At 45.5% G+C, this 57,671-nt stretch carries 57 protein-coding genes (1 of these 57 running past the window's edge); 29 read left to right on the top strand and 28 right to left on the bottom strand.

Annotated elements, in window-relative coordinates; translation table 11 throughout:
- The 7 genes from ACUVJL_RS13070 to ACUVJL_RS13040 form a co-directional block, all read left to right on the top strand.
- Positions 1-1,064 carry the 3' portion of an HlyD family secretion protein gene (locus ACUVJL_RS13070; protein ID WP_445246241.1) on the top strand. 52 nt of this gene lie to the left of the window's left edge, so only the last 1,064 of its 1,116 coding nucleotides appear in the window; its start codon lies off the left edge, out of view; the stop codon is at positions 1,062-1,064.
- A 239-nt stretch (positions 1,065-1,303) separates the two neighbouring features.
- Positions 1,304-1,516, top strand: a complete 213-nt coding sequence (locus tag ACUVJL_RS13065; RefSeq protein ID WP_445246240.1) for a ribbon-helix-helix domain-containing protein — start codon at positions 1,304-1,306, stop codon at positions 1,514-1,516.
- Positions 1,517-1,748: 232 nt separating this feature from the next.
- Positions 1,749-2,114 carry a hypothetical protein gene (locus tag ACUVJL_RS13060; protein WP_445246239.1) on the top strand — a complete coding sequence of 122 codons (366 nt, stop codon included), beginning with the start codon at positions 1,749-1,751 and terminating at the stop codon, positions 2,112-2,114.
- 310 nt (positions 2,115-2,424) lie between these two features.
- The gene (trpS, locus tag ACUVJL_RS13055; protein WP_445246238.1) at positions 2,425-3,435 is read left to right on the top strand and encodes a tryptophan--tRNA ligase; all 1,011 of its coding nucleotides are present in this window, start codon (positions 2,425-2,427) and stop codon (positions 3,433-3,435) included.
- Between the two features lie 179 nt (positions 3,436-3,614).
- Positions 3,615-4,505, top strand: a complete 891-nt coding sequence (locus ACUVJL_RS13050; protein ID WP_445246237.1) for a methylenetetrahydrofolate reductase — start codon at positions 3,615-3,617, stop codon at positions 4,503-4,505.
- Between the two features lie 105 nt (positions 4,506-4,610).
- On the top strand, positions 4,611-5,228 hold the full coding sequence (locus ACUVJL_RS13045) for a Uma2 family endonuclease (RefSeq protein WP_445246236.1): 618 nt from the start codon (positions 4,611-4,613) through the stop codon (positions 5,226-5,228).
- A 69-nt stretch (positions 5,229-5,297) separates the two neighbouring features.
- Complete coding sequence (locus ACUVJL_RS13040) at positions 5,298-6,953, top strand: mucoidy inhibitor MuiA family protein (protein ID WP_445246235.1); 1,656 nt, start codon at positions 5,298-5,300, stop codon at positions 6,951-6,953.
- 83 nt (positions 6,954-7,036) lie between these two features.
- Here ACUVJL_RS13040 and ACUVJL_RS13035 read toward each other — a convergent pair whose 3' ends face one another.
- The 6 genes from ACUVJL_RS13035 to ebsA all read right to left on the bottom strand — a co-directional run bounded on the left by ACUVJL_RS13035 (position 7,037) and on the right by ebsA (position 12,694).
- Positions 7,037-7,999 carry an SGNH/GDSL hydrolase family protein gene (locus ACUVJL_RS13035; RefSeq protein ID WP_445246234.1) on the bottom strand — a complete coding sequence of 321 codons (963 nt, stop codon included), beginning with the start codon at positions 7,997-7,999 and terminating at the stop codon, positions 7,037-7,039.
- 7 nt (positions 8,000-8,006) lie between these two features.
- Positions 8,007-8,498 carry a YajQ family cyclic di-GMP-binding protein gene (locus ACUVJL_RS13030; protein ID WP_445176031.1) on the bottom strand — a complete coding sequence of 164 codons (492 nt, stop codon included), beginning with the start codon at positions 8,496-8,498 and terminating at the stop codon, positions 8,007-8,009.
- 100 nt (positions 8,499-8,598) lie between these two features.
- Positions 8,599-9,015: an MAPEG family protein gene (locus ACUVJL_RS13025; protein WP_445246246.1), complete on the bottom strand. Its 417-nt coding sequence runs from the start codon at positions 9,013-9,015 to the stop codon at positions 8,599-8,601.
- Between the two features lie 15 nt (positions 9,016-9,030).
- Positions 9,031-9,534, bottom strand: a complete 504-nt coding sequence (locus ACUVJL_RS13020; RefSeq protein WP_333440946.1) for a DNA recombination-mediator protein A — start codon at positions 9,532-9,534, stop codon at positions 9,031-9,033.
- Between the two features lie 314 nt (positions 9,535-9,848).
- On the bottom strand, positions 9,849-10,946 hold the full coding sequence (locus tag ACUVJL_RS13015) for a phosphotransacetylase family protein (RefSeq protein WP_445246245.1): 1,098 nt from the start codon (positions 10,944-10,946) through the stop codon (positions 9,849-9,851).
- A 1,373-nt stretch (positions 10,947-12,319) separates the two neighbouring features.
- Complete coding sequence (gene ebsA, locus ACUVJL_RS13010) at positions 12,320-12,694, bottom strand: type IV pilus biogenesis protein EbsA (RefSeq protein ID WP_445246233.1); 375 nt, start codon at positions 12,692-12,694, stop codon at positions 12,320-12,322.
- Between the two features lie 246 nt (positions 12,695-12,940).
- Between ebsA and ACUVJL_RS13005 the strand changes: the two genes are divergently transcribed.
- The 3 genes from ACUVJL_RS13005 (at position 12,941) to ACUVJL_RS12995 (ending at position 17,011) form a co-directional block, all read left to right on the top strand.
- Positions 12,941-14,458: a glycosyltransferase gene (locus tag ACUVJL_RS13005; RefSeq protein ID WP_445246232.1), complete on the top strand. Its 1,518-nt coding sequence runs from the start codon at positions 12,941-12,943 to the stop codon at positions 14,456-14,458.
- Between the two features lie 337 nt (positions 14,459-14,795).
- Positions 14,796-16,025: an ATP-grasp domain-containing protein gene (locus ACUVJL_RS13000; RefSeq protein WP_445246231.1), complete on the top strand. Its 1,230-nt coding sequence runs from the start codon at positions 14,796-14,798 to the stop codon at positions 16,023-16,025.
- Positions 16,026-16,114: 89 nt separating this feature from the next.
- Complete coding sequence (locus ACUVJL_RS12995; protein ID WP_445246230.1) at positions 16,115-17,011, top strand: succinate--CoA ligase subunit alpha; 897 nt, start codon at positions 16,115-16,117, stop codon at positions 17,009-17,011.
- A gap of 143 nt (positions 17,012-17,154) precedes the next feature.
- Here the strand turns inward: ACUVJL_RS12995 and ACUVJL_RS12990 are convergent, their stop codons facing one another.
- Complete coding sequence (locus ACUVJL_RS12990; protein ID WP_445246229.1) at positions 17,155-17,862, bottom strand: alpha/beta hydrolase; 708 nt, start codon at positions 17,860-17,862, stop codon at positions 17,155-17,157.
- Between the two features lie 548 nt (positions 17,863-18,410).
- Here ACUVJL_RS12990 and hpsL point away from each other — a divergent pair.
- Complete coding sequence (hpsL, locus tag ACUVJL_RS12985) at positions 18,411-20,075, top strand: hormogonium polysaccharide biosynthesis protein HpsL (RefSeq protein WP_445246228.1); 1,665 nt, start codon at positions 18,411-18,413, stop codon at positions 20,073-20,075.
- Between the two features lie 261 nt (positions 20,076-20,336).
- Here hpsL and ACUVJL_RS12980 read toward each other — a convergent pair whose 3' ends face one another.
- From ACUVJL_RS12980 to ACUVJL_RS12950, 7 genes are all read right to left on the bottom strand, one after another.
- Positions 20,337-20,813 (bottom strand): hypothetical protein, encoded by a 477-nt coding sequence (locus ACUVJL_RS12980; RefSeq protein WP_445246227.1) that lies wholly within the window; start codon positions 20,811-20,813, stop codon positions 20,337-20,339.
- 26 nt (positions 20,814-20,839) lie between these two features.
- Positions 20,840-21,286 carry a hypothetical protein gene (locus ACUVJL_RS12975; RefSeq protein WP_445246226.1) on the bottom strand — a complete coding sequence of 149 codons (447 nt, stop codon included), beginning with the start codon at positions 21,284-21,286 and terminating at the stop codon, positions 20,840-20,842.
- Positions 21,283-22,155, bottom strand: coding sequence for a ParA family protein (locus ACUVJL_RS12970; protein WP_333128956.1), 873 nt, complete (start codon positions 22,153-22,155; stop codon positions 21,283-21,285). Before ACUVJL_RS12970 ends, ACUVJL_RS12975 begins: the two co-directional genes overlap by 4 nt.
- Positions 22,156-22,380: 225 nt before the next feature.
- Positions 22,381-22,965 carry a hypothetical protein gene (locus tag ACUVJL_RS12965; RefSeq protein WP_445246225.1) on the bottom strand — a complete coding sequence of 195 codons (585 nt, stop codon included), beginning with the start codon at positions 22,963-22,965 and terminating at the stop codon, positions 22,381-22,383.
- Complete coding sequence (locus tag ACUVJL_RS12960; protein WP_445246224.1) at positions 22,955-24,106, bottom strand: AAA family ATPase; 1,152 nt, start codon at positions 24,104-24,106, stop codon at positions 22,955-22,957. The genes ACUVJL_RS12965 and ACUVJL_RS12960 overlap by 11 nt, the downstream gene beginning before the upstream one ends.
- A 319-nt stretch (positions 24,107-24,425) precedes the next feature.
- A complete protein-coding gene (typA, locus tag ACUVJL_RS12955; RefSeq protein ID WP_445246223.1) occupies positions 24,426-26,216 on the bottom strand; it encodes a translational GTPase TypA in 1,791 nt (596 codons plus the stop codon).
- 62 nt (positions 26,217-26,278) lie between these two features.
- Entirely contained in the window at positions 26,279-26,500 is a 222-nt protein-coding gene (locus tag ACUVJL_RS12950) for a hypothetical protein (RefSeq protein ID WP_445246222.1), read from the bottom strand.
- Between ACUVJL_RS12950 and ACUVJL_RS12945 the strand changes: the two genes are divergently transcribed.
- From ACUVJL_RS12945 to ACUVJL_RS12910, 8 genes are all read left to right on the top strand, one after another.
- The gene (locus ACUVJL_RS12945) at positions 26,489-26,815 is read left to right on the top strand and encodes a type II toxin-antitoxin system RelE/ParE family toxin (protein ID WP_445246221.1); all 327 of its coding nucleotides are present in this window, start codon (positions 26,489-26,491) and stop codon (positions 26,813-26,815) included. The genes ACUVJL_RS12950 and ACUVJL_RS12945 overlap by 12 nt on opposite strands.
- Positions 26,816-26,825: 10 nt before the next feature.
- Positions 26,826-27,194, top strand: a complete 369-nt coding sequence (locus ACUVJL_RS12940) for a helix-turn-helix domain-containing transcriptional regulator (protein WP_445246220.1) — start codon at positions 26,826-26,828, stop codon at positions 27,192-27,194.
- 47 nt (positions 27,195-27,241) lie between these two features.
- Positions 27,242-27,589, top strand: a complete 348-nt coding sequence (locus ACUVJL_RS12935) for a type II toxin-antitoxin system RelE/ParE family toxin (protein ID WP_333363616.1) — start codon at positions 27,242-27,244, stop codon at positions 27,587-27,589.
- The gene (locus tag ACUVJL_RS12930; RefSeq protein WP_445246219.1) at positions 27,573-27,935 is read left to right on the top strand and encodes a helix-turn-helix domain-containing transcriptional regulator; all 363 of its coding nucleotides are present in this window, start codon (positions 27,573-27,575) and stop codon (positions 27,933-27,935) included. Before ACUVJL_RS12935 ends, ACUVJL_RS12930 begins: the two co-directional genes overlap by 17 nt.
- A 39-nt stretch (positions 27,936-27,974) precedes the next feature.
- Entirely contained in the window at positions 27,975-28,154 is a 180-nt protein-coding gene (locus tag ACUVJL_RS12925) for a helix-turn-helix domain-containing protein (RefSeq protein ID WP_445246218.1), read from the top strand.
- Between the two features lie 232 nt (positions 28,155-28,386).
- The gene (locus tag ACUVJL_RS12920; RefSeq protein WP_445246217.1) at positions 28,387-29,220 is read left to right on the top strand and encodes a M15 family metallopeptidase; all 834 of its coding nucleotides are present in this window, start codon (positions 28,387-28,389) and stop codon (positions 29,218-29,220) included.
- 168 nt (positions 29,221-29,388) lie between these two features.
- Positions 29,389-29,967 carry a pantetheine-phosphate adenylyltransferase gene (gene coaD / locus ACUVJL_RS12915; RefSeq protein ID WP_445246216.1) on the top strand — a complete coding sequence of 193 codons (579 nt, stop codon included), beginning with the start codon at positions 29,389-29,391 and terminating at the stop codon, positions 29,965-29,967.
- Complete coding sequence (locus ACUVJL_RS12910) at positions 29,850-30,536, top strand: DivIVA domain-containing protein (protein WP_445246215.1); 687 nt, start codon at positions 29,850-29,852, stop codon at positions 30,534-30,536. The genes coaD and ACUVJL_RS12910 overlap by 118 nt, the downstream gene beginning before the upstream one ends.
- Before the next feature lie 407 nt (positions 30,537-30,943).
- On the opposite strand, the gene ACUVJL_RS12905 is transcribed toward ACUVJL_RS12910, so the two are convergent.
- On the bottom strand, positions 30,944-31,675 hold the full coding sequence (locus ACUVJL_RS12905) for a TIGR04283 family arsenosugar biosynthesis glycosyltransferase (protein ID WP_445246214.1): 732 nt from the start codon (positions 31,673-31,675) through the stop codon (positions 30,944-30,946).
- A gap of 229 nt (positions 31,676-31,904) precedes the next feature.
- On the opposite strand from ACUVJL_RS12905, the gene ubiG reads away from it, so the two are divergent.
- The 4 genes from ubiG (at position 31,905) to ACUVJL_RS12885 (ending at position 34,464) form a co-directional block, all read left to right on the top strand.
- On the top strand, positions 31,905-32,750 hold the full coding sequence (gene ubiG / locus ACUVJL_RS12900) for a bifunctional 2-polyprenyl-6-hydroxyphenol methylase/3-demethylubiquinol 3-O-methyltransferase UbiG (RefSeq protein ID WP_445246213.1): 846 nt from the start codon (positions 31,905-31,907) through the stop codon (positions 32,748-32,750).
- A gap of 450 nt (positions 32,751-33,200) precedes the next feature.
- The gene (locus tag ACUVJL_RS12895) at positions 33,201-33,527 is read left to right on the top strand and encodes a cupin domain-containing protein (RefSeq protein WP_445246212.1); all 327 of its coding nucleotides are present in this window, start codon (positions 33,201-33,203) and stop codon (positions 33,525-33,527) included.
- Positions 33,528-33,689: 162 nt separating this feature from the next.
- The gene (locus tag ACUVJL_RS12890) at positions 33,690-34,055 is read left to right on the top strand and encodes a flavodoxin domain-containing protein (protein ID WP_445246211.1); all 366 of its coding nucleotides are present in this window, start codon (positions 33,690-33,692) and stop codon (positions 34,053-34,055) included.
- Positions 34,056-34,323: 268 nt separating this feature from the next.
- Positions 34,324-34,464 (top strand): hypothetical protein, encoded by a 141-nt coding sequence (locus ACUVJL_RS12885; RefSeq protein WP_445246210.1) that lies wholly within the window; start codon positions 34,324-34,326, stop codon positions 34,462-34,464.
- 735 nt (positions 34,465-35,199) lie between these two features.
- On the opposite strand, the gene ACUVJL_RS12880 is transcribed toward ACUVJL_RS12885, so the two are convergent.
- A complete protein-coding gene (locus ACUVJL_RS12880; protein ID WP_445246209.1) occupies positions 35,200-35,358 on the bottom strand; it encodes a hypothetical protein in 159 nt (52 codons plus the stop codon).
- Positions 35,359-35,727: 369 nt separating this feature from the next.
- Between ACUVJL_RS12880 and ACUVJL_RS12875 the strand changes: the two genes are divergently transcribed.
- A complete protein-coding gene (locus ACUVJL_RS12875) occupies positions 35,728-36,618 on the top strand; it encodes an alpha/beta fold hydrolase (protein ID WP_445246208.1) in 891 nt (296 codons plus the stop codon).
- A gap of 239 nt (positions 36,619-36,857) precedes the next feature.
- Here ACUVJL_RS12875 and ACUVJL_RS12870 read toward each other — a convergent pair whose 3' ends face one another.
- From ACUVJL_RS12870 to ACUVJL_RS12850, 5 genes are all read right to left on the bottom strand, one after another.
- On the bottom strand, positions 36,858-37,301 hold the full coding sequence (locus tag ACUVJL_RS12870; RefSeq protein WP_445246207.1) for a DUF4079 domain-containing protein: 444 nt from the start codon (positions 37,299-37,301) through the stop codon (positions 36,858-36,860).
- A gap of 496 nt (positions 37,302-37,797) precedes the next feature.
- A complete protein-coding gene (locus tag ACUVJL_RS12865; RefSeq protein ID WP_445246206.1) occupies positions 37,798-38,565 on the bottom strand; it encodes a WecB/TagA/CpsF family glycosyltransferase in 768 nt (255 codons plus the stop codon).
- 552 nt (positions 38,566-39,117) lie between these two features.
- Positions 39,118-40,491: an O-antigen ligase domain-containing protein gene (locus ACUVJL_RS12860; RefSeq protein ID WP_445246205.1), complete on the bottom strand. Its 1,374-nt coding sequence runs from the start codon at positions 40,489-40,491 to the stop codon at positions 39,118-39,120.
- Between the two features lie 196 nt (positions 40,492-40,687).
- The gene (locus tag ACUVJL_RS12855) at positions 40,688-41,671 is read right to left on the bottom strand and encodes a glycosyltransferase family 4 protein (protein ID WP_445246204.1); all 984 of its coding nucleotides are present in this window, start codon (positions 41,669-41,671) and stop codon (positions 40,688-40,690) included.
- Between the two features lie 974 nt (positions 41,672-42,645).
- Positions 42,646-43,800, bottom strand: coding sequence for a glycosyltransferase family 4 protein (locus ACUVJL_RS12850; protein WP_445246203.1), 1,155 nt, complete (start codon positions 43,798-43,800; stop codon positions 42,646-42,648).
- Between the two features lie 1,314 nt (positions 43,801-45,114).
- Between ACUVJL_RS12850 and ACUVJL_RS12845 the strand changes: the two genes are divergently transcribed.
- Positions 45,115-45,471 (top strand): ATP-binding protein, encoded by a 357-nt coding sequence (locus ACUVJL_RS12845; RefSeq protein WP_445246244.1) that lies wholly within the window; start codon positions 45,115-45,117, stop codon positions 45,469-45,471.
- Here ACUVJL_RS12845 and ACUVJL_RS12840 read toward each other — a convergent pair.
- The 3 genes from ACUVJL_RS12840 to ACUVJL_RS12830 all read right to left on the bottom strand — a co-directional run bounded on the left by ACUVJL_RS12840 (position 45,464) and on the right by ACUVJL_RS12830 (position 48,303).
- The gene (locus ACUVJL_RS12840; RefSeq protein WP_445246202.1) at positions 45,464-46,144 is read right to left on the bottom strand and encodes a CPBP family intramembrane glutamic endopeptidase; all 681 of its coding nucleotides are present in this window, start codon (positions 46,142-46,144) and stop codon (positions 45,464-45,466) included. The two genes, ACUVJL_RS12845 and ACUVJL_RS12840, sit on opposite strands and share 8 nt — an antisense overlap.
- A gap of 277 nt (positions 46,145-46,421) precedes the next feature.
- A complete protein-coding gene (locus tag ACUVJL_RS12835; RefSeq protein WP_445246201.1) occupies positions 46,422-46,967 on the bottom strand; it encodes a hypothetical protein in 546 nt (181 codons plus the stop codon).
- Position 46,968: 1 nt separating this feature from the next.
- Positions 46,969-48,303, bottom strand: coding sequence for an AAA family ATPase (locus tag ACUVJL_RS12830; RefSeq protein ID WP_445246200.1), 1,335 nt, complete (start codon positions 48,301-48,303; stop codon positions 46,969-46,971).
- Between the two features lie 74 nt (positions 48,304-48,377).
- Here ACUVJL_RS12830 and ACUVJL_RS12825 point away from each other — a divergent pair, with 74 nt between their 5' ends.
- From ACUVJL_RS12825 to ACUVJL_RS12815, 3 genes are all read left to right on the top strand, one after another.
- Complete coding sequence (locus ACUVJL_RS12825; RefSeq protein ID WP_445246199.1) at positions 48,378-49,967, top strand: Hsp70 family protein; 1,590 nt, start codon at positions 48,378-48,380, stop codon at positions 49,965-49,967.
- A 527-nt stretch (positions 49,968-50,494) separates the two neighbouring features.
- The gene (locus ACUVJL_RS12820) at positions 50,495-51,031 is read left to right on the top strand and encodes an ester cyclase (RefSeq protein ID WP_445246198.1); all 537 of its coding nucleotides are present in this window, start codon (positions 50,495-50,497) and stop codon (positions 51,029-51,031) included.
- A gap of 317 nt (positions 51,032-51,348) precedes the next feature.
- Positions 51,349-51,588: a DUF1963 domain-containing protein gene (locus tag ACUVJL_RS12815; RefSeq protein WP_445246197.1), complete on the top strand. Its 240-nt coding sequence runs from the start codon at positions 51,349-51,351 to the stop codon at positions 51,586-51,588.
- 403 nt (positions 51,589-51,991) lie between these two features.
- Here the strand turns inward: ACUVJL_RS12815 and ACUVJL_RS12810 are convergent, their stop codons facing one another.
- From ACUVJL_RS12810 to ftsH3, 4 genes are all read right to left on the bottom strand, one after another.
- Complete coding sequence (locus tag ACUVJL_RS12810) at positions 51,992-52,501, bottom strand: L,D-transpeptidase (RefSeq protein ID WP_445246196.1); 510 nt, start codon at positions 52,499-52,501, stop codon at positions 51,992-51,994.
- A 71-nt stretch (positions 52,502-52,572) separates the two neighbouring features.
- Complete coding sequence (locus tag ACUVJL_RS12805; protein ID WP_445246195.1) at positions 52,573-53,211, bottom strand: bifunctional 4-hydroxy-2-oxoglutarate aldolase/2-dehydro-3-deoxy-phosphogluconate aldolase; 639 nt, start codon at positions 53,209-53,211, stop codon at positions 52,573-52,575.
- 342 nt (positions 53,212-53,553) lie between these two features.
- Positions 53,554-53,916, bottom strand: coding sequence for a YybH family protein (locus ACUVJL_RS12800; RefSeq protein ID WP_445246194.1), 363 nt, complete (start codon positions 53,914-53,916; stop codon positions 53,554-53,556).
- A 147-nt stretch (positions 53,917-54,063) separates the two neighbouring features.
- The gene (gene ftsH3 / locus ACUVJL_RS12795; RefSeq protein ID WP_445246193.1) at positions 54,064-55,902 is read right to left on the bottom strand and encodes an ATP-dependent zinc metalloprotease FtsH3; all 1,839 of its coding nucleotides are present in this window, start codon (positions 55,900-55,902) and stop codon (positions 54,064-54,066) included.
- Between the two features lie 674 nt (positions 55,903-56,576).
- On the opposite strand from ftsH3, the gene ACUVJL_RS12790 reads away from it, so the two are divergent.
- A partial coding sequence (locus ACUVJL_RS12790) for an RNA-guided endonuclease InsQ/TnpB family protein (protein WP_445246192.1) occupies positions 56,577-57,671 on the top strand: 1,095 nt, incomplete at its 3' end.

Genomic DNA, 57,671 nt, shown 5'->3' with positions numbered 1-57,671 from the left:
TTTTGCCCCCTGTCAGCCGCTGGACGACTTTGGGGGGAATTTTGATGGTGGCGACCTTTGGCGGGGCGATCGCCCTCGCTAGCGTCACCAAATACAGCGCTACAGTCAAAGCAGACGCGATCGTCCGCCCGGCGGGAGAAGTGCGCGTCGTGCAAGCAGCCACCGAAGGAACCGTCGAAAGCATTGCTGTCAGCGAGAATCAGACAGTAAAAGAAGGAGATGCGATCGCAGTTGTAGACGCTTCGCGTTTGGACGCTCAAAAAAAGCAATTACAAGAAATAATTAATCAGTCTGAAACATCAGCACAGCAAATCAACCAGCAACTGCGCGACTTAGAAAATCAAATTTTGGCCAGCGCCCGATTTAAAAGCATCGAAAGTGAAAGTTCCGCCCAACAGGAATTAATCGAATCCGCTTTAGTAAAATTCGCCACATCGCTGCCGGATGTCGCCGAAAGACTCGGGCGAAGTCGGCGGGTTTTGCTCGTCAAGCGATCGTCCATTCAGCAACAATTGATTCAAGCTAAAAAAGAACTCAATCAAATTGAGTTAAAACTCGAAAATAGCGTGATCCGGGCGCCCGCTGATGGTACAATTCTCAGATTGGAAGTACGAAATACTGGTCAAACCGTAGAAGCCGGCAGCGCGATCGCCCAAATCGTCCCCAGCGACGTACCCCTGGTAGTCAAAGCCAAGGTGACATCCCAAGACATCGCTCGCATCCAAATCGGCCAACCCGTACAGATCAGGATTTCGGCTTTGCCTTTCCCCGATTACGGCACATTAAAAGGAACCGTCAGCGAAATCGCCCCAGATGCGATCGCCACTCAAAATCCCACTAATAATTTAGGTACAGCTTATTACGAAGTTGCAATTAAGCCCCAACAAACTTATTTAACAAAACTCAAATCCGGCAGCGGCCAATTCTTCGGAACCCCCCAAGCCAACGTCCCCCGTCAGTATTCCATTCAATCGGGAATGGAGGGCAGAGCCGATATTATTACCGGCGAAGAAACTGTTCTGACATTTGTTCTACGCAAAGCAAGGTTGCTGACAGATTGGTAATGAGTCAATAGTCATTGGGCATTAGCCTGTATAGTGCGTCAGTCTTGAGGTTAGTCTGAAAAATTTGGATTTTACCGACTGAGGCACCTTACTTTATATTTGTTCTTTGTTTGACATTTGGCGATCGTAGGTATGTTGTAGATTGTAGTAGATGCCACTGTCAACTATCTTAATCCACAAATCCAAAAGTTAATCTAACGTCATAAGCTGGTAACTAACCACTAACCAACTCGCAACCAATGGGGAAGTACAGGCGACCTAGAATTAATTTCGTTTTGGATGAGGATATTAGAGACGACTTAACGGTATGGGCTAAGGAGGAAGGACGCACTATGAGCAATCTTGTAGAGCGAATTGTGACAGCCGCAGTTCAAGTAAAGCGGAACAGTCACCCAAACCAAAACCCGCTCATCCAGCAAGATCGAGCCGAAAAAGGAGGCACTAGCAAATAGATAAACAGGTGTCTAGTATTTAAAACAGTGACAAACCTAGTAGAACCAGAACCGTCAGAACCAGAAAACATACACAGCGCTACTGACCCCCAGAAGTGCCGGGATATGGGGCGCAAGTACAGATAGAGGTTGAAGCGTATGGAACAAACAAGCGATCGCATTCTCAAGGTCAATTGCGTGTTTTATGGCGAACAAACCTCTTTTGAGGACAGTCGTTTTGGAGATACCGACGATGAATGAAACTTGGATAGTCTTTAAAGCTGAATCACTCTGGGCCCATGGCTGGGAAGAACGCAAGCTACTGCCCGTCGGTGGCTTGACCGATATTTTGGCAACAGAGTGGGACTTTTCGGGGAAATTGCCTCAAATCGGCGATCGCGTGCGAGAGTATGCAAACCTCGAAGATCCCGGCAACGGAATCACCCACGGTCGAGATGGAAACTGGATTGTTAAGAGTATCCACCAGTTCTCTTCGAGCGACACAAACCTGTGCATCGCGGTATGTTATTGCGCTTATGAACCCGTTGAGTCTAAATGGGTTGAATTAAAACGAGGAAAGCCTGTTAATGAGATTTTGCAACCCGCTGAAATTGGGTAGAAATCTCAGTCTTTCTGATTAATTATCTTAAGTCCGCGAAGGCGGACTTTGTTTGATAATACGGGGTTTAAACCGCGCCAGTCATCAAGGCGGTAACTGCAATTGCCAATCTCAAATCTCCCATCTCAAATTTCCAATCTGTATACCAGTATTCCAAGTAAAAAGAGCCGTTATTTTGCAGAATCGTCCCTGCGCCGAAGCGATAGAGATTCCCGAATTACCCGAATTTTTTGTAAATTTTAACGAAGAGGCTCTGAAATTGAAATAACGTGTCAATATAGAAATGTGAGTTCAATTCTATTCTTTCCTCATGGCTAAACAGCGCGTTCTTTCTGGAGTTCAGCCCACAGGCAATCTTCACCTCGGCAATTATCTCGGTGCCATTCGCAACTGGGTAGAAGGTCAAAGTCAGTACGAAAATTACTTCTGCGTAGTCGATTTGCACGCAATTACCGCACCGCACAATCCAGCAACTCTAGCCTCCGACACTTACACGATCGCCGCACTCTATTTAGCTTGCGGCATCGACCTAGAATATTCTACTATTTTCGTGCAATCCCACGTCTCGGCGCACACAGAACTAGCATGGCTGCTCAACTGTATTACGCCGATTAACTGGCTCGAAGATATGATTCAGTTTAAAGAAAAAGCAGTTAAACAAGGCGAAAATGTCAACGCAGGCTTGCTAAATTATCCCGTGTTGATGGCAGCAGACATCTTGCTTTACGATGCCGACAAAGTGCCAGTGGGAGAAGACCAAAAACAGCATTTGGAACTCACCCGCGATCTTGTCATCAGATTAAATCACCAATTCGGCACACCCGAAAAGCCAGTATTGAAACTTCCAGAACCCTTAATTCGGACTGACGGTGCGAGGGTGATGAGTCTGACTGACGGCACCCGCAAAATGTCGAAATCTGACCCTTCCGAACAAAGTCGAATTAATTTATTGGATTCGCCAGATACGATCGCCAAAAAAATCAAGCGCTGCAAAACAGATACCGTGCGGGGTTTGACTTTTGACGACCCCGATCGCCCCGAAGCTAGAAATTTGCTGACACTTTATCTCCTGCTTTCCGGCAAATCTAAGGAAGAAGTAGCAACCGAGTGTGAAAACATGGGTTGGGGAGAATTTAAACCCTTGCTGACAGAGACGACAATTAATGCCCTCAAACCAATTCAGGATAAATACAAGCAAATAATGGACGATCCGGGATATTTAGAGGGTGTACTGCGTCGCGGAAAGGAACAGGCAGAAACTATTGCCAACAAAACTCTAAATAAGGTTAAAACCGCTTTCGGTTATTCTCTGCCTAATTAGTCTTCCTTATTCCTTCTTTTTACCCCCTCGCGACTCGTGCTCAGGGTAGCCGCTGGCCCGCGTAGCCTCCGGGAAGTAAGTCGAAGGATTTTCTTCCTTCAACATCAGAAGGAACCCTCGATAATTAATCCGTGTATCCGTGTCAAAATCAGTGTCGTGCCTTCTTCCTTGAAATAACTATGAACCGTTTTCGCACAGCCTGCACCACCCCCGGAGAATTTATAATTACCGCCGAAGTTGCCCCGCCAAAAGGCGGCGATATAACTCACACAGTTCAAATGGCCCAACGCCTCAAAAACAGAGTTCACGCAATTAATATCACAGACGGGAGTCGCGCAGTCCTGGGAATGTGCCCCCTAGCAGTTTCGGCGATTTTATTGCAGCACGGAATTGAACCCATTTGTCAAGTTGCTTGTCGCGATCGCAATCAAATTAGCCTGCAAGCCGATCTCATGGGAGCCCACGCTTTAGGCATTCATAATATCTTGGCACTTACAGGCGATCCAGTCAAAGCGGGCGATCATCCTAAAGCAAAAAGTGTATTCGATTTTGAATCAGTGCGGCTGTTGCAAGTAATTCAAAAAATGAACGGCGGCAAAGACTGGAATGACAAAGCTTTAACAGACGGTGTTACCGATTTATTTGTCGGTGCTGCCGTCGATCCGCAATCCCCTAGTTGGTCTGGTTTGCAAAGTCGATTTGAGAAAAAAGTAGAGGCAGGAGCACAGTTTTTCCAGAGTCAATTAATTACAGATTTTGAAGTTTTGGATAAGTTTATGCAACAGATTGCTGCTGGCTGCAACAAGCCAGTTTTAGCAGGAATCTTTCTGTTTAAATCAGCTAAAAATGCTGAATTTATTAAAAAATATGTGCCGGGAGTCCACATACCGCAAGAGACGATCGATCGTTTGGCTAAAGCTCCCGAACCCTTGCAGGAAGGCATAAAAATTGCGGCTGAACAAGTCCAGCTAGCGCGGCAGATTTGTCAAGGAGTTCACCTGATGGCTGTGAAGCGAGAAGATTTGATTCCTCAAATTTTGGACTTAGCCGGAATCGAGCCGCTGAGCTAAAATTAACCGTTGGGGCGGGTTTTACCAACTATCAATGCCTAAAACTAACGCTCTCGTAAACCCGCCCACCCCCGCGCTACCCTTTTGAACATCAATAAAACAATCATGCTTCAAACTGTAGACAATCCAACCACTTCTCTCGCAGTTGAACAACGTTTCACTTGGCGCGGTTTGACATGGCATCAATTCAAGGCAATTCAAACAGGCTTTGAAGACGTGCCGGGGGTGCGATTATTTTACTGCGATGGAGTGTTAGAAATTGTGGGTAGTGGAAGGTTGCATGAAGCAATTAGGTGGTTGATGTGCTTGCTAATGGGACAGTATTTTCTGCAAAGAAGAATTGTATTTTTTTCCAGCGGTACTTATAGTCAGATTGTCGAAGAGCAAGTCGAGTATCAGGCAGATTTGTCTTATTGTTTCGCAACTATTAAAGATGTTCCAGATTTATGTATTGAGATTGTTATCACTAGCGGTAGTCCGATTAAACTTCAAAAATACCGACTGATGGGAGTCCCGGAAGTCTGGTTTTGGGAAGATGGCACTCTAGAGCTTTACCATCTGCCAGAGGAAGGTTACGATCGCATTGCTAGCAGTGAAATACTGCCGGAGTTAGACTTGTCTTTGCTCAAACGCTGCATTTTGTTTGCTTCTCCTTTGGGTGCGCTTGAGGAGTTTTCTAGAGGAATGGGCGATCAAGAAAATTTAGCAATAAACTACTTTTGAAATTGCTCGATCGCTTGCAGGGTAATTAAAAGGGTGATTAAAACGGTGATTACATAGGAGAAACTGGCAGTGACTGACTCAGAAATGCCTAATTTAGATAGCATTAAAACAATCGATACTCGCATTTGTGAAGTTACAGTTTACACCGATCGGGCTTTGGTGACGCGCCGCGGCACGGTGCCCTTGACGGGAAACGAGCGAGAATTGGCGATCGCCTCTCTCCCCACAACCCTCGACACAGAGTCAGTCAGGGCTACGGGTGCGGGTACAGTTGCTGTGCGACTTTTGGGAGTGCGATCGCACACCGTTTTCAGCAGCGAACCAGTGGGCGATCGTACTGCCGAATTAACCCAACAAATCCAAGAATTAGAAACCCAAAAACGCGCCATTGACGTTCAAATCGCCTCGCGTAAAATTCAACTCAAATTTGTCGAAAATTTGAGCGAAAAAAGTGTCGGTTCCTTTGCTAGCAGCATAGCTAAACAGCAGATTGGTTTGAACCAAACCGGGGAATTGCTCAACTTTTTAGGCAGTAATTATAAAAAATACGTAAGTGCGATCGCCCTATACGAAACACAGCAGCGCGAAATAGACAAGCAAATAAAAGCTTTGAACCAGCAGTTGGGGCAAGTAAAAACTCCCCACTCCGAGCAAAGCTTTAACATTATTGTTGCCATAGAACCCAGCGGCAGCGGCAATTTTGAACTAGAAGTTTCCTATGTAGTCATGCGAGCCCGTTGGACTCCCCTTTACGACTTGCGAGTCAACACTACCAACAACCAAATTAATCTCAATTACCTAGCCGAAGTCAATCAAAATACAGGGGAAGATTGGACGGGAGTAGCGCTGACTTTATCTACAGCAAAACCCGGAATGGGAACTTTGCCCCCAAAACTAGAACCCTGGTTTATTGATACTTTACACTCTACAGTCAAATACCGAAATACCGAGTCAAAAGCACGCTCTAGTCAAGTTTTATCAGATTCTGATGGAGATATAGTAGACGTATTGGATGAAGGGATGTTCGGTAGCTTTGCAGGCGTTACATCCGACACAGCATCCCAACCCAGAGAAGCTGAAACAGCCACAGCCAAAGTATCCAGAGAAGGAGGCACTGTCTCATTTCAAGTAGGGGGAAATACCAAGATTCCCAGCGACGGTACACCGCACAAAGTGATGGTTTTCAGAGAAAATTATCCGTTTAAACCTGAATATATAGCCGTTCCGCGATTAGTCAGTTTTGCCTATTTGCAAGCAGTTGTTGTGAATCCACTGACAGGCGCAACTCTGCTTCCCGGTAAAGCAAATATCTTTCGCGACAACACTTTTGTTGGTACTGTGCAGTTAGAAAATGTTTCCCCCGGGCAAGAATATAAAGTTAATTTAGGAATAGATGAACGGTTAAAAATAGAGCGGGAATTAGTGGAAAGACAAGTAGATAAAAAACTGATCGGCCAGCAGCGACGCATGAGTTACGCTTATCGCTTAAATGTGACAAACTTGCAGCAGGTGCAGGTACACCTGACACTACAAGAGCAATTGCCAGTCAGCCGCAATGAACAAATTAAAGTGCGGTTGACTCTTACTAATCCGAAGATAGTAGCAGGTGAAATGGGGCTGCTAGAATGGATAATGTCTCTGCAGCCACAAGCAAAGCAAGAGTTATATTACCAGTTTGTTGTCGAACATCCTCCCGATTTAGCAGTCATCGGTTTAGATATTTAATACCAGTCAGTTGCCAGTTGTTAGGAATTACATCTTCCTTCTTCCGACGGACATCGGACTTCTTCCTTCGGCTATAAAGCAGCTTATTTCTTCCCGCCACAGGCCACCAATTTTTTCTCTATACACAACTGTTGAAACACTAAATCTGCTATTGATTCATAAGCTGGGGCTGTGGGGTGTACCCAATCCCGAAAATAACTTTCTACCCTCGTTTTCGGCAATGTTGACCAGGCTGCATGAGTGTCTATGAGTGGAATTTTTAAAGCTTTTAGCCGATCGACAAACTCGGATTTAAACTTCGGCTGATTCGGTACGGGCAGTAAATCCGCTCGATCGCAAGTATACAACACAAACAAGGGCATATTCTTAGATCGCACCAAAGCAACTATTTGCTCAAATCGCTGCATATTTTCCATAAACCGTTGTGATTCCGACACCGGCACTCCCGCCGGAGAATTCGATACAAAAATACTTGACAATTTGGGGCTAACGTGTCTTTGAAACACTTCTTGAATTGCCAATAACGGTTTGCGATTCGGCATCAGCAGGTCATTTCCCACCCCCGCGCTGCTGCTTGGAGGTTGTAGCAAATCGTGAGTACCAATTTGCAAAATCACAGCATCGCTTTCAAAAGTGCCAAACTTGCGAATATATCCCAATTGATTGCCAATTCCCCAAGAACCGGCAGAAGCATTCAGCACCTCAACTTGCTTTTTTATGCCCAACAAACGCGCTTCAAACAATTCTGGAATAGTTTCTTTCTGATCGGTGATATTCTGACCGTTAAGAACCGAATCTCCTATCATCAAAATTCTGAAAGTACCTTCAGGCTTCGCTGAATCGATTTGTTCAGAACGCTGAGAAAATTGATTGTACTCAAGTCTATTGCCAAAGCGATATACAACTTGATTTGGTGCAAATATATAGCCAGCATTCGCATCAGTTTGCAGCAAGGCAGGATTTCCGAATCCGAGTAAGCGCAAGCCAAGTTCTATCGCACTCAAAGAGGCGATCGCACAACCGGGAATCCAATACTTAGCTTTCAAAATAATTTTACCTGTAATTGGTAAACTGCAAAGCCACCGGATACTCTTCTTGCTTCAAGCGTTGAATCACCAACTGCAAATCATCCTTATCCTTAGCCGACACCCGCACTGCATCTCCTTGAATCGAACCTTGAATCTTCTTAAATTCATCGCGAATCAATTTAGTAATCTGTTTCGCGATTTCCTGACTTATCCCTTTTTTAAGTTTAATTTCTTGACGCACGCGACTGCCGCTAGCAGGTTCAGCTTTGCCGTAATCAAAAATTTTCAAAGATAAATTCCGCTTGGCGGCTTTAGTTTGCAAAACAGTGTGAATTGCATCAAGAGTAAATTCGCTGTCCGTATTGACTGTAATGGATTCTGCGCCCAATTCCACGGTAGTTTTGGTATCTTTCAAGTCATAGCGACTTTGAATTTCTCGCACTGTTTGGTCAACAGCGTTAACTAATTCTTGCCGATCGAAATCGCTGACAATATCAAATGAATAACTAGCAGCCATAAATTAGTAATTGGTAATGGGCATTGGGCATTGGGCATTGGGCATTAACAACTAACCAATAACTAATAACCAATAACCAATAACCAATAACTACTGACAATTAGCTATTAACAGTCATCAAACTGAAATAGAATAAAGAAACAGTGCAAGAAGAACTAATCGCAAACATGAGCGATCGCGCCAGGGGCACATTCAGAATATAGAAAACCGAATACAACAACCGGGCGATCGTAAAAGCGATCGCAGCCCAACCCGCCGCCTCCGAATCTACCCCCGTCACAAAAGCCATCAAAGCCGCCGCTGAAAACAGCATAAACGTCTCAAAGGAATTTTGGTGAGCCCAAGTTGCCCGCTGAGCGTAAGCAGGCAACCTCTCAAACATAGCGCGGGGCGCGGCTTGGTCGTAGCCTAGCTGCAAGCGGGCGAGGGCAACCACCAAAAACGGTGCATAAACCAGCGCAGCAGCAGCAGCAATACAATCAAGCAGAATAACCGACACAGGCAATCCCAACAGCATCATCCGCCTCGCATTTCAATCAAAATAGAACAGAGTAACCACCTTGCGCTGTTCCTCCGCATCCTCGCAAGTTTTCAGCAAAGTGTGGCTTTCGTGAAAAGCAAAACAGATCAGTTGCTGGCAGCGAGAAATAATCTCCTGATTGCACATGGCGCTTGCTTCCGGGAGAGACAAACTGTCATTTTTGGGATTTTCTACCAAATGTATCACTTGTTCGAGCTGGTCGCGAGACTCCCGGGGCTGGCGGCTCATGCTTTGCGGCAAAATCACTGTCAGCAGATTAGGATCTGCTCGCATTGCCCCCCGAATTGCCGCTGAATTGGTGCCTGTAGCGCCTGAAGTGATGAGCTGATTGCCTCCCAGAACTATGGCGTAGCTCAGCATCTCAATTAGCTGCTGGTGGGTAATAGGAACGTGGCGAGAACCCAAAAGAGCAATCCGCTTGGAGCTGGTTTGCTGGATCGCCGCAAGTTCTTGTAAAAAATCATCTACTCTGGGTAGCTCAATTGATTGACTCAAAGAATTTATTAAATTAAATAAAACTACGTTGTGGATTTTAGCAGACTCACTAGCCATTGCCGCCAAAAAGAAGTTAAGAATTGCTGATTTACGAGATTTGACGAGAGGATGGGGAGATTTGAGGTAGCCAGAAGGCAGAATGTCTGAAGGCATTCGGCAGCCGGAGCTCAAGGTAGAATTCAAGAAAAATTGAGAATTTAAGAATTTTGGATCTTTTTTATTTAAACAAAAAATTCTCTCTGCCCAATGCCCACTGCCCAATACCTTCTTCCCTCAGATCCGAGTGCCGAATATCTTCTGATCCGGCTGCCGAATTAATGGACTCGATCGCCCAGGTCCAAGGATGCCATCAGACCCTCAAGGTCAAAATGTTCTGCCATTAGCTGAGTAACGCATTCCACCTTAATCGGTTCGTGCAGGCGCACGCTGCCAAAGGTGCTGTCGATAATTTCCACCGTGGTTAAGGTATCCAAATCAACAGACAAAACAGGAATTTCCATTTCTTCTGCCCTGCCGATCACCAGGGGAGAAGGAGGCAAGTGGCCTGTCAAAATTAAGCACTGAGTCGAGCTTTCCAGAGCCGCTAGCTGAATGTCCGTGCGATCGCCCCCGGTCACCACCGCCATATTTCTCGCTTTGCGGAAATACTTCAGAGCCGAGCTAACATTCATCGCGCCAATTGTCAAGGTTTCCACCATCAAGTCCAAACGGTCTTTACGGCAGAGCACATCAGCTTTCAATTGGTGCACCAATTCTTTGACGCTGACACTGCGCAGCAAAGCGCTTCTCGGCAGCATTCCCAAAACTGGAATACCCGCAGCCTCCAGAAAAGGTCGCACAGTCGCCGTTACGGATTCGAGTTTGTCCGAGGGAACGTCGTTGAGTACCACGCCCAGCAACCGGGAACCCAAACGCCGCTTAGCCGACAGCAAATCGTCTACATACAGATCGATCGGGCGGGCTACCAACAGCACAGAGGCATCAATTGCCTCAGCGACTTGAGCCAAAGACAAATCAAACAGACTGCCTTCCTCCAAATTAGCTGGGCCTTCTAACAGCATCAAGTCTCCGCTGGGATCTTGCAAATATTGCGTTAAAGACTGGCGGTAATCTGTCTTGTCTTCTCCCCGCAAACGCTTGTGAACCGTCTCTTCGTCCAAATACAGCAGTGTTGACGGCATCTGGCTGTCTGAGAGCTTCAGCGTCTCTACCGCGAAGCGCACATCTTCGTCCTCTGTTCCAGCTCCCTCGGAGCTAAAACAGGTTCCCAGAGGTTTGCCGTAGGCGACGGCCAGTCCTTTTCCCCGGAGTCCGAGTGCCATCCCTAGGGCGATGGCAGACTTGCCGCTGTAAGCTTTTGTGGAACCGATCAGCAAATATTTAGTCAATTTTGGTACGCCTTCAATCCTCAATTTACACCTGTCTATTTCAATAAATTTAGTTTTTTCTACAGTATTTCTGAACACATCCTCAATTTGGCAATACTATTATACTCGATTTTGTCGCTTTTGCGCAGATCGTTTTTTTGAGGGAAACTTTTATTCACCTGTTGGCAACCCTTTGCTTAGCATTTTTTTCACATATATTTTTTTTAAGTGGTGTTTTAATATATATTTTTAGTAGCGGTTTTTGACAACTATTTATAGACCGTAATTGCCTTAGTTACCGTTTTTTATGGTGACTATTTTCCGCAAATTTTATGGCGAGCATTAGACCTGTCTACTGAGCCGTTTAAAATAAATTAAAAAATGTAAAAAAAGATATCGCTTAAAAAGCTTGTCCCTAGGTAATTACGGCAGTTTTGTATTGAAAAAATACAGGTAGTATATATCGAATATGCACGCTTCTTTTCCTGAGAATTTTTGCATACTATTAAAAGGATATAGGTATTATTAGTTATTAAGTATTAGTACAATTAGCCCAGTTACAAAGGATATTTGTAACTGCGATCCCTAAACTATTTAGGAGCGGGATTCTCGCTTCTAAACACATAAATTTTCTGGTGGCGTGGGCTGGGATTTCGGCCGCCCAAAGGCTGATTGCGATGCCAGCCCGATGGGAGAGCAAGGGCTGTAGATAGAGTTTCGTTAGCCGGGAATACTGCGTTTTCCTCTCAGCTACGGAGCCGCAAAAGTTTAACGAAATCGGACGGCGCGATCGTACTGGCACAGCACCAATGTCCGATCATAGGCTTTTGAACTTGTTCCACAACAAATACAGCAATTTTTAATTGGATGAAATACAGGTAGGGACTCAGACCAAGCCTGATTCCCTAGGCGAAATCTGTATCCCGCTCAACTGAAAACTGCTGGAGATTTGCCGAAAGCGGTGGGAAGAAGTGCGATCGCCCAAAGAGCTTCTTGAGAATAATGCAACAACTCAGTTACTATTGCGCATCTAAATTTAAGACAGAGACCGGCAGGATTCCCGTCCCACAATAATTTAAGACAGAGACGGGCAGGATTCCCGTCCCACAATAATTGTAGAAAAATTGACTGTTTAATTAGATGCACAGCAGCTTAACATAGGACTGGCGCACCAATCATGTAATGTCGCCGCCCCCGTGACGTTACACTATTGGTGCGCCAGTTATAGCGCCCGTCAATCGATTTTAGATTTTAGATTTTAGATTTTAGATTGAAGAAAGCGACCCCACTCATAAATCCGGGGGCTGGCGATCGGGAGCGAGGAGCTTTTTTCTCGATCCACGAATCAATCCGGGGGGCCCGGATTAAATTGCTTGATTGTCAATTGCGGACTTTCCGGAGTGCGGCTGGGGTGAAAGTTATTCATCCATTCGCATCAGCTTGCGGTAAAACGTTTTAGAAAAATCGACGGTACGAGTCCGCTGAAAAGTCACGAGTACCTCAATTAAGCAAGTGACAAACTCAGAGCTTTGCATAGTCACTTCGTAGCTGAGTTCAGCATTGCCGTCAAACAACACCCGACAGCGGGTTAAGTCGATCGGCAGCGACGAGATATTCCAACTAGCGACAAACGGCACGTCCTCGCCCCCGTCAATTTTTCTTGCCCCCTCCAAGCTTTTGAGCTTGTAGAGGCCAATAGCGTGCGGCAAAAACTTGCGCCTGGGCTCTTGACAGAAAGGGGCGTAGACTTTCACTTCTTTGTCGTCGGCTGGCTTGAGTTGAGGAAGAGACATATTTCCACGAAAGACAATTATTACTAACAGATAGTTGAGATCCCCTGAAAAAACTAGCAGATATTCCGGGTCGATCGCAAGCAAAAGTCATCCCAAAGAATCTATGCAATGCCCGTTTACCCGGATCTCAGAAGCAGCGAGCCCACGGATTGTCCTCCCGTCTGCTTTCGACAAAAGGCCAGAAACTGGTACAGTAAATACTTATCTCTAAAATCAAAAACTATTGGTGGTTGAATCAAGTAACCTATGCAGGAGAGTTCTTGGCCAGAAAACGACGCTCGCAGCGAGCTTAACTTGGACATCTCTGATTTAGCTCAAGAAGAGCTCAAGAGTTTGACCTCGAACTCGAAGGTCGGCAAAGTATTTGCCATACCAGACATTGGCGACAGGGTGTTTGACGCGGAAACAAAAGCTCATCTCCCGGTGGCGGTGTCTGTGCCGGGATGTCCCTCTTTTCCTCCAAATCTGTACCGGGGACGGCGGGGAAAAGCAGCCGCCGTGCTAACTGCGATTTGGGGTGGCACGATCGCCCTGCACTTGATTTCTTGGGGTGCGTGGGTAGTGTGGGGGTTGACGGGACTGCTGTGGATGCAAGCATTTCGAGTTTTGTTTGCTTCGCCCAAGCCCGCACTGCCGCCTCTTGCCGATGAAAGTAGAGAGGATTGGCCCTACGTGTCGCTGCTGGTGGCGGCAAAAAATGAGGAAGCGGTGATTGCCCGATTCGTAGAATCAATCTGCAATGTAGACTATCCGATCGACCGCTACGAAGTTTGGGCGATCGACGATCACAGCAGCGACGGCACACCGCTAGTATTGGAACAGCTAACCAAACAGTACCCCCAGCTCAAAGTATTTCGCAGGGGAGCAAATGCCAGCGGCGGCAAGTCGGGAGCCCTGAATCAAGTATTGCCACTGACTCGCGGGGAATTTGTGGGAGTATTTGACGCCGACGCGACGGTAACGCCGGATTTGCTGCGCAGGGTGCTGCCGGTGTTCGAGGAACAACAGGTAGGAGCCGTGCAAGTCAGAAAAGCGATCGCCAATGCTTCGGTAAATTTTTGGACTCGCGGCCAAGAAGCAGAAATGGCTCTCGACAGTTTTTTCCAGCAGCAGCGGATTGCGATCGGCGGCATTGGAGAATTGCGCGGTAACGGCCAATTCATGCGTCGCAACGCCTTAGAACGCTGCGGTGGCTGGAACGAGGAAACGATTACCGACGACCTGGATCTGACGGTGAGGCTGCACCTAGACCGATGGGACATTGAATTTCTAGCTTTCCCAGCCGTGTCAGAAGAAGGAGTCACTAACGCTCGCGCCCTGTGGCATCAGCGCAATCGCTGGGCAGAAGGTGGCTATCAGCGTTATCTTGACTACTGGCGGCTAATTTTGCGGAACCGCATGGGAACTGGGAAAACTTGGGATTTATTTGGATTTTGGGTATCTCAATATTTCTTACCCACAGTAGCCCTACCCGACTTTGTGATGTCAATTGCGCTGCGCCGGATGCCGATCGCCAGTCCCCTAACTTTTATGACCCTTACTTTGTCTGTGGTGGGAATGTTTGTCGGTTTGCGCCGCACTCGCAAAGAGACCAAATTTGACGTTAAAAGAGTTTTTGCCACCTTGCTGCAAACGCTGCGGGGTACTGTTTATATGTTCCACTGGCTGCTGGTAGGGACTGTGACGGCTCGGATTGCAGTACGGCCCAAGCGGCTCAAATGGGTCAAAACCGTCCATCAAGGCGCCGATAGTAGCATCAAGTAAACAATTAGCAGAAATATCTCGGCAAAGTATTGCCCAAAGTCCGAAGATTTTCGGAGAAAAAAAAAACACCAACGCTCGCCAAATATGTCCCCGCCAGAGCAGCCAGTAAAATTTGGCAATTCCGAGAAAAAAACACTTTGAAACAGCTTAGGTAATAGGTAATCGGCGAGCGGTAATAGCGAATAAGTAATCGGCAATACAAAAGTCGAAAATTAAAAGATAAAAGCGAGAATTTTTAACTTTTAACTTGACAAAAAACCAATTACTATCTATTAATTATGAATTGCCAATCAGGACGAATTGCTTGTTGCCAACTACCCGTCACCCGTAATTGATAATGGATTTGTTAGAGTACCAAGCTAAATCTTTATTTCGCCAGATGGCAATTCCGATTTTGCCGTCGCAGCGGATTGACAATCTCGCCGACCTCAAAGGACTGAAGATTCCCTACCCCGTTGTACTAAAATCGCAAGTGCGGGCAGGGGGACGGGGCCGGGCGGGCGGTATCAAGTTTGTGGAAAATACGATCGATGCAGTAGCTGCCGCCCAAACAATTTTTAATTTGCCGATCGAGGATGAATATCCCCAAGTCCTGCTGGCAGAAGCAAAGTACAACGCCGACCAAGAATTGTACTTAGCGGTACTCCTAGACCCCGTAGCGCGACGCCCGGTTCTTCTGGGATCGAGACAAGGAGGTATGGATGTCGAAGGGTCGATCGAGCAAATGCAGCAAGTTGCCGTAGACCAGGAATTTTCCCCATTCTACGCGAGGCGTCTCACGCTGAAAATGGGATTGCAGGGAGACTTGATTCAATCCGTGAGCACCATTGTCGAGAAAATGTACCGGCTGTTTGTCGAAAAAGATTTAGATCTAGTAGAAATTAATCCTCTCGGCATCAGCCCAAGGGGAGAGGTAATGGCTTTAGACGGTAAAGTCACTGCCAACGACGATGCCTTGGGGCGACATCCAGATTTGGTAGCACTCTCGGAGAAGAAGCTCTTGGGCGGGTTGGCACGGGAAAGGAGAAGTCCCCATGCCCCAGGCGATCGGCTTAATTCCAACTCGAAGGTTCAGCAATCGCCAGAGTTTGACCCCAAATCTCAATCCCCAATCTCGAATTCCGACTCCCTGCAATTAATCGAACTAGACGGGAATATCGGGATTTTGTGCAACGGCGTCGGGCTGACAATGGCAACTCTGGATGCTGTAACCCACCAAGGAGGAAAACCAGCTAATTTTGTGAATATGGGTTCCCTAGACCGCTACGATGCAGCAAATGCCCTGCGCGATCGCGCAGATTTGGCTCTGGAGTTAGTCGCTCAGGATAAAAACGTTAAGGTGATACTTGTAAATATTTTGGGCAGCGCCTCCAAGAGTGAGGAAATCATCGCCGCAGTAGCGGGGTATTTGGAACGGAAAGCTCGCGCTAACCGCCACATCCAAGTTGTGCTGCGCCTGGTAGAGCTCGATGCGGATGCTGTTAAAAAGCGTTTGGGACAGTTGCCGGTGCAGCTAGCTAGCACTTTGGATGAGGCTGCGGCCACCTCTGTATCCGCCGCCAAGTAGCGTCCGCTGCAGTCGTGAGGCAAAAGACAAGAGTTATGCACAGACGAAGGCCTTCTGCTTTTTAAAGATCGAGTGTCAAGTGGGAAAAAATGAATTTAACTCCTGAAAGCAAAGTCCTAGTACAGGGCATTACAGAATCTCCCGCGTCAACCCGCGCCGCCCTGATGATGAAAGCATACGGCACGAATGTAGTCGCCGGTGTCAGTCCCGGTCGGGGGGGGCTGGAAGTGGAGGGAATTCCGGTTTTTGATTTGGTAGAACAAGCAGTGGCGGCAGTGGGTCACGTTGACACTGCGGTAATTTTTGTAGACGCTTACGCGGTGCTGGATGCGGCGCTAGAAGCGATCGCGGGAGGAATTCGGCAAATCGCGATCGTCACTGGGGGAGTACCTCCTCTGGATATGGTGCGCTTAGTCAGAAAAGCAGAGGCCACCGAAACTTTGGTAATCGGGCCCAACAGTCCGGGGATTATTGTGCCCGACAAACTGCTGCTGGGAACTCACCCCAAGGAATTCTACACTCCCGGCCCCGTGGGGGTGATCAGCCGCAGCAGCACTTTGACTTACGAAGTTGCCCTAGAACTGACTGAGGCGGGGTTGGGACAGTCGATGGCGGTTTGTATTGGCTGCGACGCGATTGTCGGTTCTTCTTTTATGCAGTGGCTGCAAATTTTGGACGAAGACGACAGTACCGAAGCGATGGTTTTGGTGGGTGAAGTTGGCGGGTGGAGTGAACAAGCTGCTGCTTCTTACATCGCCGAGGCAATAGACAAACCCGTAGTTGCTTATCTGGCCGGCCGCTACGCTCCCAAGGGGCCGTCTTTGGGCCACGCCGGCATCCTGATCAGTTCTCGGGCTGCCGCCCAGAAAGCCTTTGGAGTTACGGCCCCAAACAAAATGGCTGCCTTTGAAGAGGCGGACATACCTGTGGCGGCTCGACCTTCGGAGGTTCCTAAGTTGCTCAAAAAAATGCTAAAGAAAAATTGATTGCTTTGGGAGTTTTCACCATAGTCCTAACCCTCTTCGGGGTTGGGATAGGGGTAGGGCGGTGGCGGGTTTTGTCTCAAAATTCTCTGCAGAATGCCACAACAGCAGGCTAAACCCGCCCGCCCGACACATTTATAATCTCCTTACCACAACCCTCTGACGGGCCTGTCAGGCTGCGGTGCTGGTGCTGGCAAGGGTGCTGGTTCAGCCCGGCGGCGCGCTGGAGGCGCAGTTGTTGGCCCAACGCTGCGCGGAGGTTCGATCGGGCTTTCGGTGCGAGTTGTTTCAGTTGTGCGAGTTGTCGATCGCATCACATCTTGAAGCAGGCTTTGCAGAGTTCCGGCTAAACTCTGAAGTTTCCCAACAGTGCCACTAATACTAGCAACATCTACGTAAACCTCGGCCAGAGGATACTTTTTCAGGATTTCCAGCAGCGATACCTTACCGTCGTCCCCGGCTGCCAGGATCACCGCCGCCCGCAGCGCTTTGCCGCTTTCTGTGCGGCGCTGAGTCCGAATAGCTTGACCGATTTCGTCAGTGATTTTTTCTCCCGGGGTGCTGTAAACTACCCTGGCCAGATTAGCCGGCTTTAAACCGATTTCTAAACCGATCAACCCCCGCAGTATTTGCGGATCCATTTTGGAGAACCGGATAATTTGTTGGAGGGTTGGCGTCGTCGTGCCGTCTTTAGCAAAGTCTTCTAAGTCGCTGATATTGATGGCTTGTCGGATCGGGCCAAATGTGAGGACAATTTTTTGGGCCCCTAATGCTGTACTGGTGCTAGATAATATGCTCGCGCTTGCTCCTAAAAGTAGGGCAATGCCGATCGATACAAATTTTGTTAATTTCATTTTCACGTTCACCGCTCGATTAAAATTATTTTTTTGAGGTTTGTACATTATAGATGCAGCAGTTATATTCTACCAGGTCACGAAGGTAGTCCCAGTTCCCAAACACAATGCAACTGTAGGCCCGTCATCTAAACCACGAGCTTCATTGGTCATTCCCCATTCTTCAATTCTTTAATCTAAAATCTAAAATGGTATAAGTTGTGCCCGCGTCCCACCCACAATCTCGACCGACATTTTTGGTCGCTCTCGACTTTAAGAATAACTAATCACATCTACAGAAATATTTTTTCTTCTATTCATTCTGCCTTCTACCTTCTACATAAGTGCCTTCGACATCAAAGTGCCTTCAGCCTAATACATAAGTACCTTCTAAAAGTTATAGCAACCGCCCTGACGGTGAGGACGTTCTTAATTGCTGAAACATAAGTGGTCGATTGCTTCTTCCTTCTCTCCTATATCACTAAAACCTTCTGACTGACCTCCGTTACATCCGTTACATTTATTACATCCTCAGAAAGCGAATCCGTTGCCGAACTTCCTTCTGCTATATGTTGAAAACCAAGCGCAAAGCCAAGAAATCCAAACAAAAGCATAGCCAAAAAACAACAGCGCTAAGCAAAAAAGAAGTAGCAGCACAAAAACGCAAAACTTCACAAAAGCGCAATGAATTGCTGCAGGCGATCGCCATAAGCTGCTTAGTCAGCGTTGCTCTGGGCATCCCCCTGTTGTTCGTAGCCAGCCCTAAGATTGCTGTTGCAGGAGGGGCAGCCGGAGCCATCTTACTGCTTTCCTACAAATACCCCCGTCAAGCTTTGTGGGCTTTTCTAATTTACCTGCCTTTCAGCGGTACAATTACTTACGCAATTGGCGGCGGGAATGCTGCATTTCAAGTAGCCAAAGATGCTTTCTACATACCAGCTCTCATCGCCCTAATTCAAAGCTGCAAAAAGAAACTGTTGCCCCTGTTCATTCCCAAACAAATGCTTTCTACCTTCAGCATCCTGTTGATGATGGCAATGCTGACTTTAATTTTTGTCAACGGGGAGATGCAGCTCAACCCTAGGGCGGGCGACAAACCAATTCTGCAAGGAATTCTCGGCTTAAAAGTATTGATAGGTTACATACCGCTGATCGCTTGTACCTATTATCTGCTCCGCACTAAGAAGGATTTAGTATTTTTTAGTCGAATGCACGTCGTTTTGGCGATTGTTTGCTGCCTTCTCGGTTTGATTCAGTACCTGTTGCTGGAAAGTGGAAAGTGTGCGGGCACCCGAGGAATGATCGGAGAAGAATTATATAAAGCAACGCTGCAAGCTAGATGTTTGGTCGGCGGTTCTTTGGTGTTCAGTCCAGAAGTCAAGTTTATCCGCTTGCCGGGAACTTTTGTAGCGCCTTGGCAGTGGGCGTGGTTTTTAATTTCTAATGCTTTTATAACCTTTGCCTCTGCCTTTTGCGACCCTTCATTCTGGTGGCGAGTTATCGGTTTATTTGGCATGGCATTAGTATTTGCCAATGCAGTTATTTCCGGTCAAAGAGCTGCTTTAGTTATGGTTCCCGTTGCTACCGCTATCCTGCTCGTTCTCACAGGTCAATTAGTTAATTTAAAACGATTAATTCCCATCGTTGGAGGACTGGCGATTCTGTTATTTGTCGGTGCAGCAATTAACCCGGGAATTATCGAGCAGCGCTTGGAGAGTGTTGTTAGCCGCTGGAATGCTGCACCACCCCTGCAGTTTCTCTTTAATCAGTTCGAGCAGAGCAACAATTTTATTATTGACAGACCTCTCGGTAGAGGTGTGGGACGAGCGACTAATTCAACGCGGATATTTGGTACCACGCAGCTAATTGAAACTTTCCAACCTAAGTTGATCTACGAACTCGGTTATCCGGGAATGATTGCTTTTCAAATCATGCTTTTACACTTGGCTTTTCTAACTTTTAGAGCTTACCGATCTGTGAAAGACAAAAGTTTGCGGAGTTACGGAGCGAGTTTTTGGGTGTTTGTGGGATTTATTACGCTCAATACTCAATACTATCCGCTGGATGTAGATCCAGTGTCCGTGTATTATTGGGTTTTAGCTGGGGCGATTTTAAAGTTGCCCACAATTGACAAACAGGTGCAGGATGAAAAACACCAGGAACTTGAGTCAAATGATTTGCAAGTTCACCAGCAATTAAAGGAGAAAAAAATTATTGCATCGGCCCCAATTTGACAGTCTTGGACGCAGAACCTCTATATTGCAGGTTTGCACTGCACACCTTACCGATTGACTCTTGGACGCAGAACCTCTATGTCAGTCCTGGACGCATAACCTCTATATAGCAATCCTTGCAGGAGTCGTAAAATTTTTACCCCACCCCAACCCTCCCCGATGCCTTGGGGAGGGAGTAAGAAATTCACAAATGATTTAGGATTGCTATATCAGGACTTACGCATAACCTCTATCTGTACGTTTGCAGTGCGCACCTTACCGCTATAAGTAGCACATTAAACCACTTGTATTGACTGTATAGATGTCGGTGTCTCCGCTAACGAAAGCCAGTCGCTGGCCGTTGGGCGACCAAACTAGGGTAGGGCTAACATCTATATTGGGTGCAAGTTCCCGGCGGGCCCAACTGGTAGCATTGACCGCAAATAAATTGTTTCTCGCCTCGCTGCCGCGCATCTGGAGGGCGGTAAACGGTAGTATCCTTAGTTTTTGGGCTGCGGGCGTTCCGGGGCCCTGAAGGCTCAAAAACAAGCTGATTAAGAGTGTTAGTGAAAATAGGGCGATCGCACTTCTCGACCATAATTTATTGAAGCGGAGAAGTTGCAGAATTTGCAACAAGCTTTTCAGGGGCGGGGAAAAAGCCCACCCCACACTCAACTTAAACTCTTGTGGAAGAGGCTTTTGTGGAACGGACTTCTTTGCTGTTCCATATCCCAGCGGTAAATGCCAGTTAAAACGCATTTTATCGATGCATCTGCTGCTAATTTTTAAAGTGTTTGTCTGTCGATATGTCTCGACAGCCTCAAACTCTGTTTAATTCTGCCAATAATTAGCTCAAACATTTTTTTTCGGGACGGATTCTTGCTGCTGGGCGGCATCCCTAACTCGCAACACATCAAGTTCAAGTCAGTTGCACTCATTGCTAACAATTTTTGCCTCACCTCTTCTTCATTACCATTCTTAGCTTGTAAACGCAGTTCTTCATAAACTTCGAGAACATTGGCAGCCGATAAATTAGCAGGTTTATTTACATCAGCAGCCGTGGGAATATCAGAAGTTTTTGACCCAGCAGAAAGCACTCCCCGCTTGACTTGAGTTTCAAGCCGGGTTAATTTTCTAGAAACCTCCCGCAAGATTTCCTTAAGTTCGCTAATTTGCTCAACTAACCCTCCGCTTTCTTGTTCGGAAGCAGCCAAAATTTCTTTTTTATTCATTTCAGATACTCCTCACACTCGCGCCATAGTTTTTCAAATTCTCTAACTAATTCTCGCGGCAGTTCTCCCTCATTAATCGCCCGTTTTAGCCCGACGCTTTCCCGAATCGTCGATTCTAAAAATCTAACTTCTATGTTATTATCTTTTGATATCTCTGCACAAAGTCTCTTTACTTCTCTCATGTAAAACTGAACTTCATTTGTCAGCAATCCTCCATAGATTTTAGCTTTATTCATAAACACTGCAATCTTGGGAAACGGATAAGGCTCAATCCGTTTCTGGAGCGAGTTTAAAACTAAGCTCAATCCCCTAGAACCAAAATAATCGGGATTGACGGGAATCAATATTAAGTCGCAGCAAGAGAGTACGCTGTAGGTGAGGAGACTAAAGGAAGGTGAACAGTCAAAAAGCATCAAATCGTATTTGGGGAGATTGGCAGAGTTGGCGATTTTGCCGATAAATCTGCGGATGAAGTCTTTAACACTTTTCCCCTCAAATCCATCGATATCCAACCAATACAATTCTTCAACTGAAGGGACAAAATGCAACTGTTCGTCTATCTGATAAATGGTGTCGAAACCCACGGGAAATTTAAAATTATGTCCGGCTTTTTTAAAGACTTCTAAAGCGTCGTAAATTGTAAGTCTATGCTTGAGAGATTGTTCGTACCACTTACCAAACTTGTCATCTAAATGACCCGTATTTTCGTTAAGTCCGATCGCCTCTGTGAGCGACATTTGCGGATCTAAGTCTAACATCAAGACTTCTAAGTCTGTTCCTTGGGATATAATGTTTCCCAGACTCCAAGTGACAGTGGTCTTTCCGACACCACCTTTAAAGTTGATTACGGCTATTGATTTAGGACTCATGGCTGCTTTTGTTTAGGTTTTGCTCAAATATAAATTAAAACATATTGTGTGACTTTGTTCAGCCTGCGATCGCCCACGAGTAGCCCGATCTGCCAATTGATATATAAAAATGATATATTATTAACGAAGTAGAACAATTTAAGAAAACAGAAAACCCAGATAGTCGATGGCTTTAAGAAATCGGGGATCTAACAGAACATCATCTCACATCAACTAACTCATTTTTTAAAACTGTAGCCGTTGCAACTCCGTACACGCATAACGGAGAGAAGGCAAAGTAATGCGATCGACTCCCTGAGGACATATTTCTCTAGCCAATTTTTTTGCCGCGCTTTCAGCTAGTTTAATCCTCTCTTCTGCACTCATTTTTTTATCTTTATAATCAGTATTTTCATTACATTCTTGCCCTTCCATAATGTAATAAAACCACGTTTCAATATTTCGGGCTGGCACAAAAATAGCAACTTTCTCATTAGGCAGTCGCGTATCTTTGTTTAAATTACCTGCAGCTTCATCTATTTTTTTATGTAAAGAACGCATTTTATCAGACACGCTATCTTCATCAGCATCAATCATTACCACTACAGCAATATTTCTGTACTTACCTGTTCTATAACTTTTCATAATAGCTGAATAATGCTTGAGTATCAAAGCATTGTTATTCTCAATTACTCTCCCTTTAGGATTGCCAAAGTCTTTAATTTTGCGATCGTCCAAGCCCCGGCAGATTAGATATTGTCTGATAAATCGCTCTTGGTCAATATCCTCACAGAGAATAGTTACTTCTGGTAAATCATCTCTACTCGTCATAAATCCATCCAAGTTCTATAAGCTTAGCAACTGATAAACCTTCTTCTTCAGTATCAGTAATTCGCCGCACGCGGACAGCTTCATTATCTTTTCGTTCAAACCAATAACCTGAATTGCTAGCTAAGTAATTAATTAATGAGGGGTGGTGAGAAATTAACATTGCTTGTGCTTTATTTTCCAGACAATAGTCCATCACCCTACCCCACCAAGGTTTTATTTCCGGTAAAGCCAGGAAATTTTCTGGTTCATCAATACACAAAGTAAAATTATCATCAGGAGAACAATATATTAAGGTGTATAGAGCAATTAAAGCTTTTTGACCGTGTGATAATTCATTAAGCCTATAAGCAGCCTTGCTGGGACGGGTAAAAGATGCTGACAAAATCCTAACATCACCGGATTTAGAATTTTGAAATGAATCAAATCCTTGGATAATTTTTTGTAATTCCAGCGTTAATTTAAAGACTTTACCTTGATATTCTTGAGATAAATAGCTGTACCAAGCTGCATAATTTGACATATCCCAGTTAGGTGAACTTTCCTCCTTAAGGCTTTCTGATTCCATTATATAAGGATTGATCTGTACAATAAAAAAGTTAGAAATCCGTTTTTTGAACCATGTAAGCTTTAGATTGTTAGGCCTCTCGTAAATAAAACCAATGCCAGAACGCGACCAATCAAAGAAGGGCAAGAAAGCACCTTCGCGATCGGGATCGTCATTATACAGCCTAGCTTGACCTACAGGCATACCTCTATCCCCTGCATCAACCCAGAAATTAAACAGAGGTTGTCCGTCAAAAGTTAAGCTTTCTAGTCGCATTCTAGGAGGTGCATAGTCTCCTTGATGTTCGATCTCTAGGGTATATTTATAAATGCCACCATTTCCTTGAATATCCAATTCAAATTTTTGAATGTTGGATTTTTGCCATCTTGTTAAATCCTTGCTTGCAAACAAATCGGATACTTTATAATCTTGCTGGGAAGCTTGATCGCCTAAAATGAATTTCTGTAGTTTTCTTAAAACCTCGAAAACGGTAGTTTTGCCCGATCCATTTGAACCCAGAAAGAGATTTAAGCTATCTACTGTCAATTCAAAATTGACCAGGCATCTAAAATTATTTACATAAATTCTCTTCAGCATAATTTTTATTGATAAACGTTAGGATAATTAGCAATTTAAGGGTCGATTAGAAATACATCGGTTCTCCCACAAGACTTTGTACTTGCAAAGCAAAGCCAATTAGTTATTTTTATGTCTTGAAATTGGTTAAGTGAAAGGCTTCTTTAACCTATTCTTAGTTAAGTTCAACGGTGGTTTTCATGGTTCCGTCTGCTTAATTTCTTATCAAATTTAGATGGTTCTCATAATTACTGGATTATTTACAATTATTAATATTGCCTTTAAATACAGTTTGACGTTGACACTAAGGGCTGGCAAAATTGCCAGCCCTCAAGTTGTTTTAGCGTTTCACCAACTTCTTAGAAACCTTCCGCAAACGAATTGATTGTGGTGTTACTTCCACCAATTCATCCTGGCCGATGTACTCCAAAGCGCGCTCCAAACTCATGTCGATCGGCGCTTGCAATTGCGCCAATTCTTCACCGCCAGATGCGCGGTGGTTTGTCAACTGCTTCGACTTGCAAATATTCAGCTCCATGTCTTCATCTCGGTTGTTTTCTCCGATAATCATCCCTCTGTAAACCTTGGTTCCGGGGGTAATGAAAAATACGCCGCGGTCTTCAGCATTTTTCAGTGAATACTGGGTTGCAACTCCTTCTTCAAAGGAAATCAATACTCCGTTGCGACGGGCGACAATTTCTCCACCGAGGGGGCGATAGTCGAGGAAGCTGTGGTTCATAATTCCAGCGCCGCGAGTCAAGCGCATGAACTCGCCTCGGAATCCAATCAAACCGCGAGCGGGGACTGAAAATTCGATTTGGGTGCGACCGGTGCTGCTGACGTGCATATCTTGCATTTCTGCTTTCCGCTGACCGAGGCGTTCGATGCAGCCGCCGACTGCTTCTTCGGGTACGTCTAACACCAAACATTCAAAGGGTTCGCAGGGACGACCGCCGATTTCGCGGTAGATTACTTGCGGTTGAGATACTTGGAATTCGTATCCTTCGCGACGCATATTTTCGATCAGAATTCCGAGGTGGAGTTCGCCACGGCCGGATACGAGGAATTTGTCGGGAGATTCGGTTTCTTCGACGCGCAAGGCGACGTTGGTTTGGAGTTCTCGCATTAGCCGATCGCGAATTTGTCGCGATGTTACCAAACTACCTTCTTGACCGCAGAACGGCGAATCGTTCACAGAGAAAGTCATCTGCAAAGTTGGTTCGTCTACTTTGATTAAAGGCAGGGCTTGCGGGTCGTTGGGGCAGGTAATTGTCTCGCCAATATACGCATCAGCAAAACCGGCAACGGCGACAAGATTACCAGCAGAAGATTCTGGGATATCAATCCGCTTCAGGCCTTCAAAGCCCATCAATTTGGTAATTTTTGATTTGACAATCGCGCCACTTTCGGTGATTAAGACTGCTTGTTGACCGATTCTAATCGTGCCGTTGTGGATGCGGCCGATGACGATGCGACCGACGTATTCTGAGTAATCTAAGGTGGTTACTTGCAGTTGGAGTGGCTTGTTGGGGTCGCCTACGGGGGGTGGTACGTGGTCGAGGATTTCTTCAAAGAGGGGCTTCATATCTACCCCTTCGTCTTCGAGGTGTTTTTTGGCGTAACCGCTTAAGCCGGAACCGAAGAGATAGGGAAATTCGCACTGATCGTCGTCAGCACCTAGTTCGAGGAACAGATCCAAAACTTTATCGACGGCTTTGTGGGGGTCGGCTCGCTCGCGATCGATCTTATTGACAAAGACGATCGGGCGCAGTCCTTTTTCTAGGGCTTTTTTGAGTACGAACCGGGTTTGCGGCATCGGGCCTTCGTTGGCGTCTACGATCAGCAGACAGCCGTCAACCATGCCGAGAACTCGTTCGACTTCTCCGCCGAAGTCCGCGTGTCCGGGGGTATCGACGATGTTGATCAGGGTTTCTCCGTACCTGACGGCGGTGTTTTTGGAAAGGATGGTAATGCCACGTTCGCGCTCGATGTCGTTGGAGTCCATGACGCAATCTGGGATTTCTTCCCCTTCGCGGAAGATCCCGGACTGTCTGAGGAGAGCGTCCACAAGGGTGGTTTTGCCGTGATCGACGTGAGCAATGATGGCGACGTTGCGAATGGGAAGACTCATAATGCGTCTGGAACGTTAAACGGAGCTAACTAAAGATTTCTTAATAATTGTAGCGCATCGAGTCAAGGGGCGATCGGGCGGGGCTGTAAGATTCGAGTGCGATCGTCACTAAAATCAAGATTATGGAAGCGCAACCGAGAGAAATTGAGCGTTACACCACGCCTGACGGCAGAGTTTCTTTCGATCGTCGATCTTGAGTTGGCCCTGGTGAAGAAGCTTTGATAGGGGGCGATCGCCGGTATTAAGATGAGGGTGCAAGTACGATCGGCTTTATGGAAGTACAACCCAGAGATATTCAGCGTTATAGCACGCCAGACGGCAAAGTTCCTTTCTCGGAGTGGTTAGACTCCCTGCGGGATCTCAAGGCAAAATTTAAGATTGACCGGCGACTCGATCGAGTTGGGACTGGAAATTTCGGAGATTATCGATCGGTCGGAGAAGGTGTCTATGAGTTGAGGATAAATTACGGTCCCGGCTATCGGGTCTATTTTGGAGAAGTAGAAGAAACAATTGTACTTTTGTTGATAGGCGGGGATAAAAGCACTCAAGAGCAAGATATCCGCAAGGCTAAAACATACTGGACAGATTACAGGAGTTAAGACAATGACAATGCCTAAGAGCTTACCTTATCACCCCTATAAAATTTCAAATCTTAAAGATCCGGCATATTCGGCTGGCTATCTCACAGAGATACTTGAGGAGGAAGAAGGAGATTTGGAATTAGGAATCATGCGAAAAGCACTTCGAGATGTATTTGAGGCTCTGGGCGAACCAAATATGTCTGCAGAAGATGCTAAATTGCATTTGGAAAAATTAGATGTTTTGTTGTCGGGAGAAGGAAGTGCGACAATTTATGCTTTGGCTAATTGGCTGAAGGTTTTGGGATTGAAGTTAACAGTTGCGGTTGTTCAAGAGGATGAAGGGGAAGACGAAGGTTCTGTTAGTGATGTTGAGTTGGCGGAAGTTGGTAATGTTTGATTTTGGGCGATCGCCTGTATAATCAGCTAGCAGCTACGATCGGCTTTATGGAAGTACAACCGAGGGAAATTAGGCGTTATATTACCCCAGACGGTAAAAATCCTTTTGCAGAGTGGCTTAGTTCCCTGCGGGATTTGAATGCGGTAGTTAAAATTGAGCAAAGGCTTGACCGAGTTCGCTTGGGGAATTTAGGAAACAGCAAGTCGGTTGGGGAAGGAGTCTGCGAATTGAAAATTGACTTTGGGCCTGGGTATCGCGTGTACTTCGGGCAAGTTGGGTCAACAATAGTGCTTCTCCTTTGCGGTGGAGATAAAAGCACTCAAGAACAAGATATCCGCAAAGCGTATGAGTATTGGAAAGAATATGGAGAACGCCAAAATGCCAACGAGCGATAGTTATCAGGATTATCTGATTGAAGCCCTCAAGGATAAAATGCACGCTGCGGCTTATCTAACAGCGCATTTGGAAGACGAAGAGCCTGAACCTGGTTTGCTGGAACTCGTACTTAGCAATGTATTTGAGGCTCTTGGCGAACCAAATATGTCTGCAGAGGATGCTAAATTGCATTTGGAAAAATTAGATGTTTTGTTGTCGCAGAATGGAAGCGCGACAATTTATGCTTTGGCTAATTGGCTCAAGGCTTTGGGATTGAAGTTAACAGTTGCGGTTGATGAAGGGGAGAAAGGGGAAGACGAAGGTTCTGTTGGTGGTGCTGAGTTGGCGGAAGTTGGTAATGTTTGATTTTGGTCGATCGAGCTTTAAGCTAGTAATTAGACATTGATGGCGCTCGAAGACGGCTCGCTGAAGGAAGTAGCCGATCGCTCCGGGGTATCCTACAATACTGTTAAAAGTTATGCCCCATCGCCCGGTATGGCAATGGCTAACATCGGTGCTCGGCTAAAATTGGCGCCGACGTTGGATGTGTCGATCGCACAATTGTGGGATTTGGTCCAACAGTAACAAATTACACTTAAAATAAACCAGCGCCACCAGCGCCAACCAGTGCGAGTTCGCATGGACGATCTACTGTGCGACGATCGCGATCGCAAAAGATGCCAGAGTTGGCGGATGGGACGGGGCTTCCTCAGAAAGAGATGATATATTCTCAGCGGCAATTGTAGCTGTTCGATCGCCCATATCGGTCTACAATTTTTAACGTTGAGCCTTATTGAAGTGCAGGAGTGGAGCTGGCTTGGATAACGCTAGTCTGTCAAGAAAACCCCCGCAAGCCTCGGAGCTTGTCGCCGACGAAATTCCAGAAGCAGTGCGAGACCACCCATACCTAGAAGCAGGGCCGAGTCAGTCCAAGAAAAAAGGGCTGATTTGGAAACTGCTAGGGTTGGCCGCATTAGGCTTTGGGGTGAGCATCTGGCTGCACCTCAACTTTAACTTGTTCCCAGCCACCAGTCAGGCAGAGCAAACTCAACAAAACCCAGCATCAGTGAGTTCGCCGTCTGGATCAGTCACGAGTCCAGCTACCAACTCAAAAGCCGGCACCGCCGCCGCCCCAGACAACCTGCTTGGACACTTGCCGTACCCAGAAGCACCAGCCAAAGACTTGGTAAGCGTCACCGCCGACGGTAGCCTCAAACTCCGCACCTCAGCAGCAGCAAAATATCAGGAAATGGCCAACGCCGCAGCGGCTTCAGGCATCTACTTCGCTCCCCTATCAGGCTTTCGCTCCCTCGAAGACCAACAGCACGTATTTTTTGACGTGAAAGCCGAACGCAGGCAAAACGCCAGCAAGCGAGCCGAAGTCAGCGCCCCTCCCGGTTACAGCGAACACCACACCGGTTACGCCATCGACATCGGCGACGGCAGCGCCCCGGAAAACAACCTCAGTCCCAGTTTTGAAAATACCCAAGCATTCAAGTGGTTAGAAGCCAACGCCGTCGCCTTCAGCTTTGAAATGTCCTTCCCCAAAAACAATCGCCAAGGCGTCAGTTACGAGCCTTGGCACTGGCGGTTTGTGGGCGACAAGCAAAGCCTCGAAACTTTCTACAAAGCTCATTCCCTGAAAAAGTAGAAGGAAGTTCGGCAACCAGCAATGTACGGGATTTAACGGATTTAACCGATGGATGTTGAGAGAATTAAGTCAAGCGGGAAGATTTTCCTCCCACTCGGACACTCCCCCACTCCCACACTCCCACACTCCCCCACTCCCCCACTCCCCCCACTCGGTTGAGCCAAACTCGTGATTGCAATCTATCCAGGCAGCTTTGACCCCATTACCTTCGGTCACGCAGACATTATCGAGCGGGGCTGTAAACTGTTCGATCGGGTAATTGTTACGGTAGTCAAAAACCCCAGCAAAACCCCTCTGTTCACCGTAGAGGAACGGATCGAGCAGATCCGGCGCTCTACCCAACACTTGCCAAACGTAGAAGTAGACAGTTTTGAGGGTTTGACAGTAAACTATGCTAAGATTCGACAAGCCAAAGTGCTGCTGCGGGGGCTCCGGGTATTAACAGATTTTGAAATGGAACTCCAGATGGCCCACACCAATAAAACCCTTCTGGGTGAAATTGAAACAGTTTTTTTGGCAACTTCTAACGAGTACAGCTTTTTAAGTAGTAGTGTAGTTAAAGAAATAGCCAAGTTTGGTGGCTCCGTTGATCATCTTGTTCCGAAACACGTCGCCCTAGATATTTACAAATGTTACGCCAGCAGGAACCAACTCGCATCGAACCCGACAGTAACGGCCTCCGCACTGAGAACGAATCACCTCAGAACACAGCCGCCTTCGGAGATCCCACCCGAACCGCAGGAGTAGACATCCAGCGGGAATTGAATCGGCTTGAGGAAATTGTTCTCGACAGCCCGCGAATTCCTATGACCAGACGCACTCTGGTGGATGAAGAACAGTTGCTAGATCAGTTAGACTTGGTGAGGCTAAATTTGCCGATCGCCTTTCAGGAAGCCGAGACGATCATCCGGCACAAGGACGACTTGCTTCAAGAGGCGGAACTTTACGCTCAGGAAGTGATAGAAGCAGCAGAACAGCGAGCGGCAGAACTTTTAAATGATATGGGCCTGCTCCAGCAGGCGAAGATAGAAGCAGATCAGTTGCGGCAGCAAGTTTTGCTCGACTGCGAGGCAATTCAGCAGGCGACGCTGGCGGAGGTCGAACAAATTCGCTACCAGGCTCAAGAGGAATTGGAAGAGATGAGAGTGAGGGCGATGGCTGAATGCGAGGAAATTCAAAACGGAGCCGACGATTATGCCGACCAAGTGCTCGATAATATCGAGCAGAAGCTGAGCGATATGCTGCGCGTGATCCGCAACGGGCGCGATCGGTTGGATAGTGTTTCTGCCTCGCACATCCATAACACCAACAGTTAGCCAACCGTTAACTCATTGCTGGAACCTTTCTAAAAGTCTACCTAATTGAGGTAGATTTTTTTTCGGAATAGTCTTGATAGTCTTTCTTCCTCAATCCCAGCACTCGGTGACTTATATCAATTCCGGTTGCATTGGAATGATTAAACCGCAGAGTACGCAGAGAACGCTCTTGAAGAGAACAGAGAGATGAATAATTCCGATGAAGGGCGGATTTGATATTATTTGGGCCGACATAAGTTTTGTGAAGAGAGGAGCAAATATAACATTTTCTGCTATTGTAGTCATCAGAAAAAAAATTCCTAATTTGATTCAAATTTCGGTTTTTTGGCGATTATTTACCTGTTGCAGAAAGTTCTGCCCAAAAATTACAGCCAGTACCTTCTGGGAATTTAATCGGATTTTGTGTTTTAGCGGATGTCTTCATAAAACTGCTTGAGATAGCGGGGAGAAACGCCAAAACCCCACAAAAAACCAATCGAAAGATAGATCGCAATTGCTTTAAATTCGCCCCAATTTGCCACTCGCCGATCGCTACTTTCCACTACCCGATTGACTAACTTAAGTCTCCCCCGTCGCACTAACTTCAAACACAAATCCGCTTCCTCCATAATTGGCAGCGCGGCATCGAAACCAGCGCATTCCCAAAAATCGGTACGGCGGCAAAAAATAACTTGGTCGCCAAACAGCAGGCGCAATCCTTTGAAAAATAAATGAGGTCGAAATAACAGCGGCGCGTAATAAGTTTTCAGGTAATTGTGGAGGGAAAAACCCCATCTTGTTTGCTGCGAACCAGCCATCAGGGAGATAAACCCGCCGCCGGAAATTTCGGCATCGGACAATGTTTTCTGGATAACTGCTACAATATCGTCGGGAACTAAAGTATCGGCGTGGAGAAAGCACAGAATTTCGCCGGTGGCGACAAGGGCACCTAAGTTCATTTGCAAGGAACGTCCGGCTGTAGTGCTAGAAATAACGCGGATGCCGGCCGAAAGTGCGATCGCCGCTGTGGAGTCTTGACTGCCGCCGTCTACCACCAACACTTCCCAAGCGGGAGGATTGAGGATGCTGAGTTGGCGGAGGGTGCGTTCCAGACAAGTCGCTTCATTGAGGGCTGGGATGATAATAGAAACGCGATCCATCTGGTTGAAATTTATACCATAGATATTATAATAAAAAACTGTGGCGATTCACAACTAACCAGAAAATAGAACTTACCCGCGCGGATTCACAAACCCGGTGTCTGGCTGCGAACTCGTCACGAAACCTCGGATTTTTCACAGAAACCGGGTTGGTTGGCGTCATTCCTATAAAATTAGGCAAAAGTGCGATCGCCCCCTATATTTCCCACTAATCAGGATTAAGAAAATCGTGCAGAAAACTGAAGTAAAAAATGATTTAGAATTTTATGAGGAAAATGCCGATAATTGGTGGGACGAAAATGCTAAAATTTATGCCTTATACCATCTAAACAAACCCAGATTTGAGTTTTTCGACAGACACGCGACTAATTGGCAAGGGCTGAAAACCTTAGATGTCGGGTGCGGCGGCGGCTTTTCTTGCGAGTTTATCGCCGAGAGAGGCGCTATTGTTTCTGGAATAGATCGATCGGACAAATGTATTGTAGCCGCTCAAAATCACGCAGTTACCAGCGGTTTTGAGATTGACTACAGGCAAGGTTTTGCCGAAAATATGCCCTACGACGACAATACCTTTGATGTTGTAATCTGCGTGGATGTTTTGGAACACGTTGCCGATTACAAAAAAGTTGTAGGTGAGGTTCACAGGATTCTCAAGCCTGGAGGACTGTTCTTTTTTGATACAATCAACCGAACTTTTTCCTCGCAAATTGTGATGATTGGACTGATGGAAAATACATTGCAGGAAATTAAGCGGGGCGTTCACGATTGGGAAAAGTTTGTTACCCCGGATGAACTTTCTGTGGTAATGCGCGATACGGGTTTCGGCAAGATTGAAATTAAAGGTTTTGATATGTTTGGAGAAATGGGCGCTATTTTAGCCCAGTTACACGGTTTTTGGGGAAATTTTAAAAGTGGAAAGCAGCTATTTCCTTCTGGGGAAAGTTTCCAACAGGTTTCTCAAGTGCTAATCTCTAATATAGCTAACTATGTTGATTACAAAAAGTCTGGCTTGTTTAAAATCAAAATTAATGAGGATACGTCGATTATGTATGTTGGCGTAGGGGCGAAGAATTAGTCGGTTAATTGTTGAGTGTTGATTGTTGATTGTTAACTGTTGTCATTAGGGGCGAGTTTGAGACGGATTTGGGCGATCGACAAATCCGGCTAAAACCCGCCTCTATTGCATTTTGTAGGGTGCGCACGCAGCGGTGCACCTTACTGTATTGCGGGCAATTGAGAATTGCTATATTGGCGATCGCACTACAAACCTACTTCCCATAACTAACTGCAAATAATTAGCAAGTATTTTTAAAGTTAAGCCATCGAGCCTCTCAGTTCGACAGCCCGAAAGTACCGCCCTGTCGGAATTGGGGGCTGTTTTTGCTAAGCTTAGACCTAGCTTGACAGCTTTTTGTAACAAGTCTTAATGTTTAATTCTTGACAATCTCTCTAATTTGCATGGTAGCTTATTGAATATTAATTGCAATAATTGCCGGAAGTTAACAGTACCTGGAGGTCAATCACCGTGACAGCAGCAATAGTTTTCGCGTCAGCCGATCGAATCAGCGACGGACAACCCGCCGACAGCCAAAAACTGATGAGTTTGGGTAAAAATTCTGAAATACCTGAGCTCGATAAATCGAAAGATGTAACCCTCGCCGTCTTAGAAGGAGTGGGAACTCTCACGGTGTGCGATCGAACAGTCACTTTACAACCGGGAGTATTTGTGTTTGTACCCGCCGGTATCCCGCGCAGTCTAAAAGTACAAACGACCCTGAATCTGTTACTAATTGACTGCGAAGCCGACCCCGATATGAGCGAGTCAGCTTGGTTGATGAATTTTCAACTTTAACCCGATGAAAAAACAGTGTCCTTGCTGCCTTGACTCCCTAATTTATCAGGTTTGCCACAACCGTGTCTACTGTTTTTGTCTCAATTGCAGGCAGGAAATGCCAAATCCTGACTCAAAAAGAATAAATTTAAAACACTGTCAACTTTCATCTTCTGAGTAAAAATGTCAAAAGCAATTGGTCTTTTTTACGGAACTACAACGGACAAAACTGAGTCTGTAGCGGAAATAATTCGGGATGAAGTGGGCGGCGATATCGTCATTTTGCACGAGATAGGCAGCGTTGAGAATGATGATTTGGCAGAATACAAATGTCTGATTATCCCTTGTCTAACTTGGAATATCCGCGAACTGCAAAGCGACTGGGGAGGTTGGTTTCCCGAACTTGATCATATTGATGTTAGCAGCAAAAAATTAGCTTATTTGGGGACTAGGGATCAAGTAGGCTACCCGGATAAATTTATGGATGCAATGGGGATTTTGGCTGAAAATATCGCGAAGGAGGTTAAACCGCTGGCTATTAGCCGGTAGACGGTTAGGATTTTAATGAATCTAAAGCTGTAGTTGATGGGAAATTATTGGGTATTGCTATTGATGAAGATAACCAATCCGATCTGACGGAAGCGCCCATCAAATCTTGAGTATCTCAACTCAAGAAAGAATTTAGCTTGTAAACTTAACGGTAGGGTTCGTTTTGTAATTAGATGATGTTGGGAAGTCAAAATTACACACTCAACCAGCCCAAAAATCAAGCAGATAAATTATAATTGTCAATAACTCTATCTCCAACTTAAAATAAATGAAGTTGAGTTCAGATGACGTGCTTGGGTTAAGTGTAACTCCGAGTTGGCAATTCTTCGATCGCTGCCTGCTTTCCTACTTAAATGATTTTGTACCAGTGCAAATATGGGAATACCAACAAACTGAAGACGAAGCATGATCTTTAGATATGGCTGTTGAACTTTTGCACGATTTTTTAACAGGGCGCGATCGCCCACTTCATCTAATGGGGTTGCTGAATCACGGTATGAAAATAGATAAGTTGGAAATTCCGAAGATGTTCTGACGCGCTTGTTTCATTTTTTGCATATTGAGTCGTTCATACCATAAATCAGCAACGCCCATCTAATAAGTCACAGTACCAGCGGATTAGTAGGTTTAATGTATGCGCGCCGCTATCCTCACAAAGTAAGTTCTTTGGGACTTTTAGCTGTCGGTTGGCTATATCCTATTAATTGGCAAGCACATTACTATAGGCATCTTTCAGCTTTTTCCGGGAGTCGCAAACAAGTTTTGAATCAAATGGTTGGCGATAGGCTGAAATTGAAAAATCAAAGTATAAATCAAAGATTTATATCATATTTTAAGGAGGACTTAGCCTGTTCTCTTTGTCCGCACTCTTTATTTAGGATGAGTAATCCCCGCAATGAAGGTGGAGAAATACCTTTGTTTATATGCAGTAGAAAAACGGATTTTGTTGTATCTCCTATTGTGATGCGCCACTGGTCTAAATTTCTTAAAAAAGGATTTCGGCTTTGGGAATGTCAAGAGGGTAGGCATTTCTTTCACGACTTCTATCCAGAGTCGGCGAAAAATACTAAATTTTGGGCTATCTCTACACAGCCGCCAAGCAAATTTTAATTTTTAATATGAGGTTGCTATTGGTATTCCTTGTTCAATTTATACCTAAACTTTCTGTGGCAAAGACTACATTAATTTCGGGAATTCCGGGCAAGTTTTGCCGATCTGCTTCTACTGTTTTGGCGCAGTTGCTCCAGTTTATTCCGCTAATTTTAGTTTGTAGGATTTTGAGGAATGGAGTTTGAGTTATCATCAGTATCTTTTTGAGATTTTAGAAAAAATGTAAAAATTATTTAACATATATTCAGCTCTGTGAGTAAATGATATGCTAATTTTATTGTATTTGTCTATTAGTTTTTTTGAATTAACCGCAGAGGCGCTCTTGACGCAGAGGAAGGTAATAGGAGATTAAAAAGGAATTATTGGCAACAATTATAAAATATTGTAACATCGGGTTAACAAACTCAGCCTTAGCCTGGGCAGAGGGATACTAAGTATCGATCGAATTTTAATGGATCGCTCACCCCAACTCGTAAAATTGCGATCGAGCAAGCATATATACTTAAATGTTAGGACGAGCACAGGGGCACCGCCCCTACCAATTCACAATTTATCAAGAATTATGTCAGCAAGTTTTCTGCCAAAATCGATCGCACAACTCACAGAATCTACCTCAATTGCCTTAGCCCAAAGCATTCAACGGGAGGCAATTACAACTCCCCTAAATTCAGAGCCAATTTCCACAACCTACGTGCGCCAAGGCAGCGGAAACACGCCATTTTTGCTAATTCACGGCTTCGACAGTTCCGTGTTTGAATTCCGCCGCCTATTGCCACTGCTGGCCGCCGAAAATGAAACTTGGGCGGTTGATTTGTTGGGTTTTGGGTTTACAGAAAGAGCCGCAGGTTTGCCATTCAGCGCCAGGGCAATTGAAAGTCACCTTTACTATTTTTGGAAAACGCTAATTTCGCAGCCTGTAATCTTAGTTGGCGCATCAATGGGAGGTGCAGCAGCAATTGATTTCACTCTCAATTATCCCGACGCTGTGAAACAATTAGTGTTAATAGATAGCGCAGGTTTTGCCATCAGTTCTAATAAGGGAAAATTTTTAATTCCTCCTTTAGGATATCTGGCAACTTCATTTTTACGCAATCCCAAAATTCGCCAGCGGATTAGCGTCAATGCTTATTTTGATGGAAAATTAGCCTCCAGCGACGCTCAAATTTGCGCCGCTTTGCACCTGGAAATGCCCAACTGGAATGAAGCTTTAATTGCGTTTACAAAAAGTGGCGGTTACGGAGGTTTTGGGGAAAAATTGGCTCAAATTCAGCAACAGACGCTGATTTTGTGGGGAAAACAAGACCGGATTTTGGGGACGGCGGATGCGGAAAAGTTTGCAAGGGCGATACCCAATTCCCAACTAATTTGGATACCCGATTGCGGGCACGTTCCCCACTTAGAAAAGCCGCAGATTACCGCTCAACATATTTTAGGTTTCACAGCTAATATATAGCGGTTCTCAAAAAAGTGAGGTATGCCCTATGCCCTATGCCCTATGCCCTATGCCGGATAGTACCTCATCTTTCGCTCGAAAGGCTATATAATACTGCTTCTGAACCTAATTATGTAGGATGCGCACGGAGTACCTTAACCCTATAATTCGAGCGTCAAACTCAACCTAATTATGTAGGGTGCGCAGGGATCACCTTACCTCTATAATTTGCGCATCAAACTCAACCTAATACATAATTTTTAAACTTTCGGCAAATACTTTTGTACAATAGTCCATCCCGTGAGCAAGACAGTCACAAATCCCCCAAACAAAGCTAAATTAGTGCCGATGTGGAGGGGACGCGCCCAAGGATGTTTAGGGCCAATTTGCAGCCCGCTTCCAACAGAAACCAACACCAAAGCAACAACAGCTAACCCCGCGGGTAAATGAGCCGAGTGACCCAAATTGCCGTAGTATCCCAGGGTACCAACTACACCAATTCCCAGCAGTAAAATTACCAAAGTCGCCATCCCCGCACCAGTCGCCACATGGAAAGGACGTAGCCATTTTGGGCGCGGTTGTTTGGTACTGCGGGCGCCAAATATCCACGTTCCAGTAACGGCTAGCAAGAGGTAAGCTAACAGGGAAACACCCATTGACCAAGCCGCTATTTTCCACAACCACAAGAAAGAAGGCAGATTCATCGGTTGCATTCCTAATTAGGAATTTCCACAAAAGGTTCTTTCCGATTTTACCTGGACTTGAAAGCAAAAATGAATAATTTTGACATAAAGTGCGATCGGACTCTCCACAGCTTGCATCAGTCTTACCTTGAAGTCAAAGGCACTTTCTATCATAGTCAGCTTAAATTTACGCTATAGATTTGTCGCTCCAGTTTTTAGGAACTGGCTTCCCATTTTAGCTTCGCGGTTTTGCTGTCGAACTAAGGGGGTGACAAGCAAGTTGAAAGGCTGATTACAGAAGGGTTTGAGTTGATCTACCTCGCCAAAGATGGGGGTGTTCGATGGCGTGGATGCCGGAGGCCGGCATCGCGACTTTTTTGGAGCACGACATCGCTCGAAAGAGACTTATCGCCGCTCACTCTCCCTAGTTATTATAAATAAGGCCACTAACAAGCTGCCATTTTTTTTGAGGTGAATTCGCCTCAACGCTTTTTCCATTAGAGTTTCAGAGGTGTTGTCAGCCCGTGAGGCTGTCGAAAGGCATTTTATAAAGCCCTAATTTTTGTTCTAAGATTAATCGGAAAAAAGGCAGACCTTCTATCAAATATCTTTTCCACAACCTTCTCGGTTCACTTAACAGTCGGTACGCCCATTCTATGCCGACTTCGCTCATCCATTTGGGAGCTCTTGCTTTGCAACCAGCTTCAAAATCAATAGTTGCACCTACCGCTAAGAAAATTTTGACTTGTGTTAATTTGCTCTTGTATTTAACCAGCCACTTCTCTTGCTTGGGGGCTCCCACCCCTATGGCCAGAACTGTAGCTCCTGATTTATTGATCGCGTCAATTATTTTTTCACACTCTTCCTCATTGTTTTCAAAGCCAAAAGAAGGAGAATGTGCTTCAACCACTATTTCTCTACCAATTTTTTGGTTGATTTTTTCCTGGGCTTTCCTAGCAATACCTTCAGCAGCTCCTAGCAAAAATATTTTCATTTTCTCGTTATCTTTGTGATACATATAAAATGCAGGAAACAAGTCAGAACCTGAAATTTTTTCTTTGATAGGAGTACCCAAAAATTGTGAGGCATACATCAATATTTGACTGTCACAGACTCTATAACTAGATTTATTGTAAGCTTCATAGAAGTCGCGGTCATACTGCAACTTAATCAAGTGGTCTACATTTGGCGTAAATACGATACCGCCTTCGCAGTCGAGTTTTTCAAACAACTCTGTTATTGACAAGTTATCTATCGAGACATTCAATACATTAACTGTTTTCATGTATTATTCCCTTCCCGCTTTATATTAAGCTACAACTCAAACTATTATAACCCAGAATACAGCCTCGTGTGTTGACTGCTTGGGCGCTTAAGTGAATATACTTTTCTAATTCTATCCTTGTACAGCCTATCTGTCCAGTCAGAATTTTTAAAGATTCTGTAAAGAATAAACTCGTTTTAGCAAAAAGTGTAGAAAGCGCATTTTGGTTGAAAAATCGCCACACAGTTTTCATAAAAAATCCCTCCTCTGCTAATAGTTGAAGCATTGCAAATTAATGTCAAAAAATTTTTTTTCACATTAATTTGAGTCGAGTGACAAATATAGCGCTTCTCAAAAAAGTGAGGTATGCCCTATGCCCACGGAGGCCTATGCCCTATGCCCTATGCCCACGGAGGCCTATGCCCATGAGTACCTCATCTTTCTGAGAAAGGCTATATATCCCAACTTCCGAACTTGATTTAATGCAAAAATGGTAGATTTTTTAGTTTTTGTATCCAGGGAAGGCAATATATTTTCAAGCTTTGAGCGAAGCCGCGATCGCATTCCTGAAAATCAGGCTGATTTTTGGGGACCCAGCGACCGTCTTCTTGGGGGGGAACTGGTTTTCTTGCTGCTTTTAAGACTTTCTGGAGCTTTTAAGACCAGAGTCGATATTCCTCCAGCAATCAGCACAAAAATCGGGTTAGTCATAGCGTTCAAAACACAGTCAAACACGTACATAGTTAAGGCTACTGCCAGGGTAGCCGCGGGCGCTACTTTAGGATTAGACCAAGTTCTGGCGGGATACTTGAACAGGGAAAAGACGATAACAGGAAGTAACAATGAAGAAAATAAACTAGCTAAACCGACTACACCGTTGGCGCCAAATGCAATAATCCATAAGCTGTCGGTGATCGAGATATCTTGACCTCGCTGGTTGTACACACGGTTTCCGCCGGAATCCCCCCAGCCAAAAAGAAATCTTTGCCGCGCTTTTTCCCCCAGTATCTCTTCCATATCAAATCTAAACTTCAGAGAGCTGGCTCGCTCTTCGCCAAATATTGGAGTGATGACCCCCATCACGTCTTTACTCGAGAATTGACCCGATGCAGCTATGTACAGATAAAACACTATATATCCAATTATGAATAGCAGCGGCAAAGAAGTGCGAAACCACTTGGCAGAGAATAATACGATCAACCCGAATACAAATAAACTGTAGGCGCCACTAGAACGACACAGGAAAAAAGCAATTACTAATATAATTGCTAAAGTCTTGATGTTGCGACCCTGAAACTTTTTGAGCGCCCCAGTTTGCCAGAACCAAACTGCGATTAAGGCGGCTGTCATCATCCACACGGACACCATCAAACCGTGCTGCATAAATACTACCGGTCTCCACCCCCCCGCACGCTTTGCTTGAGTCCAGTCATCAAAGGAACTGACGCCGTAAACCATTTGGTGCAAAATTGGGCCCTTAACCCCTTCAATTAAAGTAAAAGGAACGTAGGCTAACCCACCTGCTAAAATCCCGATCGCCAATTGTCGCAGCCCGTCTAAACTACCCAGATACAAGCGTCCTAAAAAATAAGGCAGACCCCAAGCAATGATTTGGTTGAAAGTCGGAGTAACCGGGCTGCCGCCATTAGTAATTTGTGAAAGAATGGGACACAAACACCAAATTACCATTGGCACGTCCAGCCAACCGGGCTTAAAACAGGTGAGGCGCGCAGTATCGTAGACAATAGTAGCCACCAAAATGGAGTAGCAAACTGCCGAGATTTTGGTATACGGCGGCAATATGGGGATGGCATAAGAAACTTGTGGCAAAAACAGCCACGCTACAACAAAACTTATAATTACCGCCCGCTGAGCCGGAAACCTCACAAACAGGTAAAAAACGACTGGAATCAAGCCGAACATAGTCAGTGGGATTAATGCAACCATAGTTTTTTTTTGCAGTAAAATTATAGAAAGACAACTCTATTTGCCCGATAAAAATTCTCGCTTAAACGATCGCCCAACCCCAATCTTTTAAATCAACCTCAATTTTACGCCTTGTTCGTTAATTGTGTTTGACGTTCCACAGCAGCGTACCGTGCCGCCTCGAAGAGATTAGTTGCATCCTCCCAGTTATAATTTATCACCTTCTCCAAAGCAGTCTTGGACATTCCCCGTCATTGGGCATCAGACAACTGACAAATCTGCTCGATCGCTTCTGCCATATCCTCTGGGTCTTTTTGCTTGACAAGTATGCCACCCACGCCAGCAAGTAGTTCCGGAGCCGCACCAGCAGGAGTGCCAATAATTGGCAAGCCGAAGCCATCGCTTCGATAATTGGCAAGCCGAAACCTTCGGCTCTGCTGGAAAACAGCCAAGCATCGCATTGGCTGTAAAATTCTTTTACTTGGTATTGAGTAAGTGCCTTATTATACTCAGTGCCATCCTGCTGAAAATTGGGATGAGGAGTATTGCGGGAATCAAAGGCAACTAAACGAAGGTTAGGAATTTTTTCAGCAGCTATAGAGAAAGCTTTCTGGGCAATATCGCAGCCTTTCCAAGGAATTGTACTATAGTACGTCCCGACTCTGGGAACTAATTGCTTGCCTCGCGGCTGCTTCCCTCGCGACAGGGGGTCGTAAAACTGTTTGGTGTCCACGGTGGGAGGGACGAGAGATACAGACAAATCGCCGTATTGATTCCGAGCTATGTCGGCCAGCCACAAGGCGACAGCGATTTTTTTGTGCATCGGCAGCCGCCAATTTGCCTCTACTCGACCTTTTGGTACGTAGTCAAAAGCCTCGTAGTGTTCGAGAAAATATACTTTCGTTCCTTTGCTCGGCGGAGAGAGTTTTGCCGCCCACTCGGCAGTTTCCCACCAAGTAGCCATGATAATATCGGCATCAGGTATATCTTTGTCGATAATTGGACAGTAGGTTTCGAGAACTCGGCTTTCGACATCCACCTTGTCAAAGTGAGACTGTTCTTTCTTTGGAGCGGACTGCCAACCCCTACCTCTGAGCAGCGGTCGCAATTGTTGGATCAAAGTCGCTTGTCGCGGGGGCGTAGAGACGATAAATATTTTGTGTCCTCGCTTTTGGAGAAGTTCTGTGTAGATAGATAACACCCTCATGCCACCTGTAAGACTAAGGGTAGAAGGACAAAAGTAATTTTCATGAATAGATGCGGAAGATAGAGACTGGTTTATAAAACTTCTCCATAACAGCAAGTTTGCACTTACGAGCCTTTTTTTGGCTTGTGTGCAGGGTACGGGCGAATGCTGGAGGCTCGTAACTCGATAGTCGAGCCGATCTTACTTTGTCGTCAGGGACTTTTCCTAATTACAAATCGGGAGATGTTTGAGGACTAGACAAATTTAACCTCTAACGGTGCGATCCTTAAAACCTCCGTTGCACTCGCGTTCAGATTTTGGCCGATGATCACTTGATCAGGAAATTGGGTTTAAAATTCCGTCCTTCTAGGACGGCTTTAATTTCTTAAATCCCTTCTCGAAAATCAGTAAATTGCTAGTTTTTGTAGTTGACTGCAAAAGTCAAGGTTAAACTCGCAATGCCCTCGTGAAACAGTTAAGACACACTTTTAGGCACAAACTGGGGACTCATAGCGACGAAAATTCGCCATACAGCTAGGGGATTAATACATCCTCATTACCCTTAAACAAATAATTTGGTTCATTTGTTAAGTAGCGTAGGGCATACCCTCCCTCCTTGTTCAGTATCCTAGTACGCTTTTGGAGACAGACCAAGAGGGGGTGTTGTGAGTTAAGCTCGTCAAGAGAGTAGTATTTCCTACGGTTGAAAGGTTTAAGAATTGCCTTCATGACATAGCGCTTAAAGGTCAGTCGATGAATTAAGAATCCCGACGCCTTCAGGCCCGGGAGTGCCAACAGACGATCACTTTATAACCACTATTGGCTAGTCGGTGGGGTCAGAATTCGTGTCGAGACTGCTGGGTAGAAAACAGGACAGGGGCGATTTTAGTTTTGGCAGAATCACCCCCCCAAACGATATTGACTTTCTGCTGAGAATCCCGCACCTGAGCGAGCCGCTAGCGCAGAATTTCAAAGGGCGGCTGTTAGCATCAAACCCCCATTTGTTGCTTGACCGCTGCTGGGTCATAGTAGGGAGATAAGGAAACTATATTAACGTCGCGCTGTTTAGATTTGTCTATAGCAACTTTCAATGCCGCTTCAAAATAAGCCGTGGCATCTTCCCAAGTATAATTGTTCACCTTGACATAGGCGGCTTCGGACAGGGCTTGCCACTGGGAATTTGGCAACTGACAGATAGACTCTATGGCTTTTGCCATTTCTTCGGGATCTTCTGGTCTTACAAGTATGCCAGTACCGCCGCTCAAAATTTCAGGAGCAGCGCCTGCTGGGGTACTGATGACGGGAGTGCGGCACGCCATCGCTTCGATAATTGGCAAGCCGAAGCCTTCTGAGCGGCTCGCCAGCAGCCAGACATCGCATTTGCTGTAATAGTCTTTGATTGTGTCTTGGTCGGGTTGAATTACATACTCGGTATTAGCCGGTAGGGGCAATTCCGAGGATGGGGCCTCACCGAAGGCAACCAGACGCAGGTTGGGGATCTTTTCTGCAGCTAGGGAAAAAGCTTTGAGGGCGATGTCGGTTCCTTTCCAGTAGATTGTAGAGTACATTATTCCAACTGTAGGAACCGATTGTTTGTTGCGAGGAGCGGCGTAAAATTGCTTGGTGTCCACGCTAGGAGGAGCTAAGGAAACTTGGCTATCGCCGTATTTAGTCTCAGCTAGGTCAACTAACCACTGAGAGATCGTAATTTTGTGCAGGGGCAGCCTCCAGGTTGCTTCTACTCTATCTTGAGGTAGATAGTCAAAAACTTCGTGGTGCTGGATAAAATAAGCTTTTGCTCCTTTGCTAGGAGAGAGTTTGGCTACCCACTCGGCGGTTTCCCACCAGGTGGCAACTACTACGTCAGCGTCAGGTACATCTTTGTCCTCTACCGGCCGGTAGCGATCGATAATCTTTTGTTCTACAGGTAAGTTCTCGAAAAATGAGGGTTCTTTTTCAAAGGAGGAAATCCAACCCCGTCCCCGCAGCAGCGACTTGACTTGCTCGCCCATAGTCGGTTGGGGGTGAGGTATAGAGATGACGAACACTGAGTGTCCTAGCTTTCTCAAACGTTCTGCCAAAATAGATACTACTCGTATTCCACCAGTAAGACACAGAGTAGGAAGAACAAAGGTAATTTTCATTTTATTTTTAAGTCCCGCTGAAGACTCCGACTCGCTTACGGCGCTGCTACCAGCGCTGAGGTTAGAGCCCGAAAGGAAAGAGGGGCGGGTGAATATTAATTACCGCTTTCCTAGTGTGTACATAGAATCCAACCTAGTGACTGTTCGCCACACCCCAGTATTCTGCCACAAATTCGCTGTCATTGAATGGATAATAACGATTGATGCGATCGCCCAACACTTCCTATAGACATAATTTAGCGGGAAACTAAAATCCATCCAGAAGACAGATTCCCCATCAAAAAGCAGCTTTTTTCAAGGTCAACACCAAGCTAGACAACACTTCCTCTTTCACCTAAAAGCACTTGCCTATCCTACAGGCAGGGATGTACAGCCAACGGAAAAGAAACCAACCTTTACTCTGGGAAAAGGTTGCAGAGGTAACAATATTCGGTAGATTGACATCGCCTTGGGCAAAATTTTATATTGCATTAAAGAGGAAATTCTTACTTTGAGAATGTTGATTTCCCGATCGCTCCAACAGATCTCAACACCGATCAGCAGCTTGGATTTTTTGGTAACTGTCCTGTAGGTATTGCTTGATGCAATATCGTATTCTGTCAGGATTCAGAGATGGTGGTTTTCTCAAATACCTGCAGGGGCGCGCGCGATCGAGCCAATGACAATCATCGACGCGCGAATGAGCGCGAAAAAACCGGGTTTTTCAACCGATATCCCTTGCCCTCACTTATTGTATGTTCGTGAAAAAACCCGCTTGATGCGTCCACTGTTGTTTGAAAAAATAGGTTTCCAAATCGTCCTATAGAACCTAAAGTTTCACTGGTATAAACTTAATTAGCTGGCTGAGTTTTCAATTTGTTAATAGAAAGCGATCGCATGAAAGAGTATCAAAAAGCGACTGCCACTTCTGGGCAGAGTATATGTAGCGTGCCTCCGCAAGTATTGTAATTTAGCAACGTCGGCTAACTCTAATTAATGAGATTTTGGATCGATAAAATTGAATAGATCTCAAGAAAATTATACTTATAAATCGGCGAGTATGCGGCGATAATCCACGATTTATGTACTCCTATTAAACCTTTATTTAACAAAAAAAAGCAATATTTTGAAGTCAAGTATCCGCCAGATATCGGCACGGTTTATACTGATGTTACTAAGATTTATCAGTATTTTTTAAACCTGCTGAGCAATGCTAGCAAATTTACCGAAGCTGGTGAAATTAGTTGAAAAGTAAGCCGATTTACGAGGAAGCAGGAAGAGGGAAGAGGCAAGAAGGAAGAAGCCCGATCGAAGTCGGAAGAAAAATTTAGCTTTCTGGGAGAGGAGGAAGTAGAATCGGATGTTTTAGGTGTAGAAGCGAAGAGGGAAAGAGAAAAAAGGAAGAAAGAATCAAAATCGGATATTTCGGCTGGTGAAGAATGGATTAGTTTCAAAGTCAGCGATACTGGAATTGGGATGAAGGCAGAGCAAATTGAGAGAGTATTTCAAGCATTTACCCAAGCGGACGAGTCTACTACTCGCAGGTACGGCGGTACGGGTTGGGGACTGGCAATCGCCCAGAAATTCTGTGTGATGATGGGGGGAGATATTAGTCGGGAGATCGAGTTTGGAAAATGGTCAATTTTTACTGTAGAATTGTTGGCGATAGTCGCTGAAAAAGCAGCTAGTTAAACAGGATTCGCCAACCAATAGTTGCCAGGGCTAAATCTGCGATCGCGTGGCTGATATAACTCGACCAAAGCGAACGGTAAGTCAGATAAGACTGTGACCAAATTATCCCGGCGGCGAAGACAGCTAAGGAGCCTAAGAGCACAGCCTGCCAGTCGCTGTAAGCTGCTATTACAAATATGTGGTGGATCGTGAAAAATAACGAACTCAGAAATATTGCTTTTGTTCCCGGTATGATAATCTGGCACTTGTTGCAGACAAACCACCGCCAAGTAAATTCTTCGATCAATGAGTTAATTAGCACAAAATATGCTTCAACAATTAAGTAAATATTAGGGCTGCTAATACCTAGTTGGTGCGATTTTTGTTTAGCAACTACAGGATCGATCCAGTGCTGGCCGAAAAGCCGATAGATACCTAGAATCATCGCAAACATGAATATTCCCCAAATAGCTCCAGCCAGCAATTCTTGGGGCTTGGGCAGGGATAAACTGAGCTTTTTGCGATCGACAAAAACAGACCACGCGATCGGAAAAACCAGCAACCAAACTTGACACAAGACTGACAGTGTTTGTCCCCAGCTTCCCGGGGCGATATACAAGCCTGCTATTATTCCAATACTAGCTGCAGGGACAACCAATGTTAGAGCCAATAGTGCTGTTTTACGATCGCCCATGTCCAGCATTTTTTACCGTTCATTTGAAAATTGGATTGAGATCAAAAGTAAAAGCTTGGCGGCGGACAGGTTATACCACTTTCAAGAAACAATGCAACTGTAGGCCCGCGATCCAAACCCTTATGCAGTCAGTCATTCCCAATTCTTTAATCTAAAATCTAAAATCCTATGAGTTTTGTGCCGCTTATAAAAGTGGCGCGCCTTTGTGGCAACGAAAAATTGGTAAAATGGCGATCGCACGGACGATCCTACTAACCCGGAATTACTCTAAATCTACTCAGTTGTGTGCTTTCTGAAATCCGAGCGATCGTTCTATTTCCGCTTCAGCACCATTTTGCAGCCAATCAAGGGGTTTTTCTGCTACTTGGGCTGGGTTTACCCATATAATATCTTTAAGCGGATCGACATCTACTGCTACTTTAGCAAAACATTTTCTCACTTTGTCATCAAGTGAAATTACTGTGCGATCGGTAGCGATCGCAGCTTCCACCAACCGCAAATCTTTAACCATTACTTCCCGCTCTTTATTGCTCTTGGCTATTGCTTCAACTTGACACCACAAATCATTATTTACCGCGATATCGCAGGGACATAATTTCTTCTTGGCCACCATCCGGCGCAGCCATATACGAGCAGATCTTGATTGATGTTTGTTCCACTCATCTCTAATATCTGGAGTCATCACAACTCGGTGAGAAAGATCCAAGACAGCTTCGAGAAAATCCCGACAGTACACCGATATGGGATAGGTTGCATCTTCTCCACCAGCAGCACGCGCAACAGAAGCATCTATTACCAGGCGTTTAGAAACTTTATCTGCCATGTTAACGCTTCCACAAAACAGCTTCTGCTGCATCCAAATAGCGGTTTTCTAGATGCAAAGAAACATCGCCCAAATCTTCAGGCCAATCTCCAAAAGCTCCCGTCTCGTCTAAATCGGCACTGCTGACTTCTGTAACACCATCGTCGCGCCGTTTAAACCAGTGAAGTTTTACTAAATCCGGTAATATTTTACCCTCGGCAACTAACGATTGAACTGCTAAAAGCAGCAATTCGCTGTGAGTTTCGAGAACTACTCGCACACCTCTATTTGCAGAATCCACTAAGATTTGTGCTAAAGCAACTTGAGCGCGAGGATGCAAGTGAATTTCCGGCTGTTCTAGATAAACTAATTGTCCTGGTTCTGCTACAAGCAAGGCAACTAAAACAGGCAAGGTTTGCGATACTCCCAAGCCAACATCAGCAATACTAACAGTATCGCTTGCACTCCCGCTGCGGGATAAACGACCTACTAGCAGTTCAATTTGTACGTCATTAATCTGTCTGGCTTCAACTTTCCAGTTAAGTCCTAATAACTCTAAAGCTTGACCCAATTTTATCAGTCGATCGTCTTTTGTTTCTTGCCAGTAATTAACTATACTAGCAACATAATTTTCAAAAAAGCCCGGAAATTCACTGCCAACTCCTGCGGTATTGTAGGTGCGTTCTGGATTGCCTCTCAACCCCGGAACGTGGACTAGGCGGCGAATATGTTTGGAGAAATTCACCGAACTGGGTGAATAAAACTGACTGTCGCCCAATTGCAAGCCTAGAAAACCTCGGACATTACTCACCCTCCATAGTCGCGTTTTTTTCTCGTTATTATCTAACACTAAATTGTAAATTTTAGCCAGATGTTCGGGAAGAATTTTCACCATTTCTTGTTGCTGCATTCCGGGAAAGATAGTAATAGTTTCACCACTCCTGTAATCAGGAATACAGTAAGTCGCTCTAACAACTTTAAGCCCGTGCTTTGGCTGCTTTCTGAATAAGCTGATCAAAAAATTATCTGTGTCTATATTCAGCCTGACAGAAAACTCATCCCTGTATTTTTCTGGAGAGAGTTTAGACAATACCTGTTCGGCTGATGTAAATTTAACATTAGGCCCGTCAAGTTTCAAACCACCGGGGTCGTAAGGGGCTTCTAGCGTTTGCTTCATCAGCAATAGTGGCTGCATGATGCTAGACTTACCAGAACTGTTGGCACCGGCTAGAATTGTCAGCGATCGCACTTCAATCTGGCACTCTTCGTAAATAGACTTGTAGCCGCATACTGCAATTTCAGTAATTCCCTGTACAGGCTCTTCGTTCTCGGTTTCAAAGAAAGTGGATTGAGTCATAATATTATGTTGGTATTTGCGGCTCCAAATACCATATTATAATCTAATCCCTAGTAGCTGTGTATTTTGGCTGAATGACGATCGCAATTGATTTTGGAACTAGCAACACCGTCGTCGCTCGCTGGAATCAAGTCCTCCAGCAGCCCGAAACTTTAAAATTACGGGGATTGTCGGCAATCTCGGCTCAAAATCCGCCCCTAATTCCCAGTTTACTCTACGTTGAGGACGCTGCTGCCAATAAAGTAATACTCGGTCAGCAAGTCCGCGACAGAGGCTTTTATTTGAGTGGAGATTCTCGGTTTTTCCGCAATTTTAAGCGGGGAATTGGCACTTCTGTTCAGGGTTTTGTGCCAGAACTTGACGGGCAACTTATTACTTTTGAACGAGTAGGTGAGTGGTATTTGAGCCAAATTGTGAACTCAATTCGCGAACTGCCCTTGCCGATCGATTCTTTGATTTTTACTGTGCCGGTAGATAGTTTTGAAGCTTACCGCCATTGGTTGGGCAAAGTGTCTCAATCTCTGCAAGTAGAACAGGTGCGGATGTTGGACGAACCTACGGCGGCTGCTTTGGGTTACGGTTTGGCCGATCGCGAAATTCTGTTAGTCATTGATTTCGGCGGCGGCACTCTCGATCTTTCTCTAGTGCGTTTGGACGCTTCCTCGGACAAAAAGCCCCTCGGTTTTATTCTCAAGTGGGGCGAAAAGTTATTAGCTGAATCTTCAGCGCAAAAAACAAAAGTTGCCCGGGTTTTGGCTAAAGCCGGACAAAATTTGGGCGGTTCTGATATTGATAATTGGCTGGTTGACTATTTTTTCAAAACAAAAGGGATGCCAAAATCTCCGATAACAACAAGATTAGCAGAACGGTTAAAGATTCAGTTGTCTTTGGTGAATCAGGCGGTTGAGGTTTATTTTGATGACGAAAATCTTGAGAGTTACGAATTAGAATTAGACCGCTCTCGCTTTGAATCTATTCTCGCCGAACATGAGTTTTTTGACAACCTCGACGACTGCATGAATCAAGTATTGCAGCAAGGGCGGCGCCAAGGCTTAGAAATTGGCGACATCGATGCAGTTTTGCTAGTTGGTGGTACTGTAAAAATTCCCGCTGTTCAGGGTTGGGTGCAGCAATATTTCGATCCGGCAAAAATTCGCTGCGATAAACCCTTTGAGGCGATCGCCCAAGGTGCTCTGCAAGTGAGTCAAGGGCTAGAAATCAAAGATTTTCTCTATCACAGTTACGGCATTCGCTACTGGAACCGGCGCGAAAATTGCCACAGTTGGCACAGTTTAATTAAATCCGGCCAGTCTTATCCGATGAGCGAACCGGTAGAATTAGTCTTGGGGGCTTCTTTAGAAAATCAGCCGAGTATAGAATTAATTGTCGGCGAATTGGGAGCGGAAACTGGCGGCACGGAGATATATTTTGACGGCGACAGGCTAATTACTCGCCAACTCGCGGGTCAAAGATCGGTACAGCCACTAAATGACAAAGATGGAGCACGCAGCATCGCTCAATTGACGCCGCCAGGGTATCCGGGGAGCGATCGCATAAAAGTTTTGTTCCGCGTTGACGAACAGCGCTTTTTGCGGATTACTGTTGAAGATTTGTTGACCAATGAAACTTTGTTAGAGGATAAACCAGTGGTGCAGCTAAGTTAAGGATAGACTTTAGATAATTTGGTTGATAATTCGGATCTTGAAATCGCTGCATAGAGTCAAACTTTCGTCCGATCAGAGGGGGACTAAGAAATTACTGGTTTACTGGTTCCCCGACTCTTCCTGGGAATGCAGATCTGGAGGCTCTGCCTCCAATTTTCCGGCTCAGAAAGCGAGGCTCTTCCTCTGGACATCGGTTCCCAGGATCTTCCTAGGAATTAGTTAGTTTTTGGAGATGTCTATTAGAGACGACAACCTATGCAGATAATTAGGTTTATGGCTGCGTAGGATTGACAGGGCGACAACAGTCCGTATACACTTTTATTTAAAATACTCTCGCATCAGAACAGTCAGTCTTTCATTGTAGTATCAAGATTTTCATTAACCTAAATCCTAGGAGATTAACACGTATGAGTACCACTCCCGGTTTACCCCTCTGGGTGCAAGATAGAGAAGAAGTTCTGAAACAGGATGATGGAGTAGAATAGCGGGACGGGAATCGTCCAGACTATTCTCGCACTAATGGTTTCTTGGAAAAGGAAAGGAAACACAATCATGCCGAAGGGTCTTTGAATGCGATCGCCTATAACCTGGTGAGAACATTTGAAATGGAAGCATCCTTCAAAACCAATCCCCAACAATGGATCTCTGTAGTTACGGATAAATTCCGTATGAGCACTAATGGAGGAAAAGAATACACAGCCCAAGAAGTTGTAGATCAGGGAACCTATAATCTCTTTCTAGAAAACTCAGACTACTACCGCGCCTCTGATGAAACCTTTAAATCCTCCTACAACCTCTTTCACACAGCTTTTCCCGATGGCTTTCACTGGGAATTAGTCGAAGTCGTTGCAGGGCCTCCTAGCGTTGTGTTTAAGTGGAGACACTGGGGTGTTTTTAGTGGAGCTTACAAAGATCATCAAGGGACAGGAGAAACTATTGAAGTTATTGGTCTTAGCATTGCTAAAGTCACAGAGGATTTAAAGATTGAGTCTGTAGAACATTTCTTTGACACCAATAATTTCTTAACAAACTTAACGAGAGGAGGATGTCCCGTCAGTCATTAATCAAAGGAAGAGGTCAATCGATTTTAGATTTTAGATTTGGGATTTTAGATTGAAGCATTGACCCCACGGATAAATTCGGGGGGCAAGTTTCATCGGATACAGGTTTTTTATTTCTGGGTCCTGAGTCTGCGAAGGAATGAATCCGGGGGCTTGTATCCTGGATGCTTTCGGTCATATCGTTTCCGCTGGAATCGGAATCATACATAATTGTTCGACTTGCAGTGCAAGCGTCTCCCTCGCTATAAGTAGCCAAAGCGAGGGAGACGCTCGCTTTGGCTACTGTATGATTCCGATTCCAGCGGATTTGATATTACAGCTTGCAATTTACTAAAAAATATGCACCGATTGGTACTGATGACTACCAATTTAGTCAAGGTTTAGGAGAAGATTTGTATGAATTATTGAGCAATAACGATCGCATCATGAAACAGTATTTAGAGATATCGCCCCCCTTCGGTCATAAAATAGGCGGTTATCCCGATTTTATAGAAGGCGACGCAAGATGGGTAATAACCCTGATAGTGAAACAGAGCAAAATATTCTTTTATTTCAAATGAATTCCTCTGTTGCTGATGCGGTACATATTCTGTAGAGAGACGACGGCATATGTAACTTTTTTATTTCTCAATCATAACTTATCAACTTAGACTTTATATCATGTCCCATCGATTGACCATAATATCCCGGCCGGGCGGGTTTTTGAGATGGTCGATTGTTGGCAGATATTCTTAGTGAACCCGCCCCTACCTGAGGTCGGGTAATCGACCGGACATGATATTACTGATGTTTGGTACAATTGGGCTTGTGCTTGAAAGCAGCAGTTAAGTAAGCTCACCTAAAAAAACATAATACGCAGAACCCCGACTTCTTTAAGAAGGCGGGGTTCTAACAGATTGAATAGCGTTCGACTATGCCCAAGCCCCATCCCTCCGCTTCGCCCAATTCCCCATGCGCCATGCCCTAAACCTGAGATTTGTGGACCACCACGGGTGTTCCCACCGACGCCCATTCAAATAGCCATTTAGCGTGATTGACAGCTACATTTGTGCAGCCGTGAGTAACTGCATTGCCAAACAAATTGTGCCAGTAAGCGCCGTGAATTGCATTGCCACCGTCGTAATACATTGTATAGGGAACGTCGGGCACGTCGTAGTCGGGTCCAGTCATTCTAGTAACGCGGTGCTTGGTTTCAACGGCAAAAGTTCCCGTGCGGGTGGGAGTCGATGATTTGCCGCTGGAAATAACCACTGCGTAAACTGCTGTATTTCCTTCCCAAGCTATTAACCTTTGTCTTGATAAATCAATTTCAATCCAGCGCTGGCCCGATTGCTGCAACTGCATAATTTTATTGGCAATTATGTTGTGCTGTTGGCTGGCAAATGCGGTCATGGAACCGCCGCAGAATGCAGCAAAAGTGAGGGCGCAGCCGGCACAGAAAGTTCCAGCGCGGCGAAAGTAAGTTGATTTCATAATGCTGTTGATTCCTGGCACCTGGTACTATTTTAGATTTTAGATTTTAGATTCGAGATTGGAAACATGGCTTAACAAGTTGTTAAGTTTTGGGCGAGATTCCGGGCTATTTGGACGATCGCCCGCCAATCTCGATTTTCCACTAAGTGTTTAGGAAATAAGTCTCCGGCTAAACCAACGGCGATCGCCCCGGCGTCAATAAATACTTTCGCATTTTCCAGCGTCACCCCGCCAGTGGGAATTAAAGGAATGTGTCCCAGAGGGCCTTGCAGGCTTTTCAGGTAGGCGGCGCCTCCCAAAGCCGATATCGGAAACACTTTAACGCAGGTAGCGCCTGCTTGCCAGGCGGTCACAATTTCCGTGGGAGAAAAAGCACCGGGGACGATCGGCACTCCGGCGTCAACTGCTGTTTTAATCATCGCTACATCGGCGTGCGGAGTAAACAGAAATTGAGCGCCACAGTCTATTGCTTCCTGCAACTGTTCTAAGTTTAATAAAGTGCCAGTGCCAATACTAAAACTAGGGAATTCCGAGCGGAGTTCGGCAATTAATTCAGCGGCTTTGTGGGTGTTCCACGTAATTTCAATAAACTGGATTCCGCCTGCTGCTACCGATGATGCCATCTGCCAAGCAATTTCCTTTTCCGAGGAACGGATGACTGCGATCGCCCGGTGTTTTTTTAGTAGTGTCAACCAAGATTGATGATTCATGCTAACTGATTTTGTCCCCAGATAATTCAATACAGTTCATATCGGAATACCGAGCGGTTGAAACCGCGTCTATACAAACAAAACCCACGGAGGTGGGTTTTTAAGGGGGCGGTTAAAATTGCGTTATTTTCTTTACACCACAGGCGATTGCACTGCGTTTGACTCGCTAGCTATAGCAATCCTAAATGAGTCGTAAATTTTTTACCCCACCCCAGCCCTCCCCAAACTCGCGGGGAGGGAGTAAGAAATTCACAAATGATGCGAGGATCGCTATAGAGTAAGTAAAGCCTCAGCATCGCTCGGTTCTGCCATCCATATTACCGCCATTTGCATAACCTCGCTCTACCCGTTGTAATGAGCAACAACTTTAGTCACTTTTCCGGTTGAACTGACTTCCATAAACTCACCTGCCTTCGTGCCTTTTTGGTTGATGTAGTAAAGGACAACACTGGAAACTCCCCACATCACATCAAGCAACTCAAACTTGAGGTCAGGATAAACTTCCAGCCCCTTTTTGAAGTAGTGTCGTAGCGCTTCTTTGCCTGTCACTGTCCCAGATGGTTCGTTTAGCAGTTGCGCTGCTACAGGCGATATCAGAATTACATCTTCTGCGTAATGGGACATGATTCGATCGAGGTTATGAGTATTCCAAGCTTCTACCCAATCAAGTGCAAGTTCACGCGCTCTATCTTCAGTGACGATCATGGTTTGCTACTCCAATGCTTTTTTTCGCTGCTTCCTGTGTGCCCACAAAAAAATCGGGGCGATTCCTGACAATCCCAGAATCACCCCAATTATCGATTTCAAACTTTAGATTAAATCTAAAATCCCCAATCTAAAATCTAAAATCGATTAGGCGATCGTCGCCATCTTGACATCGCTGTTGGCCAGCAAATTTTGCAATTCATCCGCATCCACAGTTTCCTTTTCAACTAGCATATCTGCCAAAGCATTAAGGACGTGGCGGTTGCCGACGAGTACATCTTTAGCGCGGCGGTAAGCTTGCTCTACCAACAAACGCACTTCATCATCGATCGTCGCTGCGGTTTCTTCGGAGAAATCGCGTTCGGCCATGATATCGCGACCCATGAACATATTGCCTTGTTGGCGACCGAGAGCCACAGGACCTAGCCGATCGCTCATTCCGAAGCGAGTCACCATTTGGCGCGCCACTTTTGCCACTTGCTGCAAGTCGTTCGAGGCACCGGTTGTTACTTCTTCTTCGCCAAAGACAATTTCTTCAGCAATGCGGCCGCCCAAAGCTACCGCCATTTGATTTTGCAAGTAAGAGCGAGAATACAAGCCAGAATCCATACGATCTTCGCTTGGTGTGAACCAAGTCAAACCGCCAGCGCGGCCGCGGGGGATAATGCTAATTTTCTGCACGGGGTCATAATCGGGCATCAGGGCACCGACTAAAGCGTGACCGGCTTCGTGGTAAGCTACCAAAGTTTTGCGCTTTTCGCTCATCACGCGGTCTTTCTTTTCCGGGCCGGCGAGCACGCGGTCGATCGCATCATTGACTTCATCCATCGAGACTTCGGTCAAGTTGCGACGGGCGGCCAAAATTGCTGCTTCGTTGAGCAGGTTGGCCAAATCCGCACCTGTGAAACCCGGTGTCCGGCGGGCAATTTTTTCCAAGTCCACGTCTTTCGACAAAGTTTTGCCGCGGGCGTGAACGTTGAGAATTTCTAGGCGGCCTCCGAAGTCGGGGCGATCGACTACAACTTGGCGATCGAAGCGACCCGGACGCAGCAGCGCCGCATCGAGCACATCGGGGCGGTTTGTGGCAGCAATCAGAATGATGCCAGTATTGCCCTCAAAGCCGTCCATTTCGGTCAGCAACTGGTTCAGGGTTTGTTCCCGTTCGTCGTTACCACCGCCCAAACCCGCGCCCCGCTGGCGGCCTACCGCGTCAATTTCATCGATAAATACGATACAAGGAGCGTTCGATTTAGCTTGTTCAAACAAGTCGCGGACGCGGGAAGCACCGACACCCACGAACATTTCCACAAATTCTGAACCGGAAATCGAGAAGAAGGGAACGCCTGCTTCTCCAGCCACTGCTTTTGCGAGCAGGGTTTTGCCAGTTCCGGGAGGGCCGACCAGCAGCACACCTTTGGGGATTTTTGCTCCGACTGCGGTGAAGCGGTCTGCATTTTTCAGGAAGTCCACGACTTCTGCGAGCTCTAGCTTGGCTTGTTCGATGCCGGCCACGTCGCCGAAAGTCACCTGAGTTTGCGGCTCCATTTGGACTCTAGCTTTGGATTTGCCGAAGTTCATGGCTTGGTTGCCGGGCCCGTTTTGGGCGCGCCGCACCAGGAAAAACAGTCCCACCAAGAGCAGGATCGGGAAGAACAGGCTGCTGAGGGCTTTTACCCAAAAGCCTTCGTCGCTTTGGGGCAGAACTGAAATATCTACGTTATTTTTGGTCAGGATGTTGATCAGTTCGGGGTCGTTCGGCAGGTTAACGATTACCTTGTTGCCGTCCTGAGCTGTAACCAGAGCTTTGCTGCGGTCAGAACTGATATTTATTTTGTCTACTCTCTTGCCTTCGACTTCCTGAATGAATTGACTGTACTTCCAAACGTCCCTACTTGGGGGCTGTTTGTCAAAAAATGCCGTTGCTAAGGCAATGACTACAATAGCCAGCAGTGCGTACAGGCCAGCGTTTCTCCACCGTTTATTCACCGAGGTCGATCCTCCTATTCTTTAGTCCCTATGACTGGGGAATTTTTAATTATGTTCATCAATCTTAACGTAATTGTAACTTGTTTTTGTGTGGTGAGGAATCCCGGCCATGCTGCGGCGGTCAATCGATTTGAGATTTGAGATTTGAGATTTGAGATTGAAGCATTGACCCCACGGATAAATTCGGGGGGCAAGTTTCATCGGATACAGGTTTTTTATTTCTGGACGGATGAATCCGGGGGCTTGTATCCTGGATGCTTTCGGTCTGAGGTGAGGTCGTGGAAACCGAACTACCCTGGGCGTCGTCAATCGATTTGAGATTTGAGATTTGAGATTTTAGATTGAAGCATTGACCCCACGGATAAATTCGGGGGCTTGTATCCTGGATGCTTTCGCTCAGGAGATGAGGGTGCTGTCTTAATCGTTCCATTTCCCCTTACACTATAAAACACAATTTGTCAAGAGATTGTCCCTCGATCGACGGACAAATTAACTTGTTCGCAGTTGCAGGGTATTTGCACCGCGCGGCATGGAAACGCAACTTCTGTTTTGACCGACAATTTGACGTATTATAAAACTTCATTAAGATTGTAAGCATCAATAAACAATAGTAGTATCATCTAGTGAGGAGAGTTAAATGAAATTGTTTCGCTCGTTACGAATCGAGAGTTTGAATGCAACTAACAGAAAGGCACATCATTAAATCTACGGAACACCGTTTCGCACTGATTGATGAATTAGCTTTTAAATCCAAAAATCTCTACAATGCCGCTAACTACGTCATTCGTCAGAGTTTTCTCTATGGATGGGGTTACATCAACTACAACGAAATGAACCGTTTGATGAAGTCTCATCAAACATACAAGGCTTTACCAGCTAAAGTTGGTCAGCAAATACTGATGATATTGGACAAGAATTGGAAATCGTTTTTTGAAGCAGTCAAAGCTTACAAAATTGATTCTTCTAAATTCACTGGTCGCCCGAAGCTACCGAAGTACAAAGATAAAACCAAGGGTCGGAATATTCTTGTCTATACGATTCAGGCGATTAGTAGCAAGCAATTGAAGAAAGGAATTATCAAGCTTTCGGGTACTAATCTCTCAATTAAGACCCAAATAAAGCCCGATAGAATTTGCCAAGTTAGATTGGTTCCCAAATGCGATGCTTATGTAATTGAGGTAATATATGATGAACCGGAGCCCACCATCAGCGACGATGAATTTATAGGTAGTATTGATTTAGGACTGAATAATGTAGTGGCGTTAACTTCAAATCAGCCAGGTTTTGTTCCTCTCCTGATTAACGGGCGACCATTGAAATCAATCAATCAGTTCTACAACAAACGTAAAGCACATTTACAATCTCAGTTAAAAGGAAGTCGCAAGAGTTCGCCCCGCATTCAGCGCTTAACTCGCTGTCGCAATCAAAAAGTCGATAATTACTTGCATCATACCAGTCGGCTAATAGTCGATTTTGTGGTAGCCAAACAAATTGGGACGCTAGTAATTGGTAAAAATGCACAATGGAAAAGGGAAATTGATTTGGGGAAGCAAACCAATCAAAATTTTGTCAGCATTCCTCATGCTCGACTAATTGAGATGTTGGAATACAAAGCTCGACTGGTTGGAATTAAGGTGCTCGTGCAAGAAGAATCTTACACATCTAAGTCGAACTTCCTGAATCTAGATCCGATTCCTGTGTACGGGCATACTGGCACTGATGATGTCGCATTTAGCGGTAAGCGAATCAAGAGAGGTTTGTACAGAACA

Origin of the sequence: Microcoleus sp. OTE_8_concoct_300, from assembly GCF_031383065.1 — a bacterium.
Lineage (GTDB): Bacteria > Cyanobacteriota > Cyanobacteriia > Cyanobacteriales > Microcoleaceae > Microcoleus.
This window is presented reverse-complemented; position numbering and strand designations above follow the sequence as displayed.

What these genes read in the sequence shown, in the direction of transcription:
- ACUVJL_RS13065 (WP_445246240.1), top strand. Translation starts at nt 1,304, where the DNA reads ATGGGGAAGTACAGGCGACCTAGAATTAATTTCGTTTTGGATGAGGAT.
- ACUVJL_RS13060 (WP_445246239.1), top strand. Translation starts at nt 1,749, where the DNA reads ATGAATGAAACTTGGATAGTCTTTAAAGCTGAATCACTCTGGGCCCAT.
- trpS (WP_445246238.1), top strand. Translation starts at nt 2,425, where the DNA reads ATGGCTAAACAGCGCGTTCTTTCTGGAGTTCAGCCCACAGGCAATCTT.
- ACUVJL_RS13050 (WP_445246237.1), top strand. Translation starts at nt 3,615, where the DNA reads ATGAACCGTTTTCGCACAGCCTGCACCACCCCCGGAGAATTTATAATT.
- ACUVJL_RS13045 (WP_445246236.1), top strand. Translation starts at nt 4,611, where the DNA reads ATGCTTCAAACTGTAGACAATCCAACCACTTCTCTCGCAGTTGAACAA.
- ACUVJL_RS13030 (WP_445176031.1), bottom strand. Translation starts at nt 8,498, where the DNA reads ATGGCTGCTAGTTATTCATTTGATATTGTCAGCGATTTCGATCGGCAA.
- ACUVJL_RS13025 (WP_445246246.1), bottom strand. Translation starts at nt 9,015, where the DNA reads ATGCTGTTGGGATTGCCTGTGTCGGTTATTCTGCTTGATTGTATTGCT.
- ebsA (WP_445246233.1), bottom strand. Translation starts at nt 12,694, where the DNA reads ATGTCTCTTCCTCAACTCAAGCCAGCCGACGACAAAGAAGTGAAAGTC.
- ACUVJL_RS13005 (WP_445246232.1), top strand. Translation starts at nt 12,941, where the DNA reads ATGCAGGAGAGTTCTTGGCCAGAAAACGACGCTCGCAGCGAGCTTAAC.
- ACUVJL_RS13000 (WP_445246231.1), top strand. Translation starts at nt 14,796, where the DNA reads ATGGATTTGTTAGAGTACCAAGCTAAATCTTTATTTCGCCAGATGGCA.
- ACUVJL_RS12995 (WP_445246230.1), top strand. Translation starts at nt 16,115, where the DNA reads ATGAATTTAACTCCTGAAAGCAAAGTCCTAGTACAGGGCATTACAGAA.
- ACUVJL_RS12990 (WP_445246229.1), bottom strand. Translation starts at nt 17,862, where the DNA reads ATGAAATTAACAAAATTTGTATCGATCGGCATTGCCCTACTTTTAGGA.
- hpsL (WP_445246228.1), top strand. Translation starts at nt 18,411, where the DNA reads ATGTTGAAAACCAAGCGCAAAGCCAAGAAATCCAAACAAAAGCATAGC.
- ACUVJL_RS12980 (WP_445246227.1), bottom strand. Translation starts at nt 20,813, where the DNA reads ATGCGTTTTAACTGGCATTTACCGCTGGGATATGGAACAGCAAAGAAG.
- ACUVJL_RS12975 (WP_445246226.1), bottom strand. Translation starts at nt 21,286, where the DNA reads ATGAATAAAAAAGAAATTTTGGCTGCTTCCGAACAAGAAAGCGGAGGG.
- ACUVJL_RS12970 (WP_333128956.1), bottom strand. Translation starts at nt 22,155, where the DNA reads ATGAGTCCTAAATCAATAGCCGTAATCAACTTTAAAGGTGGTGTCGGA.
- ACUVJL_RS12965 (WP_445246225.1), bottom strand. Translation starts at nt 22,965, where the DNA reads ATGACGAGTAGAGATGATTTACCAGAAGTAACTATTCTCTGTGAGGAT.
- ACUVJL_RS12960 (WP_445246224.1), bottom strand. Translation starts at nt 24,106, where the DNA reads ATGCTGAAGAGAATTTATGTAAATAATTTTAGATGCCTGGTCAATTTT.
- typA (WP_445246223.1), bottom strand. Translation starts at nt 26,216, where the DNA reads ATGAGTCTTCCCATTCGCAACGTCGCCATCATTGCTCACGTCGATCAC.
- ACUVJL_RS12945 (WP_445246221.1), top strand. Translation starts at nt 26,489, where the DNA reads ATGGAAGTACAACCCAGAGATATTCAGCGTTATAGCACGCCAGACGGC.
- ACUVJL_RS12940 (WP_445246220.1), top strand. Translation starts at nt 26,826, where the DNA reads ATGCCTAAGAGCTTACCTTATCACCCCTATAAAATTTCAAATCTTAAA.
- ACUVJL_RS12935 (WP_333363616.1), top strand. Translation starts at nt 27,242, where the DNA reads ATGGAAGTACAACCGAGGGAAATTAGGCGTTATATTACCCCAGACGGT.
- ACUVJL_RS12930 (WP_445246219.1), top strand. Translation starts at nt 27,573, where the DNA reads ATGCCAACGAGCGATAGTTATCAGGATTATCTGATTGAAGCCCTCAAG.
- ACUVJL_RS12925 (WP_445246218.1), top strand. Translation starts at nt 27,975, where the DNA reads ATGGCGCTCGAAGACGGCTCGCTGAAGGAAGTAGCCGATCGCTCCGGG.
- ACUVJL_RS12910 (WP_445246215.1), top strand. Translation starts at nt 29,850, where the DNA reads ATGTTACGCCAGCAGGAACCAACTCGCATCGAACCCGACAGTAACGGC.
- ACUVJL_RS12905 (WP_445246214.1), bottom strand. Translation starts at nt 31,675, where the DNA reads ATGGATCGCGTTTCTATTATCATCCCAGCCCTCAATGAAGCGACTTGT.
- ACUVJL_RS12890 (WP_445246211.1), top strand. Translation starts at nt 33,690, where the DNA reads ATGTCAAAAGCAATTGGTCTTTTTTACGGAACTACAACGGACAAAACT.
- ACUVJL_RS12885 (WP_445246210.1), top strand. Translation starts at nt 34,324, where the DNA reads ATGAAGTTGAGTTCAGATGACGTGCTTGGGTTAAGTGTAACTCCGAGT.
- ACUVJL_RS12880 (WP_445246209.1), bottom strand. Translation starts at nt 35,358, where the DNA reads ATGATAACTCAAACTCCATTCCTCAAAATCCTACAAACTAAAATTAGC.
- ACUVJL_RS12875 (WP_445246208.1), top strand. Translation starts at nt 35,728, where the DNA reads ATGTCAGCAAGTTTTCTGCCAAAATCGATCGCACAACTCACAGAATCT.
- ACUVJL_RS12870 (WP_445246207.1), bottom strand. Translation starts at nt 37,301, where the DNA reads ATGAATCTGCCTTCTTTCTTGTGGTTGTGGAAAATAGCGGCTTGGTCA.
- ACUVJL_RS12865 (WP_445246206.1), bottom strand. Translation starts at nt 38,565, where the DNA reads ATGAAAACAGTTAATGTATTGAATGTCTCGATAGATAACTTGTCAATA.
- ACUVJL_RS12860 (WP_445246205.1), bottom strand. Translation starts at nt 40,491, where the DNA reads ATGGTTGCATTAATCCCACTGACTATGTTCGGCTTGATTCCAGTCGTT.
- ACUVJL_RS12850 (WP_445246203.1), bottom strand. Translation starts at nt 43,800, where the DNA reads ATGAAAATTACCTTTGTTCTTCCTACTCTGTGTCTTACTGGTGGAATA.
- ACUVJL_RS12840 (WP_445246202.1), bottom strand. Translation starts at nt 46,144, where the DNA reads ATGGGCGATCGTAAAACAGCACTATTGGCTCTAACATTGGTTGTCCCT.
- ACUVJL_RS12835 (WP_445246201.1), bottom strand. Translation starts at nt 46,967, where the DNA reads ATGGCAGATAAAGTTTCTAAACGCCTGGTAATAGATGCTTCTGTTGCG.
- ACUVJL_RS12830 (WP_445246200.1), bottom strand. Translation starts at nt 48,303, where the DNA reads ATGACTCAATCCACTTTCTTTGAAACCGAGAACGAAGAGCCTGTACAG.
- ACUVJL_RS12825 (WP_445246199.1), top strand. Translation starts at nt 48,378, where the DNA reads ATGACGATCGCAATTGATTTTGGAACTAGCAACACCGTCGTCGCTCGC.
- ACUVJL_RS12810 (WP_445246196.1), bottom strand. Translation starts at nt 52,501, where the DNA reads ATGAAATCAACTTACTTTCGCCGCGCTGGAACTTTCTGTGCCGGCTGC.
- ACUVJL_RS12805 (WP_445246195.1), bottom strand. Translation starts at nt 53,211, where the DNA reads ATGAATCATCAATCTTGGTTGACACTACTAAAAAAACACCGGGCGATC.
- ACUVJL_RS12800 (WP_445246194.1), bottom strand. Translation starts at nt 53,916, where the DNA reads ATGATCGTCACTGAAGATAGAGCGCGTGAACTTGCACTTGATTGGGTA.